The sequence below is a fragment of the Kitasatospora sp. NPDC127067 genome, from assembly GCF_042724755.1.
Lineage (GTDB): Bacteria > Actinomycetota > Actinomycetes > Streptomycetales > Streptomycetaceae > Kitasatospora > Kitasatospora lactacystinica.
On sequence record NZ_JBHXEM010000078.1, the window covers coordinates 1 to 40,700 of the forward strand.

Consider the following 40,700-nt stretch of genomic DNA (forward strand, 5'->3'; position numbering starts at 1 on the left):
ATCATCCTCATCCTCTTCGTCGGCATCGCCATCGAACTCCTCGTCTTCACCCCCGTCGAACGCCGCGTCCTGCGCAACCGCGGCCTCCTGACCACCACCAGGTGAGGCAGCACCGAGGTCCTCGACCGGGCGGACTGGCCACCGTCCTCCAACCGCTCGACCAAGGGTCCTCCCTCGGCAATCGCCGAGCGGGCCCGGCGGAGATTCCGCCGGGCCCGCTCTTTCGTTTCCTCGTCAGTTCTCCACGGCGCCCTCAGAGTTCGTCGAGCGGCTCGTCGAGGACGCCCTGGCGGGCGATGATGTAGCCGAGGTGGCCGCGGCTGCGGCTGCCGAGGAGTTCGCTGGCCTTCTGGATGTGGCTGGAGACCGTCCGAGTGCTCATGCCGAGGCGGGAGGCGATGGCCTCGTCGGTGTAGCCGTTGACCATCAGGCGCAGGACGTTCTGCCGGGTGCGGGCGGTCAGCAGCCGGGGGCGGTGGTGGCCCTGCTGATAGGTGACGGGTTCGGCGCGCTCCCACATCAGCTCGAAGATCTTGAGCAGGTACTCGACCAGCGGCGGGAGCTGGATGAGCATCGCCGCGGCGGCGCGGTCGGCGCCGGCCGGGATGAAGGCGGTGGAGCGGTCGCAGATGATCACCCGGTCGAAGACCTCGTTCAGGGTGCGCACTTGGGCGCCCTGGGCGGTGACCTGCTCGATGTAGGCCAGCGTCGGGCCGTGCGAGCGCACGGTGTGCTGGTAGAGGGTGCGCTGGCGCACGCCGCGGCCGGCCAGGGCGAGGTCGCGCGGGAGCGCGTCGGCCAGTTGCTCGGTGGCGCGGCCGCCGCCCGGCTGGGCGGTGAGCAGTTCCTCGGAGCAGCCGGCGACGGCCTTCTCCAGCGCGGGGCTGATCTCGTCGCCCGCCAGCAGGCGAATCGGCAACTTGGCCCGCCGCATGACGTCCTTGTAGGCGTGCTCGGCGGCGTGGAAGGAGGTGTGCAGCTCGGCGAGCCGTTCCTGGTGGGCCAGTACGGCGAGTTCGAGCGGCCGGGTCAGCCCGGTGACGGCGATGTCGGGAGGGACGGGGGCCAGCCGCTGGCCGGAGCCGGGCAGCGGGCGCAGCAGACCCATCGCGAGCAGGCACTCGGGGGCCTCGCCGGTGGCCTCGCCCTCGACCAGTGCCGTGCGGTAGAACTCGATGCCCCGGTCGCAGAGCTGGGGTGTTCCCCTTTCCATGCTCTTGTCCTGGGTTGGGCACATCTGGGCATCCTTCCGGCTTCGGCATTGCGGTTTCACGAATGCCCGAACCGGCTTCCACCAGGCATCAGAACCGGCAAGATGAGAAGTGACTGCCGTTCGGAAGCCGCCCCCCGGGCTCCGACAGCCGTGAGTGTACGCCCAAAGGGCGCGGAAATCATCGGCTGACGGTAGTCGGGCGTGCACGCAAGCGGGGGAGCCGCCGGGCACGAGGACGACCGCACCCGGCAGCGGTGACCGGGGGATTGCCGGCCCATCGCCCCTGACGTCCCGTCGGGGCGTTCGGAGCGGGCGGTCGGTGAATGGAACGGCCTACAGACGGAAGGCACCCCCAGTTGCGAGCTGATTCCGATCCGGCGACACCGCCCGCCGCCCTCGCCGGCCTGGTGGACCAGCGCCTGGTGCGACAGTTGGCGGAGGCCGCCGCCGCTCAGGTCGGCTCCGGCGCCGTCCGGCTGCTGGGCGACGGCGGGATCCTCCAGGCCTTCGCCAAGCAGTTGATCGAGGGCGCCCTGGAGCTCGAACTCCAGGAGCATCTGCGCGGGTCCGGCACCGGCGCGGGCACCAACGGCCGCAACGGCGCCCGGGCCAGACGGCTGCTCACCGAGATCGGTCCGGTCGAGGTGCGGGTGCCCCGGGACCGCGAGGGCAGTTTCGCCCCCAAGTCCGTCCTCCCCCGGGCCCGGCGGCTGCCCGGGCTCGACCGGCTGGTGATCTCGCTGACCGCGCGCGGCCTCAGTTCGGGCGAACTGGTGGCGCACCTGGCCGAGGTGTACGGCGTGGAGCTCAGCCGGGAGACCGTCTCGGCCATCACCGACCAGGTGCTCGACGAGCTCGCCGAGCGGCGCGAGCGGCGGCTCGACCCGGTCTACCCGGTGGTCTTCGTGGACTCGGTGCGCAGCGGCCGCTCGGGCGGTCCGCTGGTGCACCTGGCGCTCGGGATCTCGGTCGAGGGCCGGCGCGAGGTGCTGGGCCTGTGGCCGGCCGCGGACGGGGAGCAGTGGCCCCAGGTGCTGGCCGGGCTGGCCAGGCGCGGGGTGCGGGAGGTCTGGGTGCTGGTCGGCGGCACCGGCGCGGTGCTGGCCGAGGCGGCGGCCGAGCAGTGGCCCCGTACCGTGGTGCACGGTTCGGTGGCCCATCTGCTGCACGGGGCGCTGCGGCACGCGCCCGGCGAGGACTGGAGTGCGCTCTCCCGGGCGCTGCGCGAGACCTGTACGGCGCCGACGGAGGCGGCCGCGCTGGAGCGGCTGTCCCTGGCCGAGCGGGAGTGGGGGCCGAGTCACCGCGAGGTGTTCCGGGCGTGGCGGGCGGCCTGGCCGCTGCTGGCGCCCGGCTTCCGTTTCGGGCCGGAGGCGCGGCGGCTGCTGACGGGCGGGGGTGCGCTGGAGCGGTTGCACGCGCGGCTGCGCCGGATCGAGCAGTCCGCGGGCCGGGTGCAGGACGAACGGGCCGCGCTCAAGCGCGCGTACCTGGCGACGCTCGCCCTGGAGTCGCCGGCCGGGACGGGCCGGCCGTGGGTCGAGGACTGGCCGGCCGTCCGGGAGGAACTGCGCCGGGGCTCGCTGCGGCGCGCCGGGGTGCCCGCCTCCGCGCTGCGATGTCCCCCGCGCCATCGGAGTTCCCACCACTGATCTGACAGTGCCGGGTGCGATTTGGATCATGTCTGTCTGTTTTTGACACGATCTGCCCGGGCTTCCGGTTCCCGCATTGCGTGTTCACGATCACAGTCAGAGCTTCCACGCACGTTTGGGCCTTCGGCAGGATGCGTTTCAGAGCGAAGAGGGCAGACCGCCCTCCTCAGGAAGAGGAATTCGCGATGCCAAGCCTTGCCGTCCGCGTCCACAAGATGCTCGGGACACTCGCCGTTCTGCTGGCCGCCGTGGTGGGCTTCCAACTCCACGCCCAGCTGCACCTGCCCGCCGTCTCCATCGCCGCCGTCGTCGGCCCCAGCGAGGACTCCGGCTGGGGTGCGTGAGCCGCGGCTCCGTTCGACCGCCCCGCTCCTCACCCTCCCGCACCGCCCCGCACAGCTCCGCACCGTTCCGCACAGTTCCGAACAGCTCCAGACAGCTCCGAACAGAGAGGAACCGACGATGGCGAACCCGTTCGAGGATGCCGAGGCCAGCTACCTCGTCCTGGTGAACGACGAGGGCCAGCACTCGCTGTGGCCGGCCTTCAGCCCGGTGCCCGCCGGCTGGCAGCAGGCGTTCGGTGCCGCCGGACGGCAGGACTGCCTCGACTACGTCGAGCAGAACTGGCAGGATCTGCGGCCGAAGAGCCTGATCGCGCACCTGTCCGAGAACTGATCGCGGCCTCCGCGCACCGACCGTCGGACGGCTGAACGACCACACGGCCTCCGCACGGGGATCCACGCCGAGCAGCCGCTCACCCGGCCGCACCGGCGACGAGCGCAGAGCACAGCACACAGAGCACAGAGCACAGCGCGCACCACCCGCTCACCCGGCGCGGTACCGCGCCCGAGCCGCCGCCCGTCCGGCCGCTCCCCCGGCCGTCGGCCCACCGCCCCGCCGGAACCCGCCGACACCGCCCCGCCCCACCACCGCAGCACTCCACCGCCGCGCGGCGCACCCTCACGCCGCCGGCGCGGTCCCGTGTCCGACGTCTACGCGCGTGCACCGAAACGGCCCCGGCACACTCCCACCCTCAGCACCGCCACACCGCACCGCCGCGCCGCACGGCCGTCACACCAAGCACACCGCAGCACCGCGAGACGACCGCAACATCGCTCCGCCGACCCCCGGGCCGACCGCCCCGGGGTCAACCCAGCTCGCCGCTCCCGCCACCGCGGGGGCCAGCCGCACAAGGGAGAGAGTCACATGTCCGGGGTCCAGCAGACGCACAGATCCGAGCAGCGGCCGGAAGCGGCCGAGGTCCTGTGCCGACTGTTCGCGGAGGTGCTCGGCCGGGAGTCGGTCGACCCCGCGGCGGGCTTCTACGACCTGGGCGGCGACCGGCCCGCCGCCGAGCGGCTGCTGGCCCGGGTGCACGCCGAGTTCGGCGTCCGCCTGGCACTGCCCGTCCTGGCGGACGCCCCCACCCCCACCGCGCTGGCCGCCCGGCTGGCCGAAGGGGCACCCGCCCGCCCGACCCTCACCGAGCTGGTCGACGCCCAGGTCGCCCGCACCCCGGACGCCCCCGCCCTGTACGCCGAGGGCACCACCCTCACCTACGCCGAACTGGACGCCCGCGCCAACCGGCTGGCCCGGGTGCTGGCCGCCCGCGGCCTGGGCACCGAGGACGTCGTCGCGCTGGCGCTGCCGAAGTCCCCCGAGGCGGTCGCCGCGATCCTCGCCGTCGCCAAGACCGGCGCCGCCTGGCTGCCCGCCGACCCGGCCTACCCGGCCGAGCGGCTGCGCCACATGCTGACCGACTCCCGCGCCGCCCTGGTGCTCACCACCGCCGGGGCCGCCGGGCAGCTGCCCGCGACCGACGCCCCCCGGCTGCTGCTCGACTCCGCCGAGCACCGGGCCGACCTCGACGCCCGGCCCGGCACGCCGTTCACCGCCGCCGAGCGGGTCCGGCCGGTGAGCGCCCTGAACACCGCGTACGTCATCTACACCTCCGGCTCCACCGGCGTGCCCAAGGGCGTGGCCGTCACCCACACCGGGCTGCCCAGCATGATCGGCACCCAGGTCGCCGCCACCGGGGTCGGCCCCGGCAGCCGGGTGCTCCAGGCGTCCTCGCTCAGCTTCGACGTCTCGGTCTCCGACCTGTCCGTGGCCCTCACCACCGGCGCCGCCCTGGTGCTGCCGCGCGAGCAGAGCCAGCTGGTCGGCGAACCGCTGGCCGCCCTGATCGACCAGTACGGCGTCACCCACGCCGACATCGCCACCGCGATGATCTCCACCCTGCCCGACCTCCCGATGCCCTCGCTGCGCACCCTGATCGGCGGCGGCGAGGCGGTCTCCCGCGAGCTGGCCGCCCGCTGCGGCCGCGGCCGGCTGATGCTCAACAGCTACGGACCGACCGAGGCCACCGTCATCGTCAGCATGAGCGAGCCGCTGACCGGCGACGAGCTGCCCCCGATCGGCCGGCCCTGCCAGGACGTGCGCATCCACGTGCTGGACGAGCAGCTGCGCCGGGTCGAGCCGGGCACCGTGGGCGAGCTGTACCTCGCCGGCCCGCACCTGGCCCGCGGCTACCTGAACCGCCCCGGCCTGACCGCCGAACGCTTCGTGGCCGACCCGTACGGCGGGCCCGGCGAGCGGATGTACCGCACCGGCGACCTCGGCAGCTACCGCCCGGACGGCCAGCTGGACTTCCTCGGCCGGGCCGACGACCAGGTGAAGATCCGCGGCTTCCGGGTGGAGCTCGGCGAGATCGAGCAGACCCTCTCCGCCCACCCCGAGGTCCGCCAGGCCGTGGTGCTGGTCCGCGAGGACCGCCCGGGCGAGCGCCGCCTGGTCGGCTACACCGTCGGCGCCGCCGACCCGGCCGAGCTGCGCGCGTACTGCGCCGAGCGGCTGCCCGACCACATGGTGCCCACCGTCGTGGTGCTCGACCGGCTGCCGCTCACGCCCAACGGCAAGGTCGACAAGCGCGCCCTGCCCGCGCCGGTGTTCGGCGCCGGTGAGGAGGAGGGCCGCGCCCCCGCCGGGGAGCTGGAGCACACCCTGGTCCGGCTGTTCGGCGAGGTCCTGGGACTGCCCCGGGTGGGCGTCACCGACTCCTTCTTCGAGCTCGGCGGCGACTCCATCGTGGCCATCCAGCTGGTCTCCCGGGCCCGGCACGCGGGCCTCCAGCTCACCCCGCGCGAGGTGTTCCTCGCCCCGACCGTCGAGGCGCTTGCGCGGATCGCCCGTCCGCTGGAGGGCCCGGTCGTCGTCGAGCCCGCCGGCGCCGGCCTCGGCGAGGTGCCGCCGACGCCCATCGTGCACTGGCTGGCCGCCCAGCACGGCGCGGTCGAGAGCTTCTACCAGTCCACCGTGCTCACCCTGCCCGCCGGCACCCCGCAGGAGCACCTGACCGCCGCCGTCCAGGCCCTGCTCGACCACCACGACCTGTTCCGCGCCCGCACCTCCCCGCTCGCCGAGCGCCCCTGGACGCTGCACGTGCCCGAGGCCGGCGCCGTCCCCGCCGACGCCGTGCTGCGCCGGGTCGAGGGCCCGGCCACCGCCGAGGCGCTGCGCGCCGAGACCGGGGCCGCCCGCGAGCGCCTGTCCCCCGAGGACGGGCGGATGGTCCAGGCCGTGCGCTTCGACGCCGGTCCGCAGGCGCCCTCGCAGCTGCTGCTGGTGATCCACCACCTGGTGGTGGACGGCGTCACCTGGCGCATCGTCGAGGAGGACCTGCTCGGCGCGCTCGCCGCGCTCCGCGAGGGCCGCGCCGTCGAGCTCGCCCCGGTGCCCACCTCCTTCCGCCGCTGGGCCCAGCGGCTCACCGCCGAGGCGAACACCGACCGCAGGGCCGCCGAACTCCCGCTCTGGCAGGCCGCGTTGGCCACCCCGGACCCGCTGCTCGGCGACCGCCCGCTGGACCCGGCCACGGACACCTACGCCACCGAGGGCCTGCTGCGGCTCGTGCTGCCCGCCGAGACCACCCGGGCGCTGCTCACCAAGGTCACCGCCGCCTACCACGCCCAGGTCAACGACGTGCTGCTGACCGGGCTGGCGCTGGCCCTCGGCCACTGGCGCGGCCGGGAGACCACCGGGCCCGACGGCGCCGTGCTGGTCACCGTGGAGGGCCACGGCCGCGAGGAGATCGTCGACGGCGTCGACCTGCACCGCACCGCCGGCTGGTTCACCTCCGTCTACCCCGTCCGGCTCGCCCCCGGGGCGCTGGACTGGTCCGAGGTCACCGCGGCTGGCCCCGGGCTCGGCCGGGCCCTCGGCCGGGTGAAGGAGCAGCTGCGCGCCGTGCCGGACAACGGCATCGGCTTCGGCATGCTGCGCCACCTCAACCCGGACACCGCCGCCGTCCTGGCCGGCTGCGCCGACCCGCAGATCGAGTTCAACTACCTGGGCCGCTTCGCGCCCGAGGGCGTCACCGCCGAGGACGTGCTCGCCGGCACCGAGGCGATGTCCGAGGGCGCCGCGACCGGCCTCGCGCTCGGCCGGGTGCTCGGCCTGGACGCCACCACCGTGGACACCCCGCAGGGCCCGCTGCTGGTCGCCCAGTGGTCCTACGCCACCGGGCTGCTCTCCGAGGAGCGGGTGCGTGCCTTCGCCGAGGCCTGGTTCGCCGCGCTGGGCGCGCTCGCCGAGCACGCCGACCGGCCGGACGCGGGCGGGCACACCCCCTCCGACTTCCCGCTGGTCGCCGTCACCCAGAGCGAGGTCGACGAGCTCGCCGCCCACCACGCCCCCGCCCGCCTGGTCGACGTCTGGCCCACCTCGCCGCTCCAGCAGGGCATGGCCTTCCACTCGGCGTACGACGCCGACGGCGCGGACGTCTACACCTCGGTCGTGACCTTCGACCTCACCGGCCCGGTGGACGCCGACCGCCTGCGCACCGCCGCCGAGGCGCTGCTGACCCGCCAGCCGAACCTCAAGGCCGCGTTCCACCAGCGGCACGACGGCCCGCCCGTGCAGGTCGTCCCGGACGGCGTCGAGCTGCCCTTCACCGTCGTCGACCTGAGCGCCCACGCCGACCCGGCGGCGGAGGCCGCCCGGATCGCCGCCGCCGAGTACGGCCGCCGCTTCGACCTCGACCGCCCCCCGCTGCTGCGCTACACCCTGATCCGGCTCGCGCCCGGGCGCCACCAGCTGATCGCCTCCGCCCACCACATCCTGCTGGACGGCTGGTCCACCCCGCTGTTCGCCGAGGAGCTGTGGGCCCTGTACTTCGAGCAGCCGCTCGCCCCGGCCGCCCCGTACCGCGAGTACCTGCGCTGGATCACCCGGCGCGACGGCGCGGCCGCCCGCGCCGCCTGGGCGCAGGCCCTGGCCGGCGCCGACGAGCCCACCCTGCTCGCCCCCGGCCGCTCCGCCGCCACCCCGCAGCTGCCGCTGCGCCTGCACACCGGGCTCACCCCGGAGACCACCGAGGCCCTCGCCCGCACCGCCCGCCGTTACGGCGTCACCCTCAACACCCTGGTCCAGGCGGCCTGGGGCGTGCTGCTGGCCCGGCTCACCGGGCGCGAGGACGTGCTGTTCGGCACCACCGTCTCCGGCCGGCCGCACGACCTGCCGGGCGTGGAGCGGATGATGGGCCTGCTCATCAACACCGTGCCGGTGCGGGTGCGCCTGGACCAGTCCGAGAGCTGGGGCCAGCTGCTGCTGCGCCTCCAGCACGAGCAGTCCGCCCTGCTGGACCACCAGCACCTCAGCCTCACCGAGATCCAGCAACTCGCGGGCATGGGCAGCCTGTTCGACACCGTCACGGTGTACGGCAACTACCCGGACCCGTCCGCCCTGGACGACGCCGACCCGAGCGGCGCCACCCGCGTGCACCTGGTCGAGGACGTCGACAGCGCCCACTACCCGCTGGCGCTCGCCCTCACCCCCGGCGACGGCCTGCAGCTGCGGCTGGACCACCAGCCGGACGCCTTCACCTCCGACGAGGCCCGCGCCCTGCTGGACCGCTTCCTCGCCCTGCTCGACCGGATCGTCGCCGACCCGGCCGAACTCGTCGGCACCGTCGAGGTGTTGACCGCGGCCGAGCGCGCCGAGCTGATCACCGGATGGAGCGGCACCAGCACCCCGCTGCCGGAGGGCTCGCTGCCCGAGCTGTTCGAGGCGCGGGTCGCCGCGACCCCGGACGCGATCGCGCTCACCGCCGAGGACGCCGAGCTGACCTACGCCCAGCTCAACGCCCGGGCCAACGGCCTGGCGCTGCGGCTGGTCGAGGCCGGGGTCGTCCGGGAGACGCCGGTCGCGCTGATGATCGACCGCTCGGCCGCCCAGGTGGTGGCGATCCTGGCGGTGCTCAAGGCCGGCGGCCTCTACGTGCCGCTGGACGACGCCCAGCCGACGGACCGGCTGCGCACCGTCCTCGCGGACGCCGGGGCCGGGCTGGTGCTGGCCGACGCCGCGCACCGCGAGCACCCCGCGCTGACCGGGCTGACGGTGCTCGACCCGCACGCCGGGGAGCACCCCGAGAACCTCGGACTGCCGCAGTACGCCGACCAGTTGGTGTACGTGATGCACACCTCCGGCTCGACCGGCGTGCCCAAGGGCATCGCCATCACCCACCGCGCGGTGGTGGACCTCGCGCTCGGCGGGCAGTTCACCGGCGGCGGCCACGAGCGGCTGCCGGTGCACGCCCCCTCCGCCTTCGACGCCTCCACCTACGAGATCTGGACCCCGCTGCTCTCCGGCGGCCAGCTGGTGATCGCCCCGGCCGGCCGGCTCGGCATCGCCGAGCTGGCGGCGGTGATCGGGCACGAGCGGACCACCTCCGCCTGGATCAGCGTCGGCCTGTTCAACGTGCTGGCCGCCGAGGCCCCGGAGACCTTCGCCGGGCTGCACGAGGTGTGGACGGGCGGGGACATCGCCTCGCCGGTCGCCATGCGGCGGGTCCTGGACACCTGCCCCGGGCTGCGGCTGGTCAACGTCTACGGGCCGACCGAGACGACCACCTTCGCGACGCACTTCCCGATGACCTCGGCCGCCGAGGTGCCCGCCGTCGTGCCGATCGGCCGGCCGCTGCCCAACAACCGGCTGTACGTGCTGGACGCCGGGCTGCGCCCGGTGCCGGTCGGCGTGGCCGGCGAGCTGTACATCGGCGGCACCGGTATGGCCCGCGGCTACGTCGGGCGCCCCGGCCTGACCTCCGAGCGCTTCACGGCCTGCCCGTTCGGCGAGCCGGGCAGCCGGATGTACCGCACCGGCGACGTGGTGCGCTGGACCCCCACCGGCGAACTGGAGTTCGTCGGTCGAGCGGACGACCAGGTCAAGCTGCGCGGCTTCCGGATCGAACTCGGCGAGGTGGAGGCCGCGTTCACCGCCCACCCGGCCGTCGGCCAGGTCTGCGTGGCGGTCCGCCAGGACCAGCCGGGCGACAAGCGCCTGGTCGCCTACGTCACCGGCGAGGTGCGGGCCGACGAGCTGCGCGACTTCGTCACCGAGCGGCTGCCCGGCTACATGCTGCCCGCCGCGATCGTCGTCCTCGACGAGCTGCCGGTGAACCCCAACGGCAAGGTGGACCGCAAGGCCCTGCCCGCGCCCGACTACAACGGCGCCGACGGCGGGCGCGAGCCGCGCAACGCCACCGAGCAGGCCCTGTGCGGGCTGTTCGCCGAGGTCCTCGGGCTGGCCCGGATCAGCATCGACGACAACTTCTTCGACCGCGGCGGCCACTCGCTGCTCGCCACCAAGCTGGTCAGCCGCATCCGCGCCGGCCTCGGCGCCGAACTGCCGATCCGCACGCTCTTCGACAACCCGACGGTGGCCCTGCTGGCCGCCGCGCTGCCCGACTCCGCGACGGCCCGTCCGGCCCTGCGGCCGGCCGAGCGCCCCGAGCGCGTGCCGCTCTCCTCCGCCCAGCAACGCCTTTGGTTCATCGAGCAGTTCGAGGGCCCGAGCGCGCTCTACAACACCCCCGTCGCGGTCCGGCTCACCGGCGCCGTCGACCTGCCCGCCCTGGAGCGGGCGGTCCGGGACGTGGTGCGGCGGCACGAGGTCATGCGCACCGTCCTCCCGACCGTCGACGGCCGCCCGCACCAGCTCGTCACCGAGGCCGCCGAACTCGCCCTGCGGCACGTCACGGTGGCCGACGAGGAGGAGCTGCGGGCCGGGCTGTCCGCGGCCGGCGAGGAGGTCTTCGACCTCGCCCGCGACCTGCCGGTGCGCGCCACCCTGCTGTCGCTGCCGCACGACGAGCACGTCCTGCTGGTGCTGATGCACCACATCGCCAGCGACGGCTGGTCGGTCGGCCCGCTCTTCCGCGACCTCGCCGAGGCGTACCGGGCCCGGACGGCCGGCACCGAGCCGCAGTGGGAGCCGCTGCCGGTGCAGTACGCCGACTACACCCTCTGGCAGCGCGAACTGCTCGGCACCGACGAGCGGCCCAGCGCCCTGCTGACCGAGCAACTCGCCTACTGGCAGCGGGCCCTGGCCGACGCCCCGGAGGAGCTGGCGCTCCCCTACGACCGTCCGCGCCCGGCCGTTCCGGGGCACCGCGGCGGCCTGGTGGAGGTCGCCGTCGACGCCGAACTGCACCGTGCGCTCGGCGAGTTGGCGGCAACGCAGCACGCCAGCCTGTTCATGGCGCTGCAGGCCGTGGTCGCCGTCCTCTACACCCGTCTCGGCGCGGGCACCGACCTGCCGATCGGCACCGTGGTGGCCGGGCGCACCGACGAGGCGCTCGACGACCTGGTCGGGTTCTTCGTCAACACCCTGCTGCTGCGCACCGACACCTCCGGCGACCCGAGTTTCCGGGAGCTGCTGGACCGGGTCCGCCGCACCGACCTGGACGCCTACGACCACCAGGACATCCCCTTCGAGCGGCTGGTCGAGCAGCTCAACCCCACCCGCACCCCCGCCCGCCACCCGCTCTTCCAGACCCTGGTGGCGCTGGAGGGCCGGGTCACGGTGCCGGACGTCTTCGGCGACCTGGGCTGCGCGGAGCACCCCTTCGAGCTGGACGTGGCCAAGTTCGACCTGTCCTTCCGCTTCACCGAGCAGGGCCCGCAGGCGGGCCTGACGGTGGCGGTCGAGTACGCCGTCGACCTCTTCGACCACGCCACCGTGGCCGCCCTCGGCGAGCGGCTGCTGCGCGTCCTGCGCGCCGCCGTGGCCGCCCCGGACGCGCCGATCGGCGGCATCGAGATCCTCGACCCGGCCGAGCGCGAGCAGCTGCTCACCGGCTGGAACGACACCGCCGCGCCCGTCCCGGACGCGACCCTGCCGGAACTGTTCGAGGCCCGGGCCGCCGCCACCCCCGACGCGCCGGCCGTGGTCTCGCAGGACGGCACCCTCAGCTACGCCGAGCTGGACTCCCGGGCCGAGCACCTGGCGGCCCACCTGGCCGACGCCGGGGTCGGCGCCGAGACGCCGGTGGTCCTGCTGATGGACCGCTCCGCCGACCTGCTGACGGCGATCCTCGCGGTGGCCAAGGCGGGCGGCACCTACGTCCCGCTGGACGACCGCCACCCGGCCGAGCGGCTGCGCGGGATCACCGCCGAGACGGCCGCGGCCCTCGTCCTGGTCGACCCGGCCCACCACGACCACCCGCTGGCCGCCGACGCCCCCTGCCCCGTCCTGCCGCTCACCGCGGGCTGGTTCGACGGTCCGCGCGAGCGGCGCGCCCACCGGGCCGCGCCCCACCCGGAGCAGCTCGCGTACGTGATGTTCACCTCGGGCTCCACCGGGGAGCCCAAGGGCATCGCGATCAGCCACCGGGACGTGGTGCAGCTCGCCACCGACCCGTGCTGGCGGCACGACGAGGGCCTGCGGGTGCTGTTCCACGCGCCGCACGCCTTCGACGCCTCGACCTACGAGATCTGGGTGCCGCTGCTCTCCGGCGGTCAGGTGGTCGTCGCGCCGCAGGGCGACCTGGACGCGGCCGCCATCCGGGAGCTGGTCCGGGTCCACGCGCTCACCCACGTGCACGTCACCGCCGGTCTCTTCCGGGTCATCGCGGAGGAGGACCCGGACATCTTCGCCGGCGTGCGCGAGGTGCTGACCGGCGGGGACGTGGTCTCCGCCCCGGCCGTGCGCCGGGTGCTGGAGGCCGTCCCGGGCATCGCGGTGCGGGCCCTGTACGGACCGACCGAGACCACCCTGTGCGCCACCCAGTACCCGATGCCCGACGCCGCCGCGGTGCCGAGCACGGTGCCGATCGGGCGTCCGCTGGCCAACACCCGGCTGTACGTGCTGGACGCCGGTCTGCAGCCGGTGCCGGCCGGCGTGGCGGGCGAGCTGTACATCGCCGGGGCCGGCCTGGCCCGCGGCTACGTCGGCCGTCCGGCGCTCAGCGCCGAGCGCTTCGTCGCCTGTCCCTTCGACGGGCCGGGCAGCCGCATGTACCGCACCGGCGACCTCGCCCGGTGGACCGCGGACGGCGTCCTGGAGTTCCTCGGCCGGGCCGACGACCAGGTCAAGATCCGCGGCTTCCGGATCGAACTCGGCGAGGTGGAGGCCGCGTTCACCGCCCACGAGGGCGTCGGCCAGGCGCTCGCGGTGGTCCGCGAGGACCAGCCGGGCGACAAGCGCCTGGTGGTGTACGCCACCGGCAAGGCCACCGACGGCGAACTGCGCGCCTTCGTCGCGGACCGCCTCGCCGGCTACATGCTCCCGGCCGCCGTGGTCGTTCTGGACAGCCTGCCGGTGACGGCCAACGGCAAGGTCGACCGCCGGGCCCTGCCCGCGCCCGAGTACGCCGGGGCGGCCGAGGGCCGCGCCCCGCGCACCGAGCGCGAGCGGGAGCTCTGCGCCCTGTTCGCCGAGGTGCTGGGCGTGCCGACGGTCAGCATCGACGACCGGTTCTTCGACCTCGGCGGCCACTCCCTGCTCGCCACCCGGCTGGTCAGCCGCATCCGCGCCACCCTCGGCGCGGAGCTGCCGATCCGCACGCTGTTCGACGCACCCACGGTGGCCGCCCTCGCCGCCGTCCTACCCGGCGGCGAAGCGGCGCCGGCACCGAAGAAGGCCCGCCCGGCCCTGCGGCCGATGCGGCGCCCCGGAAGCCAGGCCTGACCGGCGGCGGGACGCGGGCCGCGCCAGTGGCGCGGCCCGCCCCGGCCGCACGACCGCTCCGCCCTACCGGACAGAGCAGCCCCACCAGCCACAACAGCCGTACGTCGCCAGTCGGAGGCAGACCTTGATCCCGTTGTCGTTCGCCCAGCAGCGGCTCTGGTTCATCGAACAGTTCGAGGGACCGAGCGCCCTCTACAACACTCCGTTCGCCCTCCGGCTGACCGGCGGGCTCGACGCCGCCGCCCTCGAAGGGGCGCTCGGCGACGTGGTGGACCGGCACGAGGTGCTGCGCACCGTCTTCCCCACCACCGACGGCCAGCCCCACCAGCACATCCTCGCCGAGGGGCGCCCGCCGCTGCACCGGGTTCCGGTCACCGACGAGGCCGAGCTGCACGCGCTGATGCACGAGGCCGCCGGGCAGGTCTTCGACCTCGCGGCCGACCTGCCCGTCCGGGCCTGGCTGTACGCCCTGCCCGCGCCGGACGAGCACGTCCTGCTGCTGCTGACGCACCACATCGCCAGCGACGGCTGGTCGGTCGGCCCGCTCTTCCGTGACCTCGCCGAGGCGTACCGGGCCCGGCTGGCCGGCACCGAGCCGCAGTGGGAGCCGCTGCCGGTGCAGTACGCCGACTACACCCTCTGGCAGCGCGAGCTGCTCGGCGAGGAGGACGACCCGGAGAGCATCGTCTCCCTGCAACTCGCCCACTGGCAGCAGGAGTTGTCCGGCCTGCCGGAGGAGCTGGCACTCCCGTACGACCGTCCGCGCCCGGGCCGGCCGAGCCGCCGCGGCGGCGCCGCCGACTTCGAGCTCGACGCCGAACTGCACGGCGCGCTCACCGAGTTGGCCTCGGGTCGGCACGCCAGCCTGTTCATGGCACTGCAGGCCGCCGTCGCCACCCTCTACACCCGTCTCGGCGCCGGCACCGACCTGCCGCTCGGCACCCCCGTCGCCGGCCGCACCGACGAGGCCCTCGACGACCTGGTCGGCTTCTTCGTCAACACCCTGCTGCTGCGCACCGACACCTCCGGCGACCCGAGCTTCCACGAGCTGCTCGACCGGGTCCGGCGCGCCAACCTCGACGCCTACGACCACCAGGACATCCCCTTCGAGCGCCTGGTCGAACACCTCAACCCCACCCGCACCCCCGCCCGCCACCCGCTCTTCCAGACCGTCGTCACCCTGAACGCGGAGCGGGCCGACGACCTCGCCTTCGGCGCCGCGACAGGCACCCCGGTCGAGGTCGGCGAGGCACAGGCCCAGTTCGACCTCAACTTCAACTTCGTCGAGCGGCTCGCCCCCGACGGCACCTGCCTGGGCGTGCGCGCCGCCGTCGACTACGCCGCCGACCTCTTCGACCACGCCACCGCCGTCTCCCTCGCCGAACGACTGGTGCGCGTGCTGCGCGCCGCCGCGGCCGCCCCGGACGCGCCGATCGGCGGCATCGAGATCCTCGACCCGGCCGAGCGCGAGCAGCTGCTCACCGGCTGGAACGGGCCGGCCGCACCGGTCGACGAGCGGAGCCTGCCCCGGCTGTTCGAGGCCCGGGCCGCCGCCACCCCCGACGCCCTCGCCCTGGTCTCCGACACCGAGCGGCTCGACTACACCGAGCTGAACGACCGCGCCAACCGGCTCGCCGCCCTGCTGCTGGAGCGCGGCCTGACCACCGAACAGCCGGTCGCGGTCCTGATGGAGCGCTCCGCCGGACTGCTCACCGCCGTCCTCGCCATCGCCAAGGCCGGCGGCACCTACGTCCCGCTGGACGACCGCTACCCGCTGGACCGCCTCCAGCACATCCTCGCCGACACCCGTACCGGCCTGCTGCTCGTCGACCCCGCCCACCAGGACCACCCGGTGCTCGCCACCGAGGGCTTCGCCACCGTCGAGGTCACCGCGGCGCTGCTCGCCGAGGCCCCCGCGGCGGGCAACCCGGCCGTGCCGGTCCTGCCCGGCCAGCTGGTCTACGTGATGTACACCTCGGGCTCGACCGGGGTGCCCAAGGGCGTCGCCGTCACCCACCGCAACGTGGTGGACCTGCTGGGCAACCCGCACTTCCGGGCCGGGCACCACGAGCGCGTGCTGCTGCACTCGCCCACCGCCTTCGACGCCTCCACCACCGAGATCTGGGCGCCGCTGGTCACCGGCGGGGCGATCGTCCTCGCCGACCCCGGCGAGCTGGACATCCGCCGCCTCGCCGAGACCATCACCACCCACGAGGTGACCCTGGTCCAGGCCCCGTCCGGCCTGCTGCGGCTGATGGCCGACGAGAACCCGGCCGCCTTCCGCAACGTCCGGCAGGTGTGGACCGGCGGCGACGTCGTCCCGCCGGAGTCCGTGCGCCGGCTCCACCGGGCCTGCCCGGACACCGACGTGGTCGCGGTGTACGCGCCCACCGAGACCACCGCCATCAAGACCACCTTCACCATGAGCCCGGGCGAGCCCGTCCCCGCCGTGGTCCCGATCGGTCGCCCGCTGAACAACACCCGGCCGTACGTGCTGGACACCGCGCTGCGGCCGGTGCCGGCCGGCGTGGCCGGCGAGCTGTACCTCGCCGGGGCCGGCCTGGCCCGCGGCTACGTCGGGCGCCCCGGCCTGACCTCCGAGCGCTTCACGGCCTGCCCCTTCGGCGAGCCCGGCAGCCGGATGTACCGCACCGGCGACCTGGTCCGCTGGACCGCCGACGGCGTCCTGGAGTTCCTCGGCCGGGCCGACGACCAGGTCAAGATCCGCGGCTTCCGGATCGAACTCGGCGAGGTGGAGGCCGCGTTCACCGCCCTCCCGGCCGTCGGCCAGGCCTTCGCCGTGGTCCGCGAGGACCAGCCGGGCGACAAGCGCCTGGTGGTGTACGCCACCGGCGAGGGCGATCCCGCCGAGCTGCGCGCCGCCGTCGCCGACAGCCTGCCCAGCTACATGCTCCCGGCCGCCGTGGTCGTCCTCGACGCCCTCCCGGTGACCGCCAACGGCAAGGTCGACCGCCGCGCGCTGCCCGCCCCCGACTGGACCGGGACCGGCGAGGGCCGCGCCCCGCGCACCGACACCGAGCGAGCGCTGTGCGAACTGTTCACCGACGTCCTCGGGTTGGACCGGATCGGGATCGACGACAGCTTCTTCGACCTGGGCGGCCACTCGCTGCTCGCCACCAAGCTGGTCAGCCGCGTCCGTACCGCGCTCGGCGCCGAACTGCCCGTCCGGGCCCTGTTCGACGCCCCCAGCGTGGCCGCACTGGCCGCCGTCCTGCCCGCCCCGGGCGCCGCCCGTCCGGCCCTGCGGCCGGTCGAGCGGCCCGAGCGCGTCCCGCTCTCCCCGGCGCAGCGACGCCTCTGGTTCATCGACCAGTTCGAGGGCCCGAGCGCGCTCTACAACACCCCGTGCGCGGTCCGGCTGACCGGCCCGGTCGACGCCGACGCGCTCCGCACGGCCCTGGCGGACGTGCTCGACCGCCACGAGGTGCTGCGCACCGTCTACCCGACCACCGACGGACAGCCGCACCAGCTGCTCCTGGACGCCCCCGAACTCCCCCTGCACACCGTGTCGGTGGACAGCGAGGAGGAGCTCGCGCGGGCGCTGGCCGAGGCCGGGTCGCAGGTCTTCGACCTCGCCCGCGACCTGCCGGTGCGCGCCACCCTGCTCTCGCTGCCCGGCGAGGAGCACGTCCTGCTGGTGCTGATGCACCACATCGCCACCGACGGCTGGTCCGTGGTCCCGCTGCTGCGCGACCTCGCCGAGGCGTACGGGGCCCGCCTCGTCGGCGCCGCCCCCGACTGGCGGCCGCTCGCGGTCCAGTACGCCGACTACACCCTGTGGCAGCACGAGCTGCTCGGCACCGATGAGCGGCCCAGCGCCCTGCTGAGCGAGCAACTCGCCTACTGGCAGCGCACCTTGGCCGACCTCCCGGAGGAGCTGACGCTCCCCTTCGACCGCCACCGCCCCGCCGCCCCCAGCCGCCGGGGCGCCGCGGTGGAACTCCGGACGGACGCCGCACTGCACGCCTCCCTGGCCGAGTTGGCGCAGCGGAGCCGGGCCAGCGTGTTCATGGTGATGCAGGCCGCGCTGGCCACCACCCTGGGCCGGATCGGCGCGGGCACCGACCTGCCGATCGGCACCGTGGTGGCCGGGCGCACCGACGAGGCGCTGGAGGACCTGGTCGGGTTCTTCGTCAACACCCTGGTGCTGCGCACCGACACCTCCGGCGACCCGAGCTTCCGGGAACTGGTGGAGCGAGTCCGGATCGCCACCCTGGACGCCTTCGAGCACCAGGACGTGCCCTTCGAGCGGCTCGTCGAGCTGCTCAACCCGGTGCGCTCGACCGCCCGCCACCCGCTGTGCCAGGTGATGCTGACCTCCGGCGGCGAGGCCGGGGGGATCAGCCTCGGCGGCCTGCCCGGCCGGGTCGAGCAACTGGACTCCGACCTCGCCAAGTTCGACCTGACCTTCGCCTTCAGCGAGAGCTTCGACGCGGACGGCGCGCCCGCCGGGCTGGGCCTGACGCTGGAGTACGCCGTCGACCTGTTCGACCGGTCCACCGCCGAGGCGACGGCCGCCCGCTTCGAGCGCGTCCTGCGCGCGGTGCTGGCCGACCCGGACCAGTCCGTGGGCCGCGTCGAGGTGCTGGCGCCCGAGGAGCGCGAGCAGCTGCTCACCGGCTGGAACGACACCCGGGAGGACCTCCCGCCCGGCACCTTCCCGGCGCTCTTCGAGGCGCAGGCCGCCGCCCGCCCGGACGCCGTCGCGCTCTCCTTCGGCACCGAGCAGGTCACGTACGGCGAGCTCAACGAGCGCGCCAACCGCTTCGCCCGGCTGCTGATCGAGCACGGCGCGGGCCCCGAGCGGTTCGTCGCGATCGCCCTGGAACGCTCGATCGAGCTGATCGTCGCCCAGCTCGCCGTGCTCAAGGCCGGCGCGGTCTTCCAGCCGCTGGACCCGCGCTACCCGGCCGACCGGATCGCCTACATGCTGGACGACGCCCGGCCCGCGCTGGTCCTCACCAGCAAGGCGCTGGCCGACGGCCTGCTCGCCGACAGCACCGTCCCGCGGCTGCTGATCGAGGACCTGGACGCCTCCGGCCACCCGGCGCACGACCTCACCGGCACCGCGATCACCCCGCACTCGGCCGCGTACGTCATCTACACCTCGGGCTCCACCGGCCGCCCCAAGGGCGTGGTGGTCACCCACACCGGCCTCGCCGCCATGGTGGAGGGCCAGCGCCGGGGCCTGGCCGTCACCCCCGACAGCCGGGTGCTGCTGTTCGCCTCGCCGTCCTTCGACGCGGCCGTCTGGGAGCTGGGCATGGCCCTGCTCACCGGCGCCCGGGCCGTCCTCGGCGACGCCGACCAACTGCTGCCCGGCCCCTCGCTGACCGACCTGATCGCCGAACAGGGCGTCACCCACCTGACCCTGCCGCCGACCGCGCTCGCCGTGCTGGCCCCGGACGCGCTGCCGCGGGGCGGCACCCTGGTGGTCGCCGGCGAGGCCTGCCCGCCCGACCTGGTCGAGCACTGGTCGGCCCGGCTGCGGATGGTCAACGCCTACGGCCCGACCGAGTCGACCGTCTGCGCCAGCATGAGCAGCCCGCTCAGCGGCCGGACCGCCCCGCCGATGGGCCGGCCCGTGCCGGACACCCGGCTCTACGTCCTGGACGCGGCGCTCCAGCCCGTCCCGGCCGGGGTCGAGGGCGAGCTGTACATCGCGGGCGCCGGCCTGGCCCGCGGCTACCTCAACCGGCCGGGCCAGAGCGCCGAGCGCTTCGTCGCCGACCCGTACGGCACCCCGGGAAGCCGGATGTACCGCTCGGGCGACCTGGTCCGCCGCCAGGCCGACGGCACCCTGGAGTACCTGGGCCGCACCGACCACCAGGTCAAGATCCGCGGCTTCCGGATCGAGCCCGGCGAGATCGAGGCCGTGCTCGCCCGGCACCCCTCCCTCGCCCAGGCGTTCGTGCTGGTCCGGGAGGACCGCCCGGGCGACCGCCGGCTGGTCGGCTACGCCGTCGCCCACCCCGGGCACGCGGTCGACCAGGCCGCCCTGCGGGCCCACGTCGGCGCGACCCTGCCGGACTACATGGTGCCCTCGGCGATCGTCGCCCTGGACGCCCTGCCGCTGACCGCCAACGGCAAGGTCGACCGCAAGGCCCTGCCGGCCCCCGACACCGCCTGGCTCGGCTCCGGGCGGGCACCCGCGACGCCCCGGGAGGAACTGCTCTGCGGCCTGTTCGCCGATCTGCTCGGACTGGAGAAGGTCGGCGTGGACGACAACTTCTTCGAGCTGGGCGGGCACTCGCTGCTGGCCAGCCGGCTGGTCGCGGGCCTGCGCGAACTGGTCGGCGAGGGCGAGGAGATCGGCGTCCGCACGCTGTTCGAGGCACCGACCGTCGCCCGGCTGGCCGAGCGGCTCGCCCAGGGCCCGGCCGCCGAGAGCTTCCCCGTCCTGCTGCCGATCCGCACCCGCGGCTCGCGCCCGCCGCTGTTCTGCGTCCACCCGGCCGCCGGCATCAGCTGGGTCTACACCGGCCTGCTGCGCCACCTCGACGCCGAGCAGCCGATCTACGGACTCCAGGCCCCCGGCCTGGCCGACCCGACCGCGCACCCGGCCTCGGTCGAGGACCTGGCCCGCACCTACCTGGCGCAGATCCGCTCCGTGCGCCCCGAGGGCCCGTACGCCCTGCTCGGCTGGTCCTTCGGCGGGGCCGTCGCCCACGCGATCGCCGCGCTGCTGCGCGAACAGGGCGAGGAGGTCCGGCTGCTGGCCCTGCTGGACGCCTACCCGGGCACCGGCGAGCCGGGGCCCGAGCAGTGGCGGGACGACCCGGCGCAGCTCGCGGTGATCCTCGACTCGCTCGGCCACCCGGCCGGGGAGATCACCGCCTGGCCCGCGGACGAGGACGGCTACGCCGCGCTCGTCCGGGGCGGCGAGGGCCCGCTCGCCGGTCTCAGCGGCGCCGGGGTGGCCCGGGTGGTCTCGGTCTTCCAGTCCAACGCCGAGCTGTCCCACGAACTCCCGCTGCCCGGCTACGACGGCGACGCGGTGTTCTTCACCGCCGCCAAGGACCGGCCGGCCGACGCCCCCGACCCGGAGAGCTGGCGCCCGCACCTGGGCGGTCGGCTCGACGTCCACGAGGTGCCGAGCACCCACGGCGCGATGACGGGCTCCGAAGCGCTCGCCGTCATCGGCCCGGTGCTCGCCGCCCACCTGACTCCCTGACCCGCCCGCACCACCGACTCGACACCCCTACCGACCGCAGGCGACCGACCTGCGCACACCACGCGGGCCGCACCCGGCCCGCCCACGGAGAAACGGACACCACCATGACCACTGCGGCCATCCCCGACACCTGGCGTGGCATCACCCCGTCGCCGATCACCTCGACCGACGCCTACAACGGCTTCATCGCCGCCAACGTGATCTTCGCGCTGGACCGGATCGGCCTGCTGGAGACGATCGGGCGCGGCGAGCCGCTCTCGGCCGCCGAGGCCACCGCCCGGGCCGGCGACACCGCCCGCACCGAGGCCGTGCTGCGCGCCGCCGCCGACTACGGCTACCTCAAGGCCGACGGCGACGCCTACCTGCCCACCGAGGCGGGCCTGGAGATCGCCGCCGCGCGCGGCTACTTCACCTGGGCCGTCGGCGGCTACCACGACGTGTTCGGCCGCGCCGGCCACCTGAGCGCCGGCACCCACCGCTACGACCAGGACGTCTTCCGCGACGAGGCGATGGTCGCCCTCGGCTCCGCCCAGTGCGACCAGTCGCTGTTCGCCGCGCAGCTGACCGACGTGCTCAGCGGCATCGACTTCCGCACCATCGCCGACCTGGGCTCCGGCACCTCCGCCCGGGTGCGCCGCGTGGTCTCGCAGCGCGAGGGCACCCGGGGCCTGGGCATCGACATCAGCCGCCCGGCCACCGACATCGCCCGCCGCGACATCATCGAGGCCGGCATGCAGGACCGGGTCACCGCCGTCCGCGCGGACGTCCTGGGCCTGCTCGGCACCCAGATCGACAACGACGCCGAGGCCGCCGAGGTGGCCGAGGTCGACACCGTGATCAGCTTCTTCCTGCTGCACGACCTGCTGGCCGACCCGGCCACCCGCTCCTCGATCTTCACCCGGATGCGGGAGGCCTTCCCGAAGGCCCGCACCTTCGTCCTCGGCGACACCATGCTGCGCGACCCGGGCACCTCCGACGGCGCCCAGCCGGTCTTCTCGGTCGGCTTCGAGCTGGCGCACGCGATGATGGGCGTCCCGCTGCACACCAAGGCCACCTACGAGACCCTCTTCACCGACGCCGGCCTGCGGATCGACCGCGTCGAGGCGCTGGCCACCCCGCACTCCTGGCTCTACGTCCTCCAGGCCGACTGATGGCCGCCCCGTCGACCGCCAGACACCTGCTGGCACAGAACGAGCACCCGTACCCGCCGCTGCCGTCGGTGCTGGCCGCGCTGGCCGAGGCCAGTGCCGACCTGCACCGCTACCCGGACTTCCGGCCGGAGCGGATCGCCGGGATCGTCGCCGACTGGCAGGGCGTCCCGGCCGGCCAGGTCGTGGTCGGCCACGGCTCGGCGGGCGTGGCGCTGGACCTCTTCCACACGGTGGTCGAGCCCGGCGACAACGTGGTGCACTCGGATCCCTGCTTCGACGCGTACCCGCTGTTCTGCGAGATCGCCCGGGCCGAGGCCCGGCCGGTCCCGCTCGGCCCCGACGCCCGGCACGACCTGGCGGCGATGGCCGAGCGGATGGACGAGCGCACCCGGATCGTCGTGCTGTGCAACCCGCACAACCCGACCGGCACGGTCTACTCCTGGGCCGAGCTGACGGAGTTCTTCCGCCGGGTGCCGTCCACCGCGCTGATCCTGCTCGACGAGGCCTACGTCGACTTCGCCCGGGACTGGCAGGCCCCGGAGGTGCCGGCCCGGATCGCCGAGTGGCCGAACCTGGTGGTGCTGCGCACCCTGTCCAAGTCCCACGGCATCGCAGCGCTGCGGATCGGCTACGCGCTGGCGGAGGAGTCGGTGGCCCGGCGGGTGCGGGACCACCAGGTGCCGTACGCGGTGAACCGGCTCCAGGAGGCGGGCCTGCTCGCGGCCGTCGCCGCCGAGGACGAGATGGCGCGCCGGATCGCCGAGATCGCCGCGGAGCGGGAGCGCACCGAGGCCGAACTGCTGCGGCTCGGCTGGACGGTGGCGCCCAGCGTCACCAACTTCCTGTGGGTCGACGCCCCCGGCGACCAGCTCCCGCTGCGCGCGGAGCTGGAGCGCCTGGGCGTCGCCGTCCGGTACTACCCCGGCCGGGGCATCCGGGTCGCCATCGGCGAGAAGGACGCCAACGACGCGGTGATCGAGGGTTTCGCCGCCGTCGCACCGCTCGCCCCGGCCCACCCCGTCGCGCCCTGAACCGCCCGGCGCCCTGAGCACCTCGCGTGCGTCAGGGCGCACCCCGGGCACCGGGGCGCCGGCGGGCGCCCCGGCACCGGCGCACCACCGCACGGCCCTGTTCCACCGCACCACCGCACAGCCCCCGCACCACCCCGTTCCACCGCACACCCCCGCACACCCCGAAGCGCCGTCGGCGCAGCGAAGGAACCGCCATGCACCCGCTGTTGGCCCGCCCGGAGTTCCGGCGCTACCTCGCCGGGCAGACCCTGTCCGTCCTCGGTGACAGCGCCCTCTCCATCGCCCTCGGCATCTGGGCCAAGGTGCTGACCGGCAGCAACTCCGCCGCCGGTCTGGTGCTGTTCTGCTTCTCCGCGCCCCTGCTGCTGCTGCCGCTCGGCGGCCTGCTCGCCGACCGGGTCCGGCGCAAGCCGCTGCTGGTCGGGGTCAACCTGGCGGTGGCGGTGTCGCTGCTGCCGCTGCTGCTGGTCGACGGCCGGGACACGGTCTGGATCATCTACTGCACCGCCACGGTCTGCGGTCTGGCCGGGGCCGTCCTGGCCCCGGCGCAGAGCGCGCTGCTGCGCAGTATCCTGACGGAGCGTCAGGACTTCGGCGCGGCGGCCGGACTGACCCAGAGCGCCCGAGCCGGCACCACGCTGGTGGCACCGCTGCTCGGCTCCGGGCTCTACGGCTGGTTCGGCGGGCACGTGGTGGCCGTGGCCGACCTCGCCGTGCTGCTGCTGGCGGCACTGAGCTTCCTCACCCTGCGGGTGGCGGAGGTCAAGCCGGAGCCCTCGGGCCTGCGTTGGCGTACCGAGGTGCTGGCGGGCTTCGTCCACCTGCGCGGTTCGGTCGGGCTGCGGCCGCTGGTGGTGGCCACCGCCGGCGCCGGCTTCGTGCTGAGCCTGCTCCAGCCGGTGCTGTTCGCGCTGACCCAGCACGGGCTGCACCGCTCGCCGCAGTTCCTCGGCGTCCTGGAGACCACCGAGGCGGTCGGCGCGCTGGTCGGCTCGGTGGTCGGCGGCCTGCTGATCGGCCGGCTCGGACCGCGCCGGACGGTCATGGCGGGATCGGCGGTGTTCGGCCTCGGCATCGTCCTGCTGCTGGCCCCGTCGCTGTACGTGGTGTCGGCCGGCCTGGTGATCGCGGGCGCGGGCATCCCGGCCGCCCTGGTCGGGCTCGCCACCGCCGCCCAGGCGTCCACCCCGCCGCAGCTGATGGGGCGCGCCCAGGCGGCCGTCAACCTCTCGCTCACCGCACCGCAGGCGCTGGCCGTGGGCGTCGGCTCCGGTCTGGTGGCCGCCCTGGACTTCCGGGTGGTGCTGGGCGTGATGGTGGTCGGCGCGCTGCTCGCGGCCGCCCATCTGATCGGCAAGCCGGAGGCCCCGACGGAGCCGCCGGAGCCCGAGGACGCGTCCGAGGGCGACGGCCCGGCCGAGCCGGAGGACGCCAAGGACCTCCAGTCCACCTGACCGGCCCCGGCCGGCCCACCGGCCCGCCCGCCCGAACTCCGTACCACGTGAACGTCCGCACCACCCGAACGCCCGCACCGCCGAGCACGTCCGCCCGCCCGATCGCCCCTCAGCACCCTCCCGTTCCTCCTCACGAGAGAGCTCCTCAGATGACCGACCGTTCCTCGCCCGCCGTCACCCCGATCCCCGTCGAGTTGGACCACGTCGAGTTCTACGTGGCCGACCTGGGCGCCGAGACCGCCAAGCTGACCACGGAGTACGGTTTCGAGCTGCTCGTCCCGCCGACCGAGCGCGGCGACGGCGCCGAGCGCTGCCTGTCCGCGCTGGTCGGCCAGTCCGGCATCCGGCTGCTGATCACCCAGCCGCTGGCCGCCGGCCACCCCGCCACCGGCTACCTGGAGCGCCACGGCGACGGCGTGGGCGCCCTCGGCCTGCGGGTGCCGGACGCCACCGACGCGTTCCGCACGCTGACCGCCCGCGGCGCCGCCGCCCTGCGCGAGCCGCAGGCCGCGGACGGCTGCGTCACCGCGGTCGTCGACGCCTTCGGCGACGTGGTGCACACCCTGGTCGAGCGCGGCCCCGAGGTCCCCGCCGGCCGCATCCCCGGCCTGCCGGACCCGGCCGCACTGACCGGCGAGGGCGAGGTCGGCCTGCGCTCCGTCGACCACTTCGCGGTCCTGATCCCGTTCGGCGAGCTGCGCAAGACCGAGCACCGCTACCGCGAGGTCTTCGGCTTCCGGACGATCTTCGAGGAGCGGGTCGAGGTCGGCACGCTCGGCATGGACTCGGCCGTCGTGCAGAGCGCCGACCGCAGTGTCACCCTCACCCTGATCGAGCCGCTCACCGCGGACGCGGGCGGCCAGATCGCCTCCTTCCTGGCCGGCCACGGCGGCGCCGGGGTCCAGCACGTCGCCTTCGCCGCCGAGGACGCGGTGCACTCCGTCGCCACCATGGCCGAGCGCGGCGTGCCGTTCCTGCGCACCCCGCAGACCTACTACGACGCGCTGCCCGACCGTCTGACGCCGCTGCGGCACTCCTTCGAGCAGCTGCGCGAGCTGAACCTGCTGGTCGACCAGGACCACGACGGCCAGCTGTTCCAGATCTTCACCCGCTCCCAGCACCCGCGGAACACCTACTTCTTCGAGGTGATCGAGCGCATCCGGGCCCGCAACTTCGGCAGCAACAACATCCGCGCCCTCTACGAGGCCGTGGAGCTGCAGCGCAACGCCGGCGAAGTGGCCGGATGAGCGCGTCCGTCCGAAGCGTTCCACCGGCCGGCCCGGCCGCCGGGCGCCCGGTGCTGTCCGTCGCGGAGTACGCCGACCGGGCCCGGGCCGCGCTCGCGCCCGAGGTCTGGGAGTGGCTGGAGGGCGGCGCGGAACGCGAACTGACCCTCGCCGCCAACCGGGCCGCCTTCGACCGGGTGGGCCTGGTGCCCCGGGTGCTGACCGACGTCAGCACCCGGGACACCGCCGCCACCCTGGTGCGCAGCCGGGCGGCCCTGCCGGTGGCGGTGGCGCCCGTCGCCTACCACCGGCTGTTCCACCCGGAGGGCGAGCTGGCCTCGGCCCGCGCCTGCGCGGCCGCGGGCGTGCCGTTCACCGTCGGCACGCTCAGCAGCGTCGGCTTCGAGGAGCTGGCGGGGACCGGCGCCACGCTCTGGTTCCAGCTGTACTGGCTGCGCGACCGCGGCCGGCTGCTCGACCTGGTCAGGGCCGCCGAGGAGGCCGGCAGCGAGGCCCTGGTGGTCACCGCCGACGTCCCGTACATGGGCCGCCGGCTGCGCGACGCCAGGAACGCCTTCGCGCTGCCCGCCGACGTCCGCGCGGCGCTGCTGGAGGGCGGCGCGGCCGGGCGGGCGCACGAGTCCACCGCCGCCGTCTCGGCGGTGGCCGCGCACACCGCCGAACTGCTCTCCCCCGGCGTCACCTGGGCCGACCTCGAATGGCTGCGCGGGGAGACCGAACTGCCGCTGGTGGTCAAGGGCGTGCTCGACCCGGCCGACGCACGGCGGGCCGCCGGGATCGGCGCCGCGGCCGTGGTGGTCTCCAACCACGGCGGCCGCCAGCTCGACCGGGCCGTGCCCGCGGTGACGGTCCTGCCGGCCGTCGCCGAGGCGCTGGCCGGCGAGGACTGCCAGGTGCTGATGGACAGCGGGGTGCGCGGCGGCTCGGACGTCCTCACCGCGCTGGCCCTCGGCGCCTCCGGGGTCCTGCTCGGGCGCCCGCTGATCTGGGGCCTGGCCGCCGGCGGCGAGGCGGGCTGCACCGAGGTCCTCGACCTGCTCGCCGCCGAGCTGCGGCACGCGCTCGGCCTCGCGGGCTGCGCCGACCTGCGGGCCGCCGCCGAACTGCGCACCACCACCCTGCCCGGCACCACCTGGAGCACCCCGTGACCACCATCGCCGCACCGCACGACCTGCTGCTGGCGGGCCTGCACACCTCCCTCGCCGACCCGGCGATGACCTCGATGAACCTGCTCAACGAGATCTCCATCCGCTACCCGGAGGCGGTCTCCTTCGCGGCCGGGCGCCCGGCCGAGCAGTTCTTCGAGCTGGACGCCGTCCACCGCCACCTGGACCGCTACCTCGACCACCTGCGCACCGAGCGCGGGCTGAGCGAGGAGGCGGCCCGCCGCCAGGTGCTCCAGTACGGGCGGACCAAGGGGATCATCCACGACCTGATCGCCACCCACCTCGCGACGGACGAGGGCATCGAGGTGCCCGCCGAGTCGATCGTGGTGACGGTGGGCTGCCAGGAGGCGATGTTCCTGGTGCTGCGGGCGCTGCGCCGCGGCCCCGAGGACGTGGTGCTGGCCGTCTCCCCCACCTACGTGGGCCTGACCGGCGCGGCACTGCTCGCCGACCTGCCGGTGCGGGCGGTGGCCGACGGTCCGGACGGCGTGGACCTCGCCGACCTGCGCCGCCGGCTGGCCGCCGCCCGCGCCGAGGGCCTGCGTCCGCGGGCGCTGTACCTGGTGCCGGACGTGGCCAACCCGAGCGGGGCCAGCCTGCCGCTGGAGCTGCGCCGGGAGCTGCTGGCGCTGGCCGCCGAGGAGGACTTCCTGCTGCTGGAGGACAACCCGTACTGCGTCTTCGCCGGTGACGAGCGGCTGCCCTCGCTCAAGGCGCTGGACACCGAGCGGCGGGTGGTCCACCTCGGCTCCTTCGCCAAGACGGCGCTGCCCGGCGCCCGGGTCGGCTACGTGGTGGCAGACCAGCTGGTGGCGGACGGGCGGGGAGGCACCGAGCTGTTCGCCGACCTGCTCGGCATGATCAAGAGCATGACCACGGTGAACACCTCGCCGATCGCCCAGGCCGTGATCGGCGGCGCGCTGCTGGAGCACGGCCACAGCATGCGGGCCGCCAACACCGAGGTGGCCGCGCTCTACCGGCGCAACCTCTCGCTGGTGCTGGAGGGCCTGGCCGAGCGCTTCCCGCCCGGCAGCGGGGTGACCTGGAACGAGCCGCGCGGCGGGTTCTTCCTGGTGCTCACGGTGCCGTGCGTGGTGGACGACGCGCTGCTGGAGCGCTCGGCCTCGGAGTACGGGGTGATCTGGACCCCGATGTCGCACTTCTATCCGGGCGCGGGCGGGGAGCACCAGCTGCGGCTCTCCGTCAGCCAGGTCGACCCGGCCACCCTCGACCGGGGGCTGGACGGGCTGGCCGCGCTGCTCGCCGCGCAGTCCTGACCCACCCGGAGGGGTGCCCCGCCCGGGGCGCCCCTCCGGCGCGTCCGGCCCCGACGGCTCGTGCCGCGACCGACCCGGTACCTGATCCGTCGTCAATTTCCGGACGAATGAGTCCCACTGAAGCCATCCCAATGGCCCAGCCCCACTGCACGACCTCGGAGTTTCGGCTGTCGACCGGTCAGTTCCGGCCGGAACCCGACGGGTTGACCACATCGTTATTGAAAGACCTCTCGACGTCTGGGTATGGTCACGAACTGTCGTGATCAAGTCAGCCATGAGGGGACGATCATGGACGAGCCAAGGCAGCGCCCCGACACCGTGCAACCCGCGCAGGGCGGCGGCCGGGGGTGGTCGCTCGCCCCGGTCGCGATGCTGCGCCACGCGGGCTACCCGCTCTCGCTACTGGACCGCGTCGTCGACCGTCCGACCGCCCGGGCCGCCGACACCGTCCTCGCCCTGCGGGACGAAGCCGTCGAACTGGGGCGGGAGTTGAAGGCCGCCCTGCGCGCGGAGCAGGCCGGCACCCGGGGCGACCTCGCCTCCGGCGTCGGCATGCTCCGCCCCTTCCCGCCCGCCGACCTCGCCCGACTCGAAGCCGAACTCGGCCCCGCCGCCCTGGACTCGGCCAAGCGCTACCAGGACGCGGTGCAGGCCCTGGACGGCCACTGGAAGGCCTTCGAACAGGAGCACGGCGCCGCCCTCGCCCGGGCCCGCCGGACCGTCGTGGACCTGTTCCGCGAGCCCTCCCTCCAGCAGGTCCTGCTGCTGTCCAACGACGCCCGCTTCGAGGAGTTCACCACCTGGATCGCCGGCGGCGGCACCGGGTCGGACGGACACGTCAAACGGATGACCGACCTGCTCGCCATGTACCTCCAGCGGGTCACCACCAAGAACGAGACCCACTCGCACTTCGGCCCCCTCGCCGTCGCCCGGGCGGCCCCCGAGGGCACCGCCGCCACCGGCATCACCTGGTCCACCGGCCCGCTGCGCCGGATCGCCCTGCTCAGCCACTGGGCGGGCGAGGCGATGGCCGAGGTCTTCAGCGCCCGGCCGGAGGCCTTCGAGACGGTGCGCCCCCGACGGCGCCCGCTCGCCTTCGCCGAGGGCCCCCTGGTCCGGCTGTACGCGTTCGAGTCCACCACCGGCATGCCGGACGGCTGGCGCTTCGTCGCGGTGAAGTCCGACACCTTCGACACCCACCGCTCCTGGCTCTGGGAGCACTGCGACGGGGAACGCACGGTGGCGCGGCTGCGCGCCGCCTGGGCCGAACGCCCGGACCGCCCGGCCGACCTCGACTTCGACCACGTGCTCGCCGAACTCGTCGACCAGGACTGGCTGATCGGACGCTGGGAGATCCCGATCGGGTCCACCGACGTGCTGCGCTCGCTCGCCGGGCACCTCGCCGAAGACTCCCCCGACCTCGCCGTGGTGCGCCGCTTCGAAGACGGGCTGCGCCGCTTCGCCGAGGGCCCGACGGTGCGGCGCGCGGCCCTGCTCGGCGAGCTCAAGGAGGCCTTCGAGGAGGTCACCGGGTCGGCGGCCAACCGCTCCGAGGGCCGGCACTACGCCGACCGGAGCATCCTCTACGAGGAGGCGTACAGCCCGGTCGAGGACGTCGTCCTCGGCCCGGACGTCACCGGGCTGATCGGCCGCGAGCTGTCCGCGGTCTACGACCTGACCCTGCTCGTCCCCCGGCTGCGGATCCGCCGCGAACTGGAGGTCCTGCGGCACTGGACGGCACGGCGCTTCGGCCTCGGCACGCCCGTACCGCTGCCGGACTTCTACGCCGCCTTCTTCGCCGACAAGCCGCGCCTCGCCGCGCAGTGCGAGGAGGTGGACCGGGAGATCGAGGCGCTCGACCGCGAGGTCGTCGCCCTGCTGCTGGACGGCGCCGAGGACGGCCGTCCCGAGAGCGTCGTCGACCGGGCCCGGCTGGAGGAGCTCCTCTCCCGCCACCCGGACACCCCGCCCGCGCTGTGCAACCCGGACGTGATGCTCGCCGCGCCGGACGCCGCCGCGATCGCGCGCGGCGACTTCCTCGCCGTCGTCGGCGACTGCCACGCCGTGCGCGAGGCGCTCACCCACTCCAGCTTCGCCCCGATGCTCCAGGCCGAGGCGCCGGAGCTGCTGGACGAGATCCACACCCGGTACCGGGAACTGCTCGACGAGGACGAGGTGCTGGTCGACCTCTCCCGCTCGCACCCCGACAAGACCGGTGCCCAACTCACCTACCCCTGCCCGGACCTGGAGGTGTACGGGCTCTCCCCGAAGGCCCGCGGCGACGTCCTGCGGCCCGACCGGCTGTACCTGGTGGCCACCGCCGACCGGATGGAGCTGCGCGCCCACGGCCTGGCGGGCCGGCTGAAGCTGCTCGCCCCGCTGGCCGGCGGCCCCAGCATCCGCCAGGACCCGCTCTCCCCGTTCGCCTTCCCCCGGCACTTCGGCGGGGTCGGCATCCGCGACCGGGACCGCGACCACGTGCCCCGCATCCGCTGCGGCCGGATCGTGCTGCACCGGGAACGCTGGCGCATCCCCGCCGAGGCGCTGCGCGGCTGGAGCCCCGGCGTCCACCGGTCCAAGGGCGACGCCCCCGAGTTCGCCGCCGCCCGCAGGCTCCGCCGCGACCTCGGCCTGCCGCGCCACGGCTTCCTGAAGATCCCCGGCGAGCCGAAACCGGTCTACGTCGACTGGGAGTCCCCCCTCATCGTCCGGCAGGTCCTCCGGCTCGCCCGGAGGACGGCCGCCCCCCTGGAGTTCAGCGAAATGCTCCCCGCCCCGGAGCACCTCTGGCTCGACATCGACGGAGAACGTCACACCAGCGAGCTGCGTTGTGCGGTCTTCTCGCGCCGGTCCCACTGAGTGCTCCACGTCGAGGACCCACGCCCTCACCGACCGAAGGCACCGCTCATGACCAAGAGCTGCATCGTCCAGTTGCCCTTCCCCTCCAGCCACGACCCCGACCCGAACCTGTCGCGCTACTACGACGACTACGACCGGCGCTTCCGGGCCCTGCTGCCCGAGTACTTCATCCCGACCGACGGCCTGTGGGAGATGCCGCTGTGGGTCGCCCACCTGACCGCCCTGCTGAACACCGCGGGGCTCGACTCCGTCTTCCGCGACCTGTCCAGGACCCCGGCCGAGCCGGAGGACTGCGCCGAACCGCTGCTGGACGCGACCGCCCCCGGTGACCTGGTCCTGATGTCCCCGCTCGCCCAGAACCTCCGCCTCGCCCTGGAGGTGGCCAAGCGGCTGGAGCACGCCGGCCGGCGCGTCGTCCTCGGCGGGAACATGGCCCCGCTCGCCCCGGACGGCGCCGTGCACGCCGTGCACCGCGGCCAGCTCGACGCCGGCTTCGTGCGCCGCCTCGTCGAACTCGCCTCCGGCTCCGGCGGCAGCCTGGAGAAGCCCCTGCTGCCCGGCCTGGTCTCCGACCGGATCACCTGGGCGCCGGACTACCGCCACCTCGGCGGCTACCACGGCCGGGTGCCGCTGCTGCGGCTCAACGCCAGCCACGGCTGCCTGTACCAGTGCTCGTTCTGCGGCGACGCCTGGAGCAAGCAGCTCACCCTGGTCGCCAAGGACGCGCTCGCCCAGGAAGTGGACGAGCTGACCACCCGGTTCCCCGACACCCGGCTCTTCTACATCGGCGACAAGACCTTCGGCCAGTCCCGCGAGGCCGTCGGCAACCTGCTGGACGTCTTCCGCGACCGCCCCGGCTACCGCTTCATCGTGCAGACCCACGTGATGCAGGTGAAGGAGTGGATCGTCGAGGCCATGCTCGAACTCGGCGTCGTCGCCGTGGAGCTCGGCTTCGAGTCGGCCGACTCGCAGATGCTGAAGCGGCTCAACAAGCTCTCCCGCGGCCTGGACGACTACACTTCGAAGATCCGTCAACTCAGCGACGCCGGGCTGAAGATCGTCCTCAACATGATGGGCGGCCTCGACGAGGAGACGGAGGCCGCGCACGGCCAGACCGTCGCCTGGATGCGGGAGAACGAATCGGCGCTGTGGCTCTTCAACCTGTACAACTTCGTGCCGTACCCGCTCACCCCGGACTTCCCCAGGCTGCGCGAGCGCATCTTCAACTGGGACTTCGCCGACTGGCGGGAGGACGCCCCGGTCGTCTACCGGCCCCGGCACCTGTCCCCCGAGGCCAGCTGGGACCTGTTCCAGGAGAAGATCGCCGCCGCGCACGACGTCATCCGAACCCCGCTGCCCGTCGCCGCGCCCACCCCGCCCGCCGCGCCCACCGCACCCACGGCGCCCGGCGTGCCCGCCGCGTCCGCCGTGCAGGAGGACTGACATGACCGAGCTCCCCGACTTCGAAGCGCTCCGGAACAGCGTCAAGCCCGAGGACTTCGAGCAGGACCCGCTGCCGGGCTGGGCCGGCGTCGGCACCCTGTTCGGCGCCCCCACCACCACCGCCGACCAGGTGGACGTCGGCGAGACGGGCTGGGTGGTGTCCGGCGTGCCCTTCGACGCCACCGCCAGCTCCCGCCCGGGCGCCGCGGAGGGGCCGCGGGCGATCCGCCAGGCCAGCCTGGTCTTCTCCAGCTACCTCACCAGCCTCGGCCAGTGGCGGATGCTGGACACCCGCACCGGGCAGACCTTCCGCTACCACGCGCCCAGCGTCGCGGACGCCGGAGACCTGCACATCTACCCGACCGACACGGTGAAGACCTTCCAGGCCGTCGCCGCCGAGAGCCGCCGCCTGAGCTGCAACGCCCCGCGCCTGATCTTCCTCAACGGCGACCACTCCTGCACCTTCCCCACCTTCGCCGGCTTCCGCGCCGGCCGGCTCGACCGCGGCGCCGGCCGGGTGGGGTTCATCAACATCGACCACCACTTCGACTTCGGCAACTGGAGCACCCTGCACGGTCCGCTGTACCACGGCTCCAACTCCCGCCGGATCAGCGAGATCCCGCAGATGCGCCCGGAGGACATCGCCTTCGTCGGCGTCGGGGACGTCACCAAGTACGACCAGTTCCGCGGCCTGCTCGACAGCGGCTTCCACGTCGTACCCGGCTCCTCCATCACCCGGGACGGCGCCGCCGCGGCCCTGCGCCCGGTGATCGAGGACCTCGGCTCGCGCTGCGACACCGTCTACGTCTCCCTCGACATCGACGTGCTCGACAGCGCCGCGGCGACCGGCACCGGACACGTCACCATGGGCGGCATCGGCATCGGCGACCTCCTCGACGTCTACGAGGAGCTGCGGGCGCTGCCCGTCGGCGCCGTCGACATCGCCGAGATCGCGCCCCGCTACGACCCGTCCGGCGGCACCGCCCAGATCGCCGCCCGACTGCTCTTCGAGTTCCTGTTCCGCACCGACGTGGCCCCGGCCGAACTCGCGCCCTGGGCCCCCGGCACCCCCTCCGCACCCCAGGAGCACCGGTGAGATTCACCCCCCACGAAGCGCGGTTCGACTGCACCCCGCTGCTCTCCGACGCCCCCGCCGAGCGCGAGCGGGCACTGGACGCCCTCGCCGCCGAGGCCGTCGAGGTCATCCACCGGACCGGCTGGGCGGTCTTCCGGATCGGCCGGCTGCGGCTCGGGGTCGAGGACAGCCGCCGGCTGTCCACCTCCATCGTCGAACGCGTCCGCACCACGCTGATCGCCCGCGGCGCCCCCGCGCGGATGCGGCTGGAGGTCGACCGGGCGCAGCAGACCTACGTGCCCGAGGGCTGCGCCACCCGGACCCTGCTGCCCCACCACGACGGCCAGCACTGCTCGTACCTGACGCCCAGCCTCCAGGACGCCCCCGACTGGGACCCGGCCCGGCGCACCTACGGCGACTCCGGGTACACCACCACCCCCGCGCACAAGATGTACCAGGGCATCTTCCTGCCCGAGGTCGGCGAGGGGCTGAGCGTCACCACGTACTACGACTGGCTCGGCGTGATCGACGAGGTGCTGGAGCGGCGCGGCATCGACCGGGGGCCGGACGCCGCGGCCACCGCGGCGCGCTGGCTCGGCGACAACCTGGCCCGCGGCCTGGAGCGCCAGCCGGAGCACGGCTGCGCCTACCCCTCGGTGGGCGCCATGCTCGGACTGGAGGAGCCGCTCTGGCACGGCCTGTCCTTCCACCACGGCGAGGCCGTGCTGACCAAGGAGGAGCGCCGGCGCTTCCCCGCCGCCGTGCCGCTGGCCCACGGCTGTCCGTGCGGCGAGTGCCGGGGCGAGGCGGCCCGGCTCTTCTGCCACCAGGTGCTCATGGCCACCGGCCTGACCTGGGCGCGGTTCCGCCGCCGCTGGGAGGTGCTCGCCCCGGGCGAGCACTGCGACCTGCTGCTCGGCCACAACCTGACCATGCTGCACGGCGGCCTGGCCGGCGGCGCGGGGCGGATCATCGAGCCGCTCTGCCTGGTCGTGGACGACCCGTCCGGCCCCGAGTACGAGCGCTGGCTGGCCGCCTCCTGGCGGCGCACCCTGCCCGGAGCCCGCTGATGCGGGGGGCCTGCTGATGCGGACCCAGCCGATGCGGGGGGCCTGCTGATGCGGGGCGCGCCCGCCACCCTGGCCACCCCGGTCGACCTGCACCTGCACACCCGGCACTCGGACGGCGACGAGGCGCCGGCCGAACTGGCCCGGCGGTGCGTCGAGGCCGGCCTGCGGGTGGCCGCCGTGACGGACCACAACACCCTCGCGGGCGTCGCCGCCTTCGAGCGGGCCGCCGGCGGGCGCCTCACCGTGGTACCGGCCTGCGAGATCACCACCAGCTGGCGCGGCGAGGAGACCCACTGCCTGGCCTACTTCGTCGACCCCGGCGACGAACCGTTCCGGCAGCGGATCGGGCGCGTCCACGACGCCGAACTGGCCTGGTGGCGCACCTGGACCGACCGGGCGCAGGCCCTCGGGGTGCCGCTCGCCCGGGCCGACGTCGAGCGGCGCCTCGGCGGCGACCGGGTCGCCTACGTCAACGACTACCTGGCCCTGCTGCTGGAGGCCGCCGAGGACGACCCCCGGTTCGCCCCGTACCGCGAGGGCGACGACCGCTTCGCCCGCCTCGTCGCCGACTGGTGCCGGCCCGGCCGGCCGCTGCACGTCGAACACCCGGTCAACCCCGACCTGGTGGAGGTGCTGTCCTGGATCGAGCAGGCGGGCGGGGTCGCCGTCCTCGCCCACCCCGGCCCGCTCACCACCGGCCTGGACGCCCCGCAGTGCGCGGCGCTGCTGGAACCGCTGCGCGCGGCCGGCCTGGCCGGGCTGGAGGTGTGGACCAGCTGGCACACCCCGGCCGACAGCGCCCGGCTCGCCGCGGCGGCCGGGCGGCTCGGCCTGGTCGCCACCGCCGGGTCCGACTACCACGGGGTGCGGGTCAAGCCCTGGGCGACCGGCCCCGGCCTGCTGCCCGCGCTCCCCACCGACCCGCTCGCCGTCCTGGACGCCCTGCACGACCGGCGCCCTCCCGTCCACTCGAGTCCCCAGGTGAGGCTGTGACCACCGTCAACGACCCCCGGACCACCACCACCGAGCCCGGTGCGCGCGTCGCCTGGCAGCTCGCGCCGGTCGTCGTGCTCCGCCAGGCCGGCTTCCCGATGGAACTGCTCGCCCCCCTGGCGGACCCGGCCGCCGCCGAGGAGGCCCGCGAACTCGTCGCCCACGGGCAGCGGTTGAAGGCGCTGGCCGAGGAGTTCAAGGCCGCCCTGCGCCGGCACCCGGTGCCCGGCGCCGCCCGGCTCTCCTCCCCGGCCGGCTTCCTGCTGCCCGTCCCCGAGCCCGCGCTCGCCGCCGCGGCCGCCGCCGTACCCGCCGAGGCGGCCGCCACCCTGCGCGGCTACCAGGACGCCGCCCGGCACTTCGCCGAGGAGCAGACCCGCTTCGCCGCCCGGCACCAGGACCGCCTCGACCGGGCCGGGGCCGCCGTGGTCGAGGCCTTCGGCGACGAACGCCTGCGGCAGGTCCTGCTGCTCTCCAACGACTCCGCCTACCCCACCTTCGCCGCCTGGCTCGACGGCCACGACGGCACGACCGGCCGGCGCACCCGCAAGATGACCGACCTGCTCACCATGTACCTCCAACGGGTCACCACCAAGAACGAGACCCACTCGCACTTCGGCCCCTTCACCCCCGGCCGCCTCGGCACCGCCCCCGGCATCACCTGGACCGGCGAGCGGGAGCTGGAACGGCACGCGCTGTTCAGCCACTGGGCCGCCGAGAAGCTCGCCCAGAGCGCCGCCGCCGTCCCCGGCCTGCTCGACCACGCCCGGCCCCGGCGCCGCCCGCTGTCCTTCCTGCGCGACGGCCGGATCGACCTGTACGCCTTCACCACCCGCGACGGCCTGGACACCGACTGGGACTTCCAGCACCTCGGCGGGCGGCCGGTGGAACCGTACGAGGCCTGGCTGTGGCAGCACTGCGACGGCGAACGCACCCTGCGCGAACTGCGGCAGGCCTGGCAGGACGAGCTGCCCGGCCCCGTCCCCTTCGACACGGCCCTCGCCGAACTCGCCGACCGCGAATGGGTGGTCGTCGAGTTCGAGATCCCGATCGGCGACCACCGGCCGCTGGCCGCCCTGCGCGAGCAGCTGCTCGCCGCCCCCGCCGAACCGGCCGCCCCGCTGCTCGCCGCGATCGACGGCTTCGAGGCGGACCTGACCCGCTTCGCCCGGCTGCCGCTGCCCGACCGCGCGGCCGCGCTCGCCGCCGGCAAGGCCCGGTTCGAGCAGCTGACCGGCGGCCCCGCCAACCGCAACAGCGGCCTGCACTACGCCGACCGCAGCATCCTGTTCGAGGAGGCCCGCGGCCGGCCCGCCGACCTGACCGTCGGCCCGGACCTCGCCCGCTTCATCACCGACGAGCTGTCCATCGTGTACGAGACCGTGCTGGCCGGCCCGCGCCTGCGGATGCGGCGCGAACTGGTCATCCTCACCCGGTGGGTGGCCGAGCGCTTCGGCCCCGGGGTGGAGATCCCGCTGGACGTGCTCTACGCCGAGTTCTTCCGCGACCGGGACGCCATCGCCCGCGAGTGCCTCGCCGTCGAGGCCGAACTCGCCGAACTGGACCGGGCGATCGGCGCCGCCCTGCTCGGCGGGGCCGCGACCGACCCGGACCGCTCCGAGGTCGTGGTGGACCGGGACCGGATGGCGGCCGTCCTCGCCGGCCGGCCCAGCAGCCCGCCGGCCGTCTGCGACCCGGACGTCCTGTTCGCCGCCGCGAGCCGGGAGGACCTGGCCGAGGGCCGGTTCACCGCCGTCATCGGCGACTGCCACGCGGTGCGGGAGGTCATCACCCACACCAGCTTCGGCCCGCTGATCCAGGAGCACACCCCCGAACTGCTCTCCGAGGTGTACCGCGGCTACCAGTCCCTGCTCGCGGACGACGAGGTCCTCGCCAACCTGTCCCGCGGCCACCCCGACAAGTCCTCCACCCAACTCGTCTACCCCTGCCACGACCTGGAGGTCTACGGCCGCTCCGCGCAGACCCGCGACCGGGTCCTGCAGCCCTCCCAGCTGTACCTGGTGCTGCGCGGCGACCGGCTGGAACTGCGCGCCCGCGGCGTCGAGGGCCGGCTGCGGCTGATGGCGCCCCCGGCCGGCGGCCCGAGCATCCGGCAGGACCCGCTCTCCCCGTTCGCCTTCCCCCGCCACTTCGGCGGCGCCGGACTGAACGCCCCCCACCTCGCGCACATCCCGCGCATCCGCTGCGGCCGCGTCGTACTGCAGCGCGAGACCTGGCGCATCCCCGCCGAGCGGCTGCGCGACACCACCGCCCTCGGCCGGCCGACCGGCCGGGACGACGCCGCCCGGTTCGTCGCCGCCTGCCGGCTGCGCGCCGAACACCGGCTGCCCCGGCACGTCTTCGTCAAGGTCCCCGGCGAACCGAAGCCGGTCTACGTCGACTGGGAGTCCCCCCTGCTGGTACGGCAGTTGGGCCGGCTGGCCGCCAGGGCCGAAGGCACCCTGGAGATCTCCGAGATGCTGCCCGCCCCCGACCAGCGCTGGCTGGAGGTGGACGGCCACCGGTACACCAGCGAACTGCGCTGCGCCGTCTTCTCGGCGGGGGACGGCGCCGGCGCCTGGGACAGCGCGCCCGCCGGGCCGGAATCCCTTCCGGAGCCGCGCGGGTGAGCACCGACACCGCCGTCCGTCCCGCCTCCGGCTACCACCGGGTCATCGGCGCCGCGGCCTCCTCCGCGATCGGCGACGGCATGCGCTTCGCCGCGCTGCCGCTGCTGTCCACCGCGGTGCTGCACGACGCCTTCCAGGTGTCCGCCGTCACCGCCGCGACCACGCTGCCCTGGCTGCTGTTCGCCCTGCCCGCCGGGGCCTACGCCGACCGCTTCGAACGCCGCCTGCTGATGGTCCTCGCCGACCTGCTGCGCGCGGCGGTGCTGGTCCTCGCCGTCGTGCTGCTCGCCGCCGACCGGCTGACCTTCTGGCCCCTGCTCACCGCCGCCTTCCTGCTGGGCGTCGGCGAAGTGCTGTTCGACTGCGCGTCCTTCGCCCTGCTGCCGAGCGTCGTGCCCGAGGAACGCCTGGAGTCGGCGAACGGCCGGCTCTTCGCCGTCCAGACGATCGGCCGCGACCTGCTCGGGCAGGTCGTCGGCGGCGTGCTGTTCACCGTGGGCCGGGCCGTTCCGCTGCTGATCGACGCGGTCTCCTTCCTGGTCTCCGCGGTGCTGCTGCGCGGCATCCGCGGACCCGCCCCGGACCCAGAATCCGAACCCGAACCCGGATCGCTTGCGGAAAAGCCCCGCCCCCGCCTGCTGGCGGACATCCGCGAGGGCGTCGCCTTCGTCCTGCGCGATCCACTGCTGCGCGCCCTGACCGTCTCCGCCGGTGTCATCAACGCCGTCTACCTGGGCCAGATCGCCGTCTTCGTCATCCTGGTGCACGACGTGCTGGGGCTTCCGGACTCCGCGTACGGGGCGCTGCTGGCCGCCGGGGCGGTCGGCGGCGTGATCGGCAGCACGGTCGCGAGCCGGCTGTCCACGGCGGTCGGCCGGGTCCCCGCGCTGGTCGGCGGCCTGGCCACGATGGGCCTCGCCGGCCTGGCGGTGGGGGCGACCGACCGGGTGTGGGTGGTGTCCGCCGCCTACTGCGCCACCGGCTTCGCCCTGATGGTCTGGAACGTCGTCGCCGTCTCGCTGCGCCAGACGATCATCCCGGACCGGATGCTCGGCCGGGCCACCGGCGTCTACCGGCTCTTCGCCTGGGGCACGATGCCCCTCGGCGCGCTGGTCTTCGGCCGGGTGAGCGCCTCCGCCGGGCCGCGCGCCGCCTTCGCCCTCGGCGGCGCGATCACCCTGCTGACCTGCCTGCCGATCGCCTACGCCCTGCTGAAGGACAGCAGGGTGACCGACCGTCGCAAGACTCCCGAGGATGCGCAATGAGCGAGCGTTTCGCCGTACTGGACCGACTGGCCGAACAGTGGGGCCTGAGCGGCCTCGAACTCGTCGGCAAGGGACTGGAGTTCACCGTCTTCCGGGCCCGGGGCCGGGACGGCGCGCCGGTCGCCGTACGGCTCGCGCACCGGCGGTTCGACTCCAACGCCAACGACCCGTACGTCGACACCCGCGCCCTGCTCGTCCAGGAGCATGCCATCGCCCGGCACCTCGCCGAGCACGGCCTGCCCGTCGCCCGGGCCCGGGAACTGGTCCTCGCCGACGACCCGAACTCCCCCGACGTGCTGCTCTCCGACTACGTCGACGACGACGGCTCCCCGCTCGACTCCCACGCCCTCGGGCAACTCCTTGCCCGGCTGCACCAGGTGGCGCCGCCGCGGCTGCACCCCGTCGCCGCCGAGGGCGGCAGCACGGTCGACGTCCTCACCACCCGGATAGGCCGCCGCTGGGCCGAACTCGCCCGCCACGTCGACGACCTGCCCGAGCCCCCGGCCGCCGACCTCCTGGCCCGTCACCTCTCCTCCCTCACCGGGACCAGCCTGCTCCACCTCGACGTCCGCAGCTCCAACATCCGCCGCAGCCGGGGCCGCACCACCGCCCTCCTCGACTGGTCGAACGCCCTGCTCGGCACCCCCGCCCTGGAGTTCGGCCGCCTCGCCGAGTACGCCCGCTACCCGGAGAACGACCTCGACCTGGCCGCCCTGCGCGCCGGCTACGCCACCGTCGCCCCCGTCCCCGACGAGGACGACCCCTGCCTCCTCGCCTGCCGCCTGGACGCCGCCCTGATGCTCGCCCTGGTCTTCCTCTCCGAAGCCCCCGACCCCACCCGCGGCCCCACCGCCGCCACCCACGCCCGCGACCTGGCCCTGCGCCTCACCGCCCTGTAGCGGCCGAACGGGGCCCCGAACACCCGGATCACCCGCTCGCACCCGCCTGTCGGGGTCGTCCACGACCACAGCCGCAGTAACGCCGAGAGGTCCTCGCCGACATGTGTCGGCG

At 74.7% G+C, this 40,700-nt stretch carries 20 protein-coding genes and 1 pseudogene; 20 read left to right on the forward strand and 1 reads right to left on the reverse strand.

The annotated features are described in order from the left end of the window. Positions 1–105 (forward strand): annotated as a pseudogene (locus ACFWJ4_RS27010) (ABC transporter permease); the annotation flags it as partial. 148 nt (positions 106–253) lie between these two features. Here the strand turns inward: ACFWJ4_RS27010 and ACFWJ4_RS27015 are convergent. Then, entirely contained in the window at positions 254–1,237 is a 984-nt protein-coding gene (locus ACFWJ4_RS27015; RefSeq protein WP_359909584.1) for a helix-turn-helix transcriptional regulator, read from the reverse strand. 332 nt (positions 1,238–1,569) lie between these two features. Here ACFWJ4_RS27015 and ACFWJ4_RS27020 point away from each other — a divergent pair, with 332 nt between their 5' ends. From ACFWJ4_RS27020 to ACFWJ4_RS27110, 19 genes are all read left to right on the forward strand, one after another. Beyond that, a complete protein-coding gene (locus ACFWJ4_RS27020; RefSeq protein ID WP_380548012.1) occupies positions 1,570–2,865 on the forward strand; it encodes an IS256 family transposase in 1,296 nt (431 codons plus the stop codon). A 185-nt stretch (positions 2,866–3,050) separates the two neighbouring features. Next, the gene (locus ACFWJ4_RS27025) at positions 3,051–3,209 is read left to right on the forward strand and encodes a hypothetical protein (RefSeq protein ID WP_380548015.1); all 159 of its coding nucleotides are present in this window, start codon (positions 3,051–3,053) and stop codon (positions 3,207–3,209) included. A 118-nt stretch (positions 3,210–3,327) separates the two neighbouring features. Continuing rightward, positions 3,328–3,540, forward strand: a complete 213-nt coding sequence (locus tag ACFWJ4_RS27030) for an MbtH family protein (protein WP_359909576.1) — start codon at positions 3,328–3,330, stop codon at positions 3,538–3,540. Between the two features lie 531 nt (positions 3,541–4,071). Beyond that, entirely contained in the window at positions 4,072–13,833 is a 9,762-nt protein-coding gene (locus ACFWJ4_RS27035) for an amino acid adenylation domain-containing protein (protein WP_380548017.1), read from the forward strand. A gap of 124 nt (positions 13,834–13,957) precedes the next feature. Continuing rightward, positions 13,958–21,028 (forward strand): amino acid adenylation domain-containing protein, encoded by a 7,071-nt coding sequence (locus tag ACFWJ4_RS27040; RefSeq protein ID WP_380548020.1) that lies wholly within the window; start codon positions 13,958–13,960, stop codon positions 21,026–21,028. Positions 21,029–21,132: 104 nt separating this feature from the next. Then, on the forward strand, positions 21,133–22,179 hold the full coding sequence (locus ACFWJ4_RS27045; protein WP_359909568.1) for a class I SAM-dependent methyltransferase: 1,047 nt from the start codon (positions 21,133–21,135) through the stop codon (positions 22,177–22,179). Beyond that, positions 22,179–23,210, forward strand: coding sequence for an aminotransferase class I/II-fold pyridoxal phosphate-dependent enzyme (locus ACFWJ4_RS27050; protein ID WP_359909565.1), 1,032 nt, complete (start codon positions 22,179–22,181; stop codon positions 23,208–23,210). Before ACFWJ4_RS27045 ends, ACFWJ4_RS27050 begins: the two co-directional genes overlap by 1 nt. Positions 23,211–23,404: 194 nt before the next feature. Next, on the forward strand, positions 23,405–24,664 hold the full coding sequence (locus tag ACFWJ4_RS27055; RefSeq protein ID WP_380548023.1) for an MFS transporter: 1,260 nt from the start codon (positions 23,405–23,407) through the stop codon (positions 24,662–24,664). Positions 24,665–24,813: 149 nt separating this feature from the next. Next, positions 24,814–25,911, forward strand: coding sequence for a 4-hydroxyphenylpyruvate dioxygenase (hppD, locus tag ACFWJ4_RS27060; protein WP_380548026.1), 1,098 nt, complete (start codon positions 24,814–24,816; stop codon positions 25,909–25,911). Continuing rightward, positions 25,908–27,059, forward strand: coding sequence for an alpha-hydroxy acid oxidase (locus tag ACFWJ4_RS27065; protein WP_380548029.1), 1,152 nt, complete (start codon positions 25,908–25,910; stop codon positions 27,057–27,059). The genes hppD and ACFWJ4_RS27065 overlap by 4 nt, the downstream gene beginning before the upstream one ends. A gap of 65 nt (positions 27,060–27,124) precedes the next feature. Next, positions 27,125–28,354 carry an aminotransferase class I/II-fold pyridoxal phosphate-dependent enzyme gene (locus ACFWJ4_RS27070; protein ID WP_380548054.1) on the forward strand — a complete coding sequence of 410 codons (1,230 nt, stop codon included), beginning with the start codon at positions 27,125–27,127 and terminating at the stop codon, positions 28,352–28,354. 288 nt (positions 28,355–28,642) lie between these two features. After that, complete coding sequence (locus ACFWJ4_RS27075) at positions 28,643–31,213, forward strand: lantibiotic dehydratase (RefSeq protein WP_380548032.1); 2,571 nt, start codon at positions 28,643–28,645, stop codon at positions 31,211–31,213. 48 nt (positions 31,214–31,261) lie between these two features. Continuing rightward, positions 31,262–32,656, forward strand: a complete 1,395-nt coding sequence (locus tag ACFWJ4_RS27080; RefSeq protein ID WP_380548035.1) for a B12-binding domain-containing radical SAM protein — start codon at positions 31,262–31,264, stop codon at positions 32,654–32,656. Between the two features lies 1 nt (position 32,657). Beyond that, positions 32,658–33,752: an arginase family protein gene (locus ACFWJ4_RS27085; protein ID WP_380548038.1), complete on the forward strand. Its 1,095-nt coding sequence runs from the start codon at positions 32,658–32,660 to the stop codon at positions 33,750–33,752. After that, the gene (locus ACFWJ4_RS27090; RefSeq protein WP_380548041.1) at positions 33,749–34,801 is read left to right on the forward strand and encodes a hypothetical protein; all 1,053 of its coding nucleotides are present in this window, start codon (positions 33,749–33,751) and stop codon (positions 34,799–34,801) included. The genes ACFWJ4_RS27085 and ACFWJ4_RS27090 overlap by 4 nt, the downstream gene beginning before the upstream one ends. A gap of 48 nt (positions 34,802–34,849) precedes the next feature. Continuing rightward, positions 34,850–35,794: a PHP domain-containing protein gene (locus tag ACFWJ4_RS27095; protein WP_380548044.1), complete on the forward strand. Its 945-nt coding sequence runs from the start codon at positions 34,850–34,852 to the stop codon at positions 35,792–35,794. After that, on the forward strand, positions 35,791–38,424 hold the full coding sequence (locus tag ACFWJ4_RS27100; RefSeq protein WP_380548046.1) for a lantibiotic dehydratase: 2,634 nt from the start codon (positions 35,791–35,793) through the stop codon (positions 38,422–38,424). Before ACFWJ4_RS27095 ends, ACFWJ4_RS27100 begins: the two co-directional genes overlap by 4 nt. Continuing rightward, on the forward strand, positions 38,421–39,689 hold the full coding sequence (locus ACFWJ4_RS27105) for an MFS transporter (protein ID WP_380548049.1): 1,269 nt from the start codon (positions 38,421–38,423) through the stop codon (positions 39,687–39,689). The genes ACFWJ4_RS27100 and ACFWJ4_RS27105 overlap by 4 nt, the downstream gene beginning before the upstream one ends. Next, the gene (locus ACFWJ4_RS27110; protein WP_380548051.1) at positions 39,686–40,588 is read left to right on the forward strand and encodes a phosphotransferase family protein; all 903 of its coding nucleotides are present in this window, start codon (positions 39,686–39,688) and stop codon (positions 40,586–40,588) included. Before ACFWJ4_RS27105 ends, ACFWJ4_RS27110 begins: the two co-directional genes overlap by 4 nt. Positions 40,589–40,700 lie beyond the last annotated feature (112 nt).

Excerpts from the sequence above, each read along its gene's own strand:
- ACFWJ4_RS27015 (WP_359909584.1), bottom strand. The coding sequence starts at position 1,237 with ATGTGCCCAACCCAGGACAAGAGCATGGAAAGGGGAACACCCCAGCTC.
- ACFWJ4_RS27025 (WP_380548015.1), top strand. The coding sequence starts at position 3,051 with ATGCCAAGCCTTGCCGTCCGCGTCCACAAGATGCTCGGGACACTCGCC.
- ACFWJ4_RS27030 (WP_359909576.1), top strand. The coding sequence starts at position 3,328 with ATGGCGAACCCGTTCGAGGATGCCGAGGCCAGCTACCTCGTCCTGGTG.
- ACFWJ4_RS27035 (WP_380548017.1), top strand. The coding sequence starts at position 4,072 with ATGTCCGGGGTCCAGCAGACGCACAGATCCGAGCAGCGGCCGGAAGCG.
- ACFWJ4_RS27045 (WP_359909568.1), top strand. The coding sequence starts at position 21,133 with ATGACCACTGCGGCCATCCCCGACACCTGGCGTGGCATCACCCCGTCG.
- ACFWJ4_RS27050 (WP_359909565.1), top strand. The coding sequence starts at position 22,179 with ATGGCCGCCCCGTCGACCGCCAGACACCTGCTGGCACAGAACGAGCAC.
- ACFWJ4_RS27055 (WP_380548023.1), top strand. The coding sequence starts at position 23,405 with ATGCACCCGCTGTTGGCCCGCCCGGAGTTCCGGCGCTACCTCGCCGGG.
- hppD (WP_380548026.1), top strand. The coding sequence starts at position 24,814 with ATGACCGACCGTTCCTCGCCCGCCGTCACCCCGATCCCCGTCGAGTTG.
- ACFWJ4_RS27065 (WP_380548029.1), top strand. The coding sequence starts at position 25,908 with ATGAGCGCGTCCGTCCGAAGCGTTCCACCGGCCGGCCCGGCCGCCGGG.
- ACFWJ4_RS27070 (WP_380548054.1), top strand. The coding sequence starts at position 27,125 with ATGACCTCGATGAACCTGCTCAACGAGATCTCCATCCGCTACCCGGAG.
- ACFWJ4_RS27075 (WP_380548032.1), top strand. The coding sequence starts at position 28,643 with ATGGACGAGCCAAGGCAGCGCCCCGACACCGTGCAACCCGCGCAGGGC.
- ACFWJ4_RS27080 (WP_380548035.1), top strand. The coding sequence starts at position 31,262 with ATGACCAAGAGCTGCATCGTCCAGTTGCCCTTCCCCTCCAGCCACGAC.
- ACFWJ4_RS27085 (WP_380548038.1), top strand. The coding sequence starts at position 32,658 with ATGACCGAGCTCCCCGACTTCGAAGCGCTCCGGAACAGCGTCAAGCCC.
- ACFWJ4_RS27095 (WP_380548044.1), top strand. The coding sequence starts at position 34,850 with ATGCGGGGCGCGCCCGCCACCCTGGCCACCCCGGTCGACCTGCACCTG.
- ACFWJ4_RS27110 (WP_380548051.1), top strand. The coding sequence starts at position 39,686 with ATGAGCGAGCGTTTCGCCGTACTGGACCGACTGGCCGAACAGTGGGGC.